A 57001-nucleotide genomic window follows, 5' to 3' on the forward strand; every position below is an offset into this window, starting at 1 on the left:
AAGGCCCTCAACCAGCTGAAATCCCTCGGCTACGACGTCCAACTCACACCACGAGCCGCGGCCTGAGGTCACCATGTTTTCCTAGGAGACCCACCGTCATCAGCAGAGCGGGCCTGCAGACTCGTCCTGCTGACGCTGGTCGATCTCGATACGCCCGCTGCGCGGCCCACTCGATCGGCATGGGCTTCCCACCGAACCGGACACGTCGGTCTCGATACGGCCGCTCCGCGCCCTACTCGACCAGCATGGGCGGGCGTCCTCGGACCACGGGGCCAGCTGCCGTCGTCGTGCGAAGCACTCGACCCGCCCCCACATGCTGGTCGAGTAGCCGCGGAACGCGGCGTATCGAGACCACCCCGCCTGACACGTCGGTCTCGATACGGCCGCTCCGCGCCCTACTCGACCAGCATGGATGCCGGAAAGTTCAGCCTTCCGGCGGGCACGGCGCAGGGTGCAGCCGAACGGGCGATTCGCGTGCCAGCGAATCGCACTAGGCGTCCGCGCCCCGCTCTGCGGTACGCACCACCTCGAGGAGCCGACCGCGCGGACGCCCGGCAGGGACGGGCGTCCGGCGAGAAGCGGGGCTGCGCCCCGCTTCGAGTCAGTGGCACAGCCTCTCGAACCAGCTCAGGGCGCTCTGGTCGGTGAGGTTGGCGACCTGGTCGACGACGACTCGGCGGCGGGCGTCGTCGGTGCCGGCGGCGTTCCAGTCCTCGGCGAAGCCGGCGTCGAGGGCGCCGGCGCCGCGTTCGAGGAGGGTGTCGGCGAGTCGGGTGAGGACCTCGCGCTGCTGGGCGTAGATCGGCTGGCGGGTGTTCCGCGACATCACGAAGGTGGCGACGATGCCCTTGAGCACGGCGATCTCGGCCTGCTGCTCGCGGGGGACGACGACGTGGCCGCCGAAGCGGACGAGGTCGGGGTGGGAGTAGGCGTCCCGGGTGGCCTCGGTGGCGGAGGCGGCGAAGCGGCCGATGAGCTGGCTGGTGAGGTTCTTCAGCCGGGCCTGGTCGCGGCGGGAGCCGTCCCAGGAGTCGACCCAGACGTCGAGCGAGTCGAGGCGGTCGAACGCGGCGACGAGCTCGTCGTGGCCGATCTCGCCGCCGACCCAGGAGTGCATCGACTCGACGAGGTCGTCGTGGTCCACGCGGGACCCGAGCGCGGCGACGTCGATGTAGCCGGAGAACACGGCGTCCTCGAAGTCGTGCACCGAGTAGGCGATGTCGTCGGAGAGGTCCATCACCTCGGCTTCGATGCAGCGGACTCCCTCGGGGGCGCCCTCGCGCATCCAGGTGAAGGCGGGCTCGTCGTCGGCGTAGAAGCCGTACTTGGCGCGACCGGACGGGTCGGCGACGGAGCGGGTGTCGGGCCACGGGTACTTGCAGCTGGCGTCGAGGCTCGAGCGGGTGAGGTTCAGGCCGTACGGGCGGTCGTCCTCGCCGAACACCTTCGCCTCGAGCCGGGTCAGCAGCCGGAAGGTCTGCGCGTTGCCCTCGAAGCCGCCGATCGACTCGGCCCAGGTGTTGAGGGCGCGCTCGCCGTTGTGGCCGAAGGGCGGGTGGCCGATGTCGTGGGCGAGGCAGGCGGTGTCGACGACGTCGGGGTCGAGGTCGAGGCTCGTGGCGAGCTCGCGGCCGATCTGGGCGACCTCGAGCGAGTGGGTCAGCCGGTTGCGGGCGAAGTCGACGCCGGCGGTCGGGCTGAGCACCTGGGTCTTCGCCGCGAGGCGGCGGAGCGAGCTGGAGTGGAAGAGCCGGGCGCGATCGCGGGCGAAGTCGGAGCGGCGGGTGCTGTGGTCCTCCGGCAGGAACCGCTCGACGTCGACGAGCGAGTACCCCCAGAGCGCGCGGTCATCCACCGCTGTGGTGGATCTCGGCGGCCGAGACGGCGTCGCGCTGGTCGGCGTTCAGCTCGCGGGACTCGAGCCAGCGGTCGGGCAGCGACGGCGTCTTCGGCGAGCCGGCGCGGCCGCGCTGGCCCTCGGCCGCCTCGCCCGGGTAGGGCACGTCGGGGTCGAGGGTGGCGAGCAGCTCGTCGAGCTCGGCGAGGGTGACCACGGAGGCCATCTTCGCGCGCAGGTCGCCGCCGACGGGGTAGCCCTTGAAGTACCAGGCGACGTGCTTACGGATGTCGCGGCAGCCGCGCTCCTCGCTCTCGAAGAACTCGCAGATCAGCTGGGCGTGCCGGCGGAAGGCCGTGGCGACCTGGCCGAGGGTCGGGGTGAAGCGCTCGTCCGAGCCCGCGAAGGCGGCGGCGAGGTCGCCGAAGAGCCACGGGCGGCCGAGGCAGCCGCGCCCGACGACGACGCCGTCGCAGCCGGTCTCGCTCATCATCCGCAGCGCGTCCTCGGCCGACCAGATGTCGCCGTTGCCGAGCACCGGGACGCTCGTGATCGCCTGCTTGAGGGTCGTGATCGCCGACCAGTCGGCCTGGCCGCTGTAGAACTCGGAGGCGGTGCGGGCGTGCAGCGCGATCGACGCGACTCCTGCGCCCTCCGCGGCCCGGCCGGCCTCGAGGTAGGTGAGGTGGTCGGAGTCGATGCCCTTGCGCATCTTGACCGTCAGCGGGATGTCACCCGCGGCCCGCACCGCGCCCTCGACGATCTGACGGAACAGCGGGAGCTTCCACGGCAGGGCCGCTCCCCCGCCCTTGCGGGTGACCTTCGCGACGGGGCAGCCGAAGTTGAGGTCGATGTGGTCGGCGCGGTCCTCCGCGACGAGCATGGTGACGGCCTCGGCGACCGTCTTCGGGTCGACCCCGTAGAGCTGGATCGAGCGGACCTTCTCGCTGGGGTGGTGGCGGATGAGGCGCATCGACTCCGGGGTGCGCTCGACGAGCGCGCGGGAGGTGATCATCTCGCTGACGTAGAGCCCGTTGCCGAACTCGCGGCAGAGCCGGCGGAACGCGGTGTTGGTGATCCCGGCCATGGGCGCGAGGACGACGGGGGCGTCGAGTTCGAGGGGGCCGATCCGGAGCGCCGGCGCGGTGCGCGCGGGCGGTGCGGCCATGAGAGTGGAGGACATCGGTATCGATTCTCCCAGATCCTGTGTTGGGGAAGGCGAACGAGCGCAGAGGTGGGGACGGATGGACGGGAACGGCACTGTGGAGGACGGCACCGTGGAGGACGGCACTGTGGAGGACGGCCCGGCGCGGTTCGAGGCGGATGCGCGTGAGCGCGGACTCGACGTCGAGCTCGTCGACCGTCCGGAGGCGGCGAGCCTGGCCGAGGCGGCCGAGCTGCTGGGCATCGAGCCGGGGTCCATCGTGAAGTCGCTGGTGGTCAAGCGCCACGACGGCGGCTTCCTCTTCGCGCTGGTGCCCGGCGGACGGCAGATCTCCTGGCCGCTGCTGCGCGCGGTGGTCGGCGTGAACAAGCTCCGCCTGCCCGACGAGTCGGTGGCGCTGGAGGCGACGGGCTACCGCCGCGGCACGATCACGCCGATCGGCTCGACCACCGCCTGGCCCGTCGTCGCGGACGAGCGGGTCGTCGGCCGCAGGATCGCCCTGGGCGCCGGCACGAGCGGCCGGAGCGCCTTCGTCGACGCGGACGCGCTGATCGCCGCCTACGGCGCGACCGTCGCCGACATCACGATCGAGGAGCCTGCTCGCTGACAGCGGGAGCGCCGGGAGCCGGCACCGAGCAGACACCGTCCTCGCAGACGGGCACGTCCGCGGCGCCGAGCATCTCGAACGGCCCGCTCGGCACTCGATCGCTCACGCGACGACCGCCCGCTGCAACAGCACGTGCTCGAGCACCTCGGTGAACGCGGTCGGCTCCTGCGCTCCGGAGACCCCGAAGCGGCCGTCGAGCACGAAGAACGGCACCCCGTTGATCCCGTACTCGCGGGCCTGCGCGATGTCGGACTGCACGTCGGCGAGATGCCGCTGCTCGTCCAGCGCGCGTAGAGCCTCGTCGGCGTCGAGCCCGACCTCGGCGGAGAGGGCGGCCAGGACGTCGGAGTCCGCGAGGTCGCGCCCCTCGACGAAGTAGGCGCGGAGCAGTCGCTCCTTCAGCTCGAGCTGCAGCCCGTTCGCCTTCGCGTGGTGCAGCGCCTGGTGCGCCCGGACGGTCTTCACGTGCACGACCGACTCGAAGTGGTAGTCGAGGTCGACTCCCGCCGCGATCGCGGTGACGGAGTCGAGCATCTGCTGCGCCTGCTCCAGCGGGACGCCCTTGTGCTGGGCGAGGAACTCGGCCGTGCCGCCGCGGTAGTCCTCCGGCGTCTCCGGCGACAGCTCGAAGCTGCGGTACTCGACCGCGACCTCCGGCGCGTCGGGGTGCGCGGCGCGGAACGCCGCCAGCCCGCGCTCGAACTTGCGCTTGCCGATGTAGCACCAGGGGCAGGCGATGTCGGACCAGATGTCGACGGTGATGGGGGTCTGCGCTTCGCTCACTCCGAGGACAACCGCTGCCACCGGGAGCTATTCCCGCAGCACCCGGACGAGCTCGTCGACGTCGGACTCGTCGTTCCAGAGGTGGAAGGCGACGCGGAGGCGCCCGCCGCGGCCCGAGACGCGCAGCCCCGCGGCCTGCAGGCGCGCCAGATCGGCGCCGTCCTCGTCCGGCCAGGAGACGATCGCGCGGTGCTGCGGCGCGCGGTCGAGGCGCTCGCAGAGCTGGTCGCCCAGCCCGGAGGCGCGCGCCCAGACCGCGGCGAGGTCGAGGGAGCGGAACAGCTCGAGCGACGCCTCCGCCCCGACGAACGCCTGCCAGGCGGGCGAGACGTCGAATCGCCGGGCGTTCTCGGCGAGGTGCATCGCGGGCCCGTAGCAGGAGGACCAGACGTCCTCCCCCGAGTACCAGCCGGCCTGCACCGGCAGCAGCTCGGCCGCATACTCGGGCGAGACGGTGAGGAAGGCGACGCCGCGCGGCGAGCAGAGCCACTTGTAGGCGTGGGTGAGGGTCGCGTCGAAGCGGGAGGCGTCCACCGGCAGCACGCCCGCCGCCTGGGTCAGATCGCAGGCCGTGCGCACGCCGTGGCGGGCGGCGGCCTCGACGACCGCGTCGAGATCCGCGAGCGCCCCGCTGCTCGACTGCACGGCCGAGAAGACGACCAGGTCGTCGGCGTCCTCGACCGAGTCGGCGAGCGCCGCCAGCGGCACCGAGCGCACCACGACGCCGCGGTGGGCCTGGGCGAGGAAGGGGAAGACGATGGAGGAGAAGTCGCCGTCGACGCAGAGGACGTGCGCTCCGTCCGGGAGCGATGCGGCGAGCACGGCGGCCATCGCCGAGGTCTGCGAGCCGATCGCGACCCGGTCGACCGGCACTCCGGCGATCTGCGCGAAGGAGGCTCGGGCGCGCTCGGCGACCGCTCCGTAGCCCGCGGCGGTACCGCAGCCGGCCGACCACTCGTCGAGGTCCGCGCGCAGGGCCTCGGCGGTCGCGCGAGGCGGCAGGCCCAGCGTGCAGGCGTTGTGGTACCCGCGGGCGCCGGGGAAGAGCGCTCGGAGGTCGGCGGGGGCCGGGGGTGCGGTGCTCACCCTCCGAGGATCCCCCTCGACGCCCGGATCGCCAACCTCGCGGCAGTACCGGGCGCGTCGTGCGTCACCGCGCGGCGAGGGCGTGGGCCTGCTCGATCAGCGCGACCACTGCTCGAGCGTCCTGCACGTCGACGGGTGACGGAGCGCCGTCGAGCAGGGCGCGGGCGACTCCCGCGAGGAAGGCGGCGTAGTTCCCGCGCTCGCTCGGCACGGCCGTCGTGCCGCGCTCGTCGGCCAGCATCCCCTCCGCGCCCTGCGGAACGACGCCGAAGTCCTCGTCCAGCGGAGTGGCGCCGCCGCCGCGCAGCGCGCCCTCCTGCGGGTCGAGGCCGTCGACCGAGAACGCGGCCCGCGTCCCGAGCACCCGGAAGCGCGGGGCGGAGGCGCGGGCGACCCGGCTCATCGTCAGGTGCGAGCGCACTCCGGATTCGTGGAGCAGCGAGACGAAGGCGTCGTCCTCGCTCGCACCGCCCGCGTGCACGACGCGGGTCTCCGCCGCGGTGACGACGGCCGGACCGAAGAGCACCAGGGCCTGGTCGACGAGGTGGCTGCCGAGGTCGAAGAGGATGCCGCCGCCCTGCGCCGGGCCGATCGCCGTCTGCCAGCGCCCGGTCTTCGGGGCGCTCCAGCGCTCGAAGGTCGACTCGAAGCGGATCACGTCGCCGAGCGCTCCCTCCGCGAGGAGCCGGCGCAACGTCAGGAAGTCGGCGTCCCAGCGGCGGTTCTGGAAGACGAACACCGGCGCCCCGCCCGCCTCGGAGGCGGCGAGGATCGCGTCGACGTCGGCCGTGCTCGGCGCGAACGGCTTGTCGATGACCACCGCGACGCCGGCGGCGAGCACCTGCTCGGCCTGCTCGCGGTGCACGGAGGGCGGCGTCGCGAGGACCACCAGGTCGGGTCGCTCGGCGAGCACCGCGTCGAGGCCGGCGACGATCCGTGCGCCGGGATGTGCGGCGGTGGCCGCCGCCGCCCGCTCCGGATCGCTGGTCGAGATCGCGACCAGCGCGATGTCCGGGTGCGCCTCGAGGAACGGTGCGTGGAAGATCCGGCCGGCGAGTCCGTAGCCGACGAGCCCGACGCGGAGTGTGCTGGTCCCGATCGTCATGCTCCGATGGTAGCCAGCGGCGCCACCGGGCCCGCCCGTCACGCCGACTCCCCCCACCAGCCGAGGTGTCTCGCGGGCAGGCGGACGGAGAAGAGTAGGCCAACCGCGCCGCGATCATCTCCGAACAGCGTCCACTGCACGCCGGCCCGGTCTCTGCGGCCCCCGCTCCCTACGCTGACCACTCGCACGCGACGCCGCCTCGTCGCGGCCGCGGCGACGTCCGGATCCGCCGCCGATCGCGAGACGAGTCGACGCCGTGCGGATCACGAGCCGACGACCGCGTCGCGGCGACATGAGCGGTGACGAGCGATTCACGAGGGATGGACACGATGAAGAAGAATCCGATGATCGGCGCGGGGTGCCTCCTGGCGCTGATGCTGTCCGGCTGCACCGCCGGCACCGCCGGCACGGTGGTCGACTCGACGAGCGGGCCCCGGGCGCAGGTGACCTCGTGGTTCACCCAGCACGGGGAGCCCTCCTGGTTCGACTGCCCGAGCGAGGCCGTGACGGGGCTCGACGGAGTGGACGTAACCTGCGGCAGCATCGCAGCGCCCGTCGACTGGAGCCGCCCCGACACCTCCGAGTCGGTGGACCTCGACCTGATCAGGGTCTCGATGGGCGGACCGCACGACGAGGTGCTGATGGTCAACCCGGGCGGACCGGGCGTCTCCGCGCGGAACATGGCCCTCGGCCTGGCGACCGTGCCGGAGACCGCTCCCGTCTTCGAGAAGTACGACGTGGTCGGCATCGAGCCGCGAGGCGTCAGCCCCGAGACGGCTCTCGCCTGCGACGTCGAGGCGATGACCGCCGACGACGCGGGTGCGGTGGAGGCGTGCTCGAGCACCAGCCGCTTCGCCGTCCACGCGTCCAGCACGGACGTGGCGATGGACCACGAGCTGCTGCGGCAGGCGCTGCAGCAGCCGGAGCTCGACTACTACGGCGCCTCCTACGGCACCTACATCGGCAGCGTCTACGCGACCCTCTTCCCGGACACCGTCGGCCGGATGATCCTCGACGGCGTCGCGGACACCGCCTCGCTGAACAGGGCGAGCGATCTCGAGGGCTTCGAGGCGAGCCTCACGCGCCTCCTCGCCGCCTGCACCTCGGGTGGCATCGGCGAATGCCCCTTCACCGGCGATGCGACGACGGCGGCCGAGCAGCTCACGGCCCTCCTGCAGACGCTGACGGCGGAGCCCCGGACGGCGACCGGCCCCGACGGCGCGCCCGCCGAGGTGGGCGGCCGCGAACTCGCGTCCTTCCTGCTGACCAGCCTGTACGAGCCGCGGTCCTCGTGGGGAGAGACGGTCGCCGTCCTCCGCGGGGTGGTGGCGGGCGACGCGGACGCGCTGGACGTCGTCGCGAGCACCGACGACTCGGCTGTCGACCGAGCACTCGAGTACGCCGTCTACTGCGCCGTCCCCGCGGTCCCCGGAGCGAGTGCCGCTCCGGTCGCGGGTGAGGGTCCGACGAGCACGGGGCCGCTCGGCGTCCTCGAGCAGGCGGACGACCCTGTCCGGGACTGCGACCGGTGGGGCGAGTACGAGCGCCTGGATCCGGCACTCTCCTACACGAGCGGGAACAGGATCCTCATCGCCTCCAACCTGCACGATCCGGCGACGCCGCACGCGGACGCCGTGCGGCTGCACGAGACCGAGGTGACGAACAGCACGCTCGTCGAGGTGGACGCGGACGGTCACGGCGCCCTGTACCGGGACTCGTCGTGCGCGACCGCCATCGCGAACGCCTTCCTCGTCGAGGGCACCCTTCCGGACGACCCGACCCGGTGCGGGACCGACGGCTGAGCCGCCGATCGTGCCGGGCGCGTCAGGCGGACGCGCCCGGCACGTCCACGGCGCCGCCGAAGCGCCGGGTGCGGCCGGCGTAGTGCTCGATCGCTCCCCAGAGGTCCTCGCGGGTGAAGTCGGGCCAGAGCCGGTCGAGGAAGACCATCTCGGCGTAGGCGCTCTGCCAGAGCAGGAAGTTGCTGGTGCGCTGCTCGCCGGAGGAGCGCACGAAGAGGTCGACGTCCGGCATGTCGGGCAGGTAGAGCGCCTTGCCGATCGTCTTCTCGGTGATGCCGGAGGGCTTCAGCCGGCCCGCCGCGACGTCGGCCGCGATCCGCTGCACCGCGTCGGCGATCTCGGTGCGCCCCCCGTAGTTGACGCACATGGTGAGCGTGAGGACGTCGTTGCCCTCGGTCAGCTTCTCGGCGTACTGCAGCTCGTTGATGACCGACGCCCAGAGCCGCGGCTTCCGGCCGGCCCAGCGCACACGGACGCCCCACTCGTTGAGCTGGTCGCGGCGGCGGTGCAGCACGTCGCGGTTGAAGCCCATCAGGAAGCGCACCTCGTCGGGCGAGCGCTTCCAGTTCTCGGTCGAGAAGGCGTAGACGCTGAGGTGCTTCACGCCGATCTGGATCGCTCCCGCGACCACGTCGAGCAGCGACGCCTCGCCGCGCTTGTGCCCCTCCACCCGGGTCAGCCCGCGGGAGTTGGCCCAGCGGCCGTTGCCGTCCATCACGATCGCGACGTGCTCCGGGACCGCCTTGCGCGGCAGCTCCGGCGGGTGCACGCCCGTCCAGTCGAGGGGGCGGAACGGGACGGCGTCCCTGTGGGTGAACGGCTTCATCGGGTGACGTGCTCCAGAGATCTCAGTCCGCGCTCGAGGTGCCACTGGGTGTAGGCGGCGACCACGCCGCTCGCTCGGGAGCGGGTCGAGGGCTCCGTCGTCTCGGCGTGCTCCCAGTCTCCCGTGAGCAGGGCGCCGAGGAGGACGACCACCTCCGGGGCGACGCGCGGGGCGCCGGGGGGCGTGCAGTCCTCGCAGACGACCCCGCCGAGCTGGACGACCACCGCGCCGTGCGGGCCGGGGGCGCCGCAGCGCGCGCAGTCCTCGAAGCTCGGCGCCCAGCCGGCGATCGAGAGCGCGCGCAGCAGGTAGGAGTCGAGCGTGAGCACCGGCTCGTGCTCGTGCTTCGAGAGCGAGCGCAGGGCGCCGACGAGCAGGAGGTACTGCTGCAGCGAGGCGTCGGCGTCGGTGAGGCGGTCGGCCGTCTCGACCATCGCGCTCGCCGCGGTGTAGCTGTCGTAGTCGGCCGCGATGATCGCGCCGTACGCGCCGAGCGACTCGGCCTGCGTGACGATGTCGAGGCTCCGGCCCTCGTAGAGCTGCAGGTCGGCGACCATGAACGGCTCGAGCCTCGAGCCGAACTTGGAGCCGGTCTTGCGCACGCCCTTCGCGACCGCACGGATCTTGCCGTGGCTGCGCGAGAGCAGCGTCACGATGCGGTCGGCCTCGCCCAGCTTGTGGGTGCGCAGCACGACGGCTTCGTCACGGTAGGTGGGCATGCGCTCGATTATCCTCCCCACCCCTGACAACCCCGCGGTGGACCGGCACCCGCCCGCTCCCGCCCGTGGAACGATGGCTCGGTGGCCGCCTCCCTCTTCGAGATCCCCGCCTGGGCCGACCTCCTCGCCATCGCGATCGGCTGCCTGCAGGGCGCGATGTTCGCCGGCGAGTTCCGCGACCGCCGGATCGACCTGCTGGGCGTCACGATCATCGGCACGGCGACGGGGCTCGGCGGCGGTGTGCTGCGCGATCTGCTGCTGCAGACCCCGCTCGTGGCGCTGCACACCAACGCCTACCTGCTCGTCGCGGTGACGGCGTCGCTCTTCGGCATGCTGCTGCAGCACGTGCTCAACCGGGTCGACGGCACGATCACGGCGCTCGACGCCCTGACGATCGGGCTGTTCGGCGCCATCGGCACGACGAAGGCGCTCTCGCTCGGCGTGCCGGAGGTGCCCGCCGTGTTCGTCGGCACCGTCTCGGCCGTCGGCGGCTCGGTGATCCGCGACATCCTGCTCAACCGCCCGATCGCGCTGATGCACGTCGGCTCGCTCTACGCGATCGCGGCGACCGCTGGCACGGTCGTGCTGGTCGTCGCGCTGCGATTCGGGATGGTGATCGACTACGCGGCGCCGATCGCGGTGGTGGTCACGGCGGTCATCCGGCTGCTGGCGGTGCGCTACGGCTGGAGCCTGCCGGAGCAGCGCGCGCTGAGCCGGGTGCCGCGGCTGGGCTGGCGGAAGCGCGGCTGACGGCGGGGATGCACGTCGGGACGGCTCGCGGAAGCCCGCGCCCGTGTCGGAGGTCCGACCTAGGGTGGCGGCATGACCGCTGCGGGCACCACGACCGACCGACACGACGTGCTGATCATCGGCGGGGGGAACGCGGGGCTCTCGGTCGCCGGGCGCCTCCGCCGCTACGGGGTGGAGGACGTCGCGGTGATCGAGCCGCGCGAGACGCACCTCTACCAGCCGATGTTCTCCCACGTCGCCGGCGGCACTGCTCCCGCCTCGAAGGCGACCCGGCCGCAGGGCTCGGTGACGCCGAAGGGAGTCACCTGGATCCGCGATCGGGTGGAGGCGATCGATCCCGCTGCGAAGACGGTCGTGCTCGCCTCCGGCCGGCGGGTCGGCTACGGCGACCTCGTCGTCTGCCCCGGCATCCAGAAGGACTGGGACGCGGTGCCCGGGCTGACGGCGGCGATGGCGTCGCCGGTCGGCGTCTCGAACTACGAGTTCGACTACGCGCGGAAGGCGTCGAGCGTGCTCCGCGGGGTCCGCTCCGGCACGGTCGTCTTCACGCAGCCCAGCGGCCCGGGCACCTGCTCGGGCGCCTCGCAGAAGCCGATGTACCTCGCCTGCGACTACTGGCGCGAGACCGGCGTGCTCGCGGACGTCCACGTCGTGCTGGCCGTGCCGACACCCACGATGTTCGGCATGCCGCTGATCGACGCGGAGCTCGAGCGCAAGGTGGCGGAGTACGGGATCGACGTGCGCTACAGCCGCGAGCTGGTCGAGGTGGACGCCGAGAAGCGGACGGTCGTCATCGCGGGCGAGGACGGCCGCCGCGCGCAGCTGGGTGTCGACCACGACGCCGGGCACGTCGGCACCGAGCAGCGGGAGACGCTCTCCTACGACGTCCTGCACGCGGTCCCGCCGCAGTCCGCACCGGACTGGCTCGCGGGCACCGGACTCGCGGCGGAGGGGAGCACGGGCGGCTTCGTCGAGGTCGACCCGCTGACGCTGCGCCACCCCCGCCACCCCGAGGTCTGGGCGCTCGGCGACGCCGCGGCCACCACCAACTCGAAGTCGGGCGGCGCGCTCCGGCAGCAGACGAAGACGCTGGCGAAGAACCTCGTCGCCGCCCGCCAGGGGAAGCCGCTCCCCCAGGTCTACAACGGCTACTCCGTCTGCCCGTTCGTCGTCTCGCGCTCGACCGTCGTCTTCGCCGAGTTCGACGACCGCTACCGCCCGAAGCCGACCATCCCCTTCTGGAAGGGCCTCGCGAAGGAGCGCCGCCTCACCTTCCTCGCCGACCGCTACCTGCTCCCCTGGGTCTACTGGAACCTCATCCTCCAGGGCCGCGCCTGACGGAGGTCCGCCTCGGCGGCGACCACAGCGGCGCGCAGCATGCTGATCGGGAAGCCGCGGAACGCGGCATCCTCATGCTGGTCGAGTAGCCGCGGCACGCGGCGTATCGAGACCCACCACCGCATGGACGGGGGGGTCTCGATACGCCCGCTCCGCGGGCTACTCGACCAGCATGGCGTGCCCGCTCCGCGGGCGACTCGCAGGCAGGGAACGGGCCGCGCCGCCTCGGCGACGACCGCAGCGGTCGCCCAGCGCGAGCGTCAGGCCGAGGCCGTCGCCAGCTCGCGGTCCGGGGCCTCCTCGCGGAGGGCGCGGTTGACGGCCGAGACGATCGCCTTCAGCGAGGCGGTCGAGATGTCGGCGTCGACGCCCACGCCCCAGAGGGTGCGGCCGTTCACCGAGCACTCGACGTAGGAGGCGGCCAGCGCGTCGCCGCCGGCGCTGAGAGCGTGCTCGACGTAGTCGAAGACGCGGACCTCGACGCCGTGCTGCGCCAGCACCGCCTCGAAGGCGTTGATCGGGCCGTTGCCGGTCGCGCTCGCGGTGACCGTCTCGTCGCCGACGCGCAGCACGGCGTCGAGGGCGATCGAGCCGCCCAGGTCGCTCGAGGTGCTCGTGCGGGCCAGCTCGAAGCGGCCCCACTTGTCCTCGGCGCGGTGCGCGGGCGCGGGCAGGTACTCGTCCTGGAAGATCGTCCAGATCTGCTCGCTGGTGACCTCGCCGCCCTCGGCGTCGGTCTTGGCCTGCACGACCGCGGAGAACTCGATCTGCAGGCGTCGCGGCAGGTCCAGCGCGTGGTCGGTCTTCAGCAGGTACGCGACGCCGCCCTTGCCGGACTGCGAGTTGACGCGGATGACCGCCTCGTAGGAGCGGCCGAGGTCCTTCGGGTCCACCGGCAGGTAGGGCACCGCCCAGGTCAGCTCGTCGCGGCTGACGCCGGTGCGCTCCGCCTCGGCCTCCATCGCCTCGAAGCCCTTCTTGATGGCGTCCTGGTGCGAGCCGCTGAACGCGGTGAAGACCAGGTCGCCGGCCCAGGGGCTGCGCTCGGGCACGGCCAGCTGGTTGCAGTACTCGGCCGTGCGCTTGATGCCGTCCATGTCGCTGAAGTCGATCTGCGGGTCGATGCCCTGGGTGAACAGGTTGACGCCCAGCGCGACCAGGTCGACGTTGCCGGTCCGCTCGCCGTTGCCGAAGAGGCAGCCCTCGATGCGGTCCGCTCCGGCCAGGTAGCCCAGCTCGGCCGCGGCGACCGCGGTGCCGCGGTCGTTGTGCGGGTGCAGGGAGACGATGATGTTCTCGCGCTGGGCGAGGTTGCGGCACATCCACTCGATCGAGTCGGCGTAGACGTTGGGCGTTGCCATCTCGACCGTGGCGGGCAGGTTGAGGATGACCTTGCGCTCCGGGGTCGGCTCGAAGACCTCGACCACGCGGTCGCAGATCTCGCGGGCGAAGTCGAGCTCCGTGCCGGTGTAGCTCTCGGGCGAGTACTCGTAGTAGACGGCGGTGCCGGGCACCGTCGCCTCCATCTCGCGGCACTTGCGCGCGCCGGCGAGGGCGATGTCGATGATGCCCTGGCGGTCCTTGCGGAAGACGACCTCGCGCTGCAGCACGCTGGTCGAGTTGTACAGGTGGACGATCGCCTGGCGGGCGCCGCGGATCGACTCGTAGGTGCGCTCGATCAGGTGGTCGCGCGCCTGGGTCAGCACCTGGATGGTGACGTCCTCCGGGATCGCGTCCTCCTCGATGAGGCTGCGGACGAAGTCGAAGTCGGTCTGGCTGGCGCTCGGGAAGCCGACCTCGATCTCCTTGTAGCCCATCCGGACCAGGAGGTCGAACATGATCCGCTTGCGCTCGGGGCTCATCGGGTCGATGAGCGCCTGGTTGCCGTCGCGGAGGTCGACGGCGCACCAGCGCGGCGCCGTGGTGATGCGCTTGGCCGGCCAGGTGCGGTCGGGCAGCTCGACGACGATCTGCTCGTGGAACGGCTTGTACTTGCCGATCGGCAGCGACGACGGCTTCTGGGTGTTCTTCATGAGTGCTCTCCTGGCGCGGGAACGCGCCTGTCTCTCGTCTCGCGGGGATCCGGATGCGGATCGAACCACGCGGGTGGTCTGTGGTGACGATGGGTCTGATTCAGCCGACGACGGACTCCGCGACGAGGAGGGCCTGAGGATCAGATCTCGTCGCGGCGGCTAAGAAGGAGCAGACCGATGCGCACGCGACCACGGTAGCACTGCGCCCGCGGGTCGGCACCCACGAGGCCCCACTGCGGCGCGGACGTCGTCCTCAGGCGACGAGACCGTTCTCGTAGGCGTAGACGACGAGCTGCACCCGGTCGCGCAGCCCGAGCTTGCCGAGCGTGCGGCTGATGTGCGTCTTGACCGTCGCCTCGCTGAGGAACTCCGCCCGGGCGATCTCGGTGTTGCTGAGGCCGCGCGCGGCGAGGTGGAAGATCTCGCGCTCCCGGTCGGTCAGCGTGCCGAACGCGGCGGGAGTCTCGCGGCCGCTCCCCGGCGCGCCGAAGTGCTCGAAGAGCTCGCGCGTCGCGGAGGCGGCGACGACCGCGGTGCCGGCGTGCACGGTGCGGACGGAGGCGAGCAGGAAGCCCGGCTCGGTGTCCTTCAGCAGGAAGCCGCTCGCCCCGGCCCGGATCGCGCGGGCGGCCGCCTCGTCCAGGTCGAACGTGGTGAGCACCAGGATGCGCGGCGGCTCCACGCCCTTCTCCGCGGCGTCGGCGAGGATCCGGCGCGTCGACTCGATGCCGTCGACCCCCGGCATCCGGATGTCCATCAGCACCACGTCCGGGGCCAACCGGCCGACGAGCTCCGCGCCCTCCGCGCCGTCGGACGCCTCGCCGACCACCTCGAGGTCCGGCTGGGAGCTGAGCAGCATGCGGATGCCGGCGCGGAAGAGCGCCTGGTCGTCGACGAGGACGAGGCGGATGGTGTCGGTCATGCGGGGTGGCCTCCAGAGGCGACGGGCAGGGCGGTGGAAGAGGGGGCGGGCAGGCGCGCGTCGACCACGAAGTCGTCGCCGTCGGGCCCGGCGCGGAGGACGCCGCCGACGAGAGCGGCGCGCTCGCGCATCCCGACGAGCCCGTGCCCCTCCCCGGGCACGCGAGCGGCGGCCTCCGCGTCGGCGCAGCGCGCGTTGCGGACGGTGAGGACGATCTCGCCGGACTCGCGGCGCAGCGCGACGTCGAGCGGGGAGCCGGGCCGGCCGTGCCGGAGCGCGTTCGTCGTCGCCTCCTGCACGATGCGGTAGAGCGCGAGGCCGATGCCGCGCGGCACGGTCTCGAGGTCGACCTCGAGCTCGGACCGCAGCTGCGTCCCGGCTCCGGAGACGCTCTCGAGCAGCGCCGGCAGGTCGCGCGCCTCCGGCTGCGGTCCGTCGCTCTGGCTGTGCCGCAGCTGAGCCAGGAGGACGCGGACGTCGCCGAGCGCGTCGCGGGCGACCGAGGAGATGGTGAGCAGGGCGGCGTCGGTCTGCTCCGGGCTCGACGCGCCGAGGTAGCGGGCGCCGTCCGCCTGCGCGATCACGACGGCGAGCGAGTGCGCGACGACGTCGTGCATGTCGCGGGCGATGCGGTTGCGCTCCTCGACCGTGTCCAGCTCGCGCTGCGCCGCCGCGCGCTCGCGCTCGGCCTCGGCGCGGAGGGCCTGCCCCTCGCGCGCTCGCCGCACCGAGCGGGAGAGCAGGCCGACCGTCCAGGAGAGGCCGAGCGTGGCGAGGATCCCGCCGAACACCGCTCCCCCGGTCAGGATCGGCGAGGGGATGGACTGGACGAGCCGGAAGACGATGATCAGGTAGACGACCGCCACGACCGCGCCGAGCACCGCGGAGACGGCTCCGGCAGCGCGCACCCGGCGCCGCTCGGACGCGCCGGTGCCGAAGAGCACCGCGAGGATCGCGAGGTCGGCCGGACCCGGTGCCAGCTGCAGACCCATCTGCAGGAGCGCCCCGCCCCAGGCGATCGTGAGGGAGAGCGCCGGCGCCCGGCGGTGCAGGACCAGCGCGACCGCCAGCACTCCGCCGACGACCGGCTGGAGCGAGCCGTCGGGCGCCGCGAACGGCACGGTCGAGATCAGCAGCAGGAGGAGCGCCTGCCAGCCGGCCGCTCCGACGGCGAAGCCGTCCTGCGGACCGGCGACCCGCACCAGGAGCGCATCGATCCTGTCGTCGGGACCGACCGGCCGCCGCACCCCGGCGCGCCAGACGAGGACCTCCAGGCCGGCGAGGAGGGCGGCGACGACCAGCGCGGCGACGGCGCGGAAGAGCAGGACCTGGTCGGCGCTCGCCTCCTGCGGCAGCAGCTGCTCGGTCCCGCTCAGCGCGGCGACCAGCCCGGCGACGCCCGCGAGCAGGAGGGCGCCGACGAGGGTCAGCGTCCGCGTCCAGGGCCCGAGCCGGCGCGCCGTGGACCAGAGGACGAGCAGGCCCACGAGGACACCGTCCACCGGCACGCCGAGGAGCGGGATCCCGCCGCCGGTGACCGCCCCGACGGCGACCAGGGACGGTGCGAGGGCCGGCAGGAAGGCCGCGAGGCCGAGGCCGAGCGCGATCAGCAGCCCGCCGCTGAGGTGCTCCGGCGCGATCAGGCCGTCCGCGCTCAGTCCGAGGTGGAGGACCCCGAGCAGGGCTCCCGCGATCGGGAGCGTCGCCGGACGATCCAGGAGCGCACGCATGAGCCCCACGCTACGCGGCGACGTCGCCGCGGGGCGTCGTCCGGGAGAGTGACTGCCGTCCCCCTCCCGATCCGGCGCCGCGCTCACCGGCTCAGAAGCCGAGGCGGCCGAGCAGCTTCGGGTCGCGCTGCCACTCCTTGGCGACCTTCACCCGGATGGAGAGGAACACGCGCCGGCCGAGCAGCCGCTCGATCTGCTCGCGCGACACCGCGCCCACCTCGCGCAGGCGCTGGCCGCCCTTGCCGATGATGATGCCCTTCTGGCTGTCGCGCTCCACGAAGACGTTCGCGTAGATGTCGATGAAGGAGCCGTCCTCGCGCTCGACCATGTCGTCGAGCGTCACGGCGAGCGAGTGCGGCAGCTCGTCCGAGACGCCCTCGAGCGCGGCCTCGCGGATGAACTCCGCGATGCGCGAGCCGGTGTCCTCGTCGGTCACGGCCTCCTCGGGGTAGAGCGCGGGCGAGACCGGCATGAGGCGCAGCAGCTCGACCGCGAGCACGTCGAGCTGCTCCTCGGTGACCGCCGAGATCGGCACGATGGTGTCCCACTCGCGCAGCTCGGAGACGGCGAGCAGCTGCTTGGCGACGGACTTCTTCGAGGAGAGGTCGACCTTGGACACGATCGCGACCTTGCGGGCACGCGGGAAGGCCTCGAGCTGCTCGTTGATGAAGCGGTCGCCGGGGCCGATCGGCTCGTCGGCCGGGAAGAGCATCCCGATCACGTCGACGTCGCCGAGGGTCGAGGTGACGAGGGAGTTCAGCCGCTCGCCGAGCAGGGTGCGCGGGCGGTGGATGCCCGGGGTGTCCACCACGATGAGCTGGCCGTCGGGGCGGTGCACGATGCCGCGGATGGCGCGGCGGGTGGTCTGCGGCTTCGAGCTGGTGATGGCGATCTTCTCGCCGACCAGCGCGTTGGTGAGCGTGGACTTGCCGACGTTCGGGCGGCCCACGAACGACACGAAGCCCGCCCGGTAGGGGGTCGTGGGAGTGCTGGGGTCGGTCATCGTGCGTCCTCGTCCTGGTGGTCTGTCTCGGCGACGATCGCGACCGGTCCGGTGCCGGTCTCGCCTGAGGGATCGTAGTCGGGATCGCGCCGCACGATGACGGTCGAGATGGTGCCGCGACGGGGATCCGCCTGCTCGGCCTCGAGGATCACCCCGTCGATCCGGGCGGTCGCGCCCCGCTCGGGCAGGCGGCCGTAGGCCTTGGTGAGCAGTCCGCCGACCGAGTCGACGTCGTCGTCCTCGAGTTCGAGGTCGAACAGCTCGCCCAGCTCGTCGACGGGCAGCCGCGCCGAGACGCGGTAGACGCCCGGCTCGGTCTCCTCGAAGAGGTCGACCTCCCGGTCGTACTCGTCCGAGATGTCGCCGACGAGCTCCTCGATGAGGTCCTCGAGCGTGACCAGCCCGGCGATGCCGCCGTACTCGTCCACCACCATGGCGAGGTGGTTGGACTCGAGCTGCATCTGGCGCAGCAGCTCGTCGGCCTTCTTCGACTCCGGCACGAACAGCGCGGGGCGGGCGAGGTCGGCCGCCGAGTCGTCGTCGTCCGGGCGCTCGTAGGTGTGCCGGGCGACGTCGCGGAGGTAGAGCACGCCGAGCACGTCGTCGACGCCGTCGCCGATGACGGGCAGCCGGGAGATGCCGCGACTGAGCAGCAGGCCCATGCCGGCGCCGACCGAGGCGCCGGCCTCGATCGTCACCATGTCGGTCCGCGGCACCATCACCTCGCGCACCAGCGTGTCGTTGAACTCGAAGATGGAGTGGATGAGCTCGCGGTCGTCCTGCTCGAGGACCGACTGCTCGGTCGCCTCGTCGACCATGCTCAGCAGCTGCTCCTCGGAGGAGAAGCCGGCCGAGCGGCCGGTGCCCGGGGTGACCCGGTTGCCCAGCGCGACGAGACCGTGCGCGACCGGGCCGAGCGCGACCCGCAGCACGTGCACGAGCGAGGCGCTGGAGCCGAGTACGGCGCGGGCGTGGGCGCGCCCGACGCTGCGCGGGCTGGAGCCGACGAGCACGAACGAGACGGCCGCCATGATCAGGATCGCGAGCAGGAGCGCCAGCCAGAGCGCGTCTACCACGACGACGAGCACGGTGGTGACGAAGACCGCGGCGGTCGTCTCGGCCGCGATCCGGGTGAAGTTGACGACGTTGACGTGCGCGCTCATGTCGCCGGCGATGGCCCGCAGGGCGCGCGAGCTGCGCGAGTGGTTCGCCATCTCGAGGACGTCGCTGCGGGAGAGCACGCCGAGCGCGGCGTCGGTGGCGGCGAGCCAGCCGCCGAGGGCGACGAGGCCGAGGGCCGCGATGAGGAGCTGGACGGTGAGCACGCCGGGCCTAGCGGCGTCGCTCGCTGATGTGGAACCCGACGAGGATGTCGCGCTGGATGCCGAACATCTCGCGCTCCTCCTCGGGCTCCGCGTGGTCGAAGCCGAGCAGGTGCAGCAGCCCGTGGGCCGTGAGCAGCAGCAGCTCGTCGAGCATGGAGTGGCCGGCGGCCTCGGCCTGGCTCTGCGCCACCTGCGGGCAGAGCACGATGTCGCCGAGCAGGCCGGCCGGGGTCGGCTCGTCCTCGGTGCCGGGGCGCAGCTCGTCCATCGGGAAGCTCAGCACGTCGGTCGGGCCGGGCTCGTCCATCCACTGCACGTGCAGCTGCTCCATCGCGCCCTCGTCGACCAGCACGATCGCGAGCTCGGCGTCGGGGTGCACGTGCATCGAGTCGAGCGCGTAGCCCGCGAGGCGCAGCAGGGTCGCCTCGTCCACGGGGATGCTCGACTCGTTGTTGATCTCGATGCTCACGGGGTGCGGTGTTCCTTCGATCGGGAGGGGCTCGGCGGGGCGGGAGGCGGTGGTACGGCGCTCAGGCGCGCGGGCGCTTGGGCTGCGCGTCGCCGGTCGAGCGGGTGGCCGCCCGGCGCTCGGCGCGGGCCGCGAACTCGCGGGCCTGCTCGCGCTCGAAGCTCTGCGCCTGCTTCTGCTGGTCGTACTCGGTGTACGCGTCGACGATCCGGCCGACGAGGCTGTGGCGGACCACGTCCTCGCTGGTCAGCCGGGCGAAGTGGATGTCGTCGATGTCGTCGAGCACCCGGGTCACCAGGCGGAGACCGCTCGATCCGGCGGGGAGGTCGACCTGGGTGATGTCGCCCGTGATCACCATCTTCGAGCCGAAGCCGAGGCGGGTGAGGAACATCTTCATCTGCTCCGGCGTCGTGTTCTGCGCCTCGTCGAGCACGACGAACGAGGAGTTCAGCGTGCGGCCGCGCATGTAGGCCAGCGGAGCGACCTCGATCGTGCCCGCTGCGAGCAGCTTCGGCACGATCTCCGGGTCCATCATCTCGTTCAGCGCGTCGTAGAGCGGGCGCAGGTACGGGTCGATCTTGTCGGTGAGCGAGCCGGGCAGGTAGCCCAGCCGCTCCCCCGCCTCGACCGCGGGGCGCGTGAGGATGATCCGCTCGACCTCCTTGCGCTGCAGGGACTGCACCGCCTTGGCCATCGCGAGGTAGGTCTTGCCGGTGCCGGCCGGGCCGATGCCGAAGACGATCGTGTTCTGATCGACGGCGTCGACGTACTCGCGCTGCCCCAGGGTCTTCGGGCGGATGCTCTTCCCGCGCGCCGTGAGGATGGCCTGGCCGAACGCGTCCGCGGGACGCACCGGCCCGCCGTTCTCGAGGATGCGCGCGGACTCGCGCACGCCCTCCGGGTCGAGGTCGTGGCCGCCTGCCGTCATGAGCACCAGTTCTTCCACCAGGCGCGCCGCCGCGGCGACGGGGGCGCCCTCGCCGTCGAGGGTCACCTCGTTGCCGCGCACGTGCACCCGGACGTCGGGGAATCGCGATTCGACCGCCCGGATGAGGCGGTCCTGAGGTCCGAGGAGGCGCACCATGGCGATTCCGTCGACGGCGATGACGCGATGCGTCCCGCCGGTGGTCCGGCCCGCGTCGCTCTGCGGGACCGTCGGCTCCGTCGAGCCGGTTCGAGTGGGGTTCTGGTCCGCGGAGCGATCGCCCGCGTGATCAACCGGTGGCAAGGGAGCCTTCCGTCAGGTGGCCGCCCAGGACGTGGGCGTGGACGTGGAACACGGTCTGACCGGCCTCTTCGCCGGAGTTGAAGACGAGGCGGAACTGGCCGTTGCTGTGCGCGTCGGCCAGGGTCTGCGCGACGACGGCCATCTCGGCGAGGAGCTCCGGATCGCCCGCGGCGAGCTCGGCGACGTTCGCGTACTCGGGGGTCTTCGGGAAGATCAGCAGGTGGACGGGCGCCTTCGGCGCGATGTCCCGGATCGCGAGGATCCGCTCGTTCTCGAACACCACGTCGGCGGGGATCTCGCCGCGGACGATGCGCGTGAAGACAGTGGGCTCGGTCATGCATCCATCTTAAACGGGGCGAGGGCGACGACGGGGGCGCGTTCGCCCAGGGCGCGCGGATCGGCGGGGATCACCAGCGGCCGAGACGGGCCGAGAGCACGGCGATCGCGGCCGGGCCGGCGGTGGAGGTGCGCAGGACGGAGTCGCCGAGCGCGACGGCCTCGGCACCCGCGTCGGCGAGGGCGCGCAGCTCCTCCGCCGCGATGCCGCCCTCGGGTCCGACGACGAGCACGAGGTCGCGCCCGTCCGGCTCGATCGCGGTGAGCCGGTCCTCGGCCGAGGGCTCGAGCACGAGCACACGCGCCGTCGCGGCCCGCTCCACGAGCGCGCGGAGGCCGACGACCGCCGACACCTCCGGCACCCGGGCGCGGAGCGACTGCTTGCTCGCCTCGCGGACGATGCTGCGCCAGCGCTCGCGGCCCTTCTCCTCCTTGACGCCCGACCAGCGCGAGACGCTGCGGGCGGCCTGCCACGGCACGACCTCGTCCACGCCGAGCTCGGTCGCGGCCTGGATCGCCAGCTCGTCGCGGTCGCCCTTCGCGAGCGCCTGCACGAGCACGAGGCGCGGGCTGGGCGCGGGCACCTCCTCGACCGACTCGACCGCGAGGACGACCCGCGACGCCTCCGCGCTCTCGACGACGGCCACGGCGACCCGGCCGCGGCCGTCGCCGACGCGGACGCTCTCGCCCGCGCGGATCCGGCTGACGGTCGCGAGGTGGCGCGCCTCCGCGCCCGAGAGCTCCAGCCGGCCGCCGGCGACGAAGTCCCCGGAGTCGAGCGACTCGTCGATGTAGTGGTGCGCCACGCCGGATCCGGTCAGCCCAGGAATCGGTCGCGGAGCTTGGAGAAGAGCCCCTGCTGGAAGTGCGTGAGGGCCGGCTTCTGCGGCTTGTAGTGCTTGGCGAACTCCTGCACCAGCTCGCGCTCGCGGTGCCCCAGCTTGGTGGGGGTGACGACCTGGATGCCGACGCGGAGGTCGCCGCGGCCGTTGCCGCGCAGCTTGGTGACGCCGCGGCCCTTGATCGTGACGATCTCGGTGCTCTGCGTGCCCGGCTTGACCTCGATCTCGATGTCGCCGTCGAGCGCCGCGAGGGTCGTCGTCGAGCCGAGGATCGCGTCCGTCATCTGCACCTCGAGGGTGCAGAGCAGGTCGTCGCCGTTGCGGCTGAAGATGTCGTGGTGCTTGACCTTGATCTCGAGGTAGAGGTCGCCGCTCGGGCCGCCGGCCGGGCCGACCTCGCCGCTGCCGGGCATCTGCAGGCGGAGGCCCGTGTCGACTCCCGCGGGGACGTCGACGGGGATGGTCCGGCGCGCGCGCACGCGGCCCTGGCCCTGGCAGGTGGAGCACGGAGTGGCGATGACGGTGCCGTAGCCGCGGCAGGTGCCGCAGGGGCTGGCCGTCATCACGTTGCCGAGCAGCGAGCGGACGGTGCGCTGGATCTGGCCGGAGCCGTGGCAGATGTCGCAGGTGACCGGCGAGGTGCCCGGCTGGCAGCACGAGCCCTGGCAGGTCTCGCAGAGCACGGCCGTGTCGACCTCGAGGTCGCGGTGGGTGCCGAAGATGACCTCGTCGAGCGAGACCTCGACGCGCAGCAGCGCGTCCTGGCCGCGCTCCCGGCGCGACCGCGGGCCGCGCGAGGAGCCCTGCGCGCCCTGGCCGAAGAACGTCTCGAAGATGTCGCCGAAGCCGCCGAAGCCCTGCCCGCCACCGCCGGGGAAGCCGTCCTGCGGGCCGCGGTCGTACTGCTGGCGCTGCTGGGCGTCGCTCAGGACGTCGTAGGCGTGCGTGACGAGCTTGAACCGCTCGGACGCGTCCGCGCTCGGGTTGACGTCGGGGTGCAGCTCGCGCGCGAGCCGGCGGTACGCCTTCTTGATCTCGTCGGCGGAGGCGTCTCGGTCGACGCCGAGGACTTCGTAGTGATCGGCCACAGGGGGCTTCGTCCTTCGTTCGTGGTCGGTGCGCCGGGCGCGGCGGACCTGTCGGGAGCCGGGGTTCCGGCGAGGGTCTGGAAGCGGGTCATTCCTCGCCGAGGAGGCGGGAGAGGTAGCGGGCGACGGCGCGGACCGCCGCGATGTTGCCGGAGTAGTCCATCCTGATCGGTCCGAGGACCCCCAGGCGCGAGACCTGGCCGCCGGCCGTGTTGTAGCCGCTGGTGAGGACGGAGGTCTCCTGGAGGCCGAACGGCGCGTTCTCGCGGCCGATGCGGACCGAGATGCCGCGCGGGTCGGGCGTCATCTCGGCGAAGAGGCGCAGCAGCTCGACCTGCTCCTCGATCGCCTCGAGAACGGGGTAGATGCTGCCGGAGAAGTCCTCCTCGGTACGCACCAGGTTCGCGGCGCCCGCCATCACCAAACGGTCCTGCCGGTTCGCGCCGACCTGCTCGAGCAGCGTCTGCACCACCGGATCGACGACGGCGCGGCGCTCCGGGCTGAACTGCTCGGTCGCGCTCTGCAGCGTCTCCGCCGCGGCGGCGAGCCCCAGGCCGAGGACGGCGGTGTTGAGCTTCGCCCGGATCTCGCCGAGCAGCAGCTCGTCGACGTCCTCGGGCGTCTCGAGCACGCGCTGGTCGACGCGGCCGGTGTCGGTGATCAGCACCGAGAGCAGCCGCCGCGGGGCGAGGGCGACCAGCTCGACGTGACGGATGCGCGCGGCCCCGAAGGACGGGTACTGCACGAGCGCGACGCTGTTGGTGAGCTGCGAGAGCAGGCGGACCGTGCGGACGAGCACCTCGTCGAGGTCGGGGCTCTGGCCGAGGAAGGTCTCGATCGCCTGCCGCTGCGCCGCGGTCAGCGGGCGCAGGTCGGTCAGCTGGTCGACGAAGAGGCGGTAGCCCTTGTCGGTGGGGACGCGGCCGGAGGAGGTGTGCGGGGCCGCGATCAGCTCCTCCTCCTCGAGCTGCGCCATCTCGTTGCGGATGGTCGCGGCGGAGACGCCGAACGCGTGGCGCTCGACGATCGACTTGGAGCCGACCGGCTCGCGGTTCGCGACGTAGTCCTGCACGATCACGCGCAGGACCTGGAGACCGCGCTCCGTCACCATACGACCGACCTCCCGCCGGACTCCGGGTGCCTCGCGGCACGACCACCTCGGCGCCGTGGCGCCGCGCGGAGCTTGGCACTCCGCGAGATTGAGTGCCAATCATAACCGCGCAGGAGGAAGGAGGGCGGGGCTTGCCCCGGATCGCCTCCCGGTGCGGCTGCGTCTCTGCCACGATGGACGCCGAGCGCCCGGGGTCGCCCGACGCGCCGATTCCTGAGACGGAGATCACCATGTCGGCCACCCCGCCCCCGCCGCCCGCCTACTCGACGCCCGCCCCGCCGCTGAACCCGGCCGACGAGAAGACCTGGGCGATCGTCACCCACATCACGGGCATCTTCTTCAGCTTCATCCCGTCGCTGATCGTCTACCTCGTCTTCAAGGGCCGCGGGCCCTTCCTCGAGGCGCACGCGAAGACGGCGCTGAACTTCCACCTCACGACCCTGATCGCGTACGTCGCGGGGACGATCCTGAGCTTCGTGCTCGTCGGCTTCATCGTCTTCATCGTGGTGCCGATCCTCGTGATCGTCTTCGCCATCATCGCCTCGGTGCGCGCGAGCGCCGGCGAGTACTACACGTACCCGCTGAGCATCCCCTTCTTCAAGTAGGCACCGAGCGGGATCTCGACACGCCCGCTCCGCGGGCTACTCGATCAGCATGAAGGGAAGCAGCCGCCGCAGGCGGGGCCACCTGCTGGTCGAGCAGCCACCGCAGGCGGAACCACATGCTGGTCGAGTAGCCGCCGCAGGCGGCGTATCGAGACCCACGCACATCGGACAGGGGATCTCGATACGCCCGCTCCGCGGGCTGCTCGATCAGCTGGGAGCGGGGCGACTCAGCCGTCCGTGAGGCGGCGGACGACCGCGTCGGCCAGCAGCCGGCCGTGCAGGGTCAGCACGAGGCGCCCGCGGAGGGCGGCCCGGCCGTCGACGAGGCCGTCGGCGATCAGCCCCGCGACCTCGCGGCGGCGCTCCGGGTCGATCGCGTCGATCGGCAGCCCGTCCGCCAGGCGCGAGCGCAGCAGCACGTCCTCCACCCGGCGGGTCGCCGCGTCGAGGGTCTCCCGCCCGGCTGCGGGCGACGAGCCGGAGTGCAGCCGCTCGGCGTAGGCCGCCGGGTGCTTCACGTTCCACCAGCGCACCCCGCCCACGTGGCTGTGAGCACCGGGCCCCACGCCCCACCAGTCGTGACCGAGCCAGTACGACAGGTTGTGCCGCGACCGGTGCGCGTCGTCGCGCGCCCAGTTGCTGACCTCGTACCAGGAGTAGCCGGCCGCGGCGAGCCGCGCGTCGGCCAGCTCGTACATGTCCGCGGTCAGGTCGTCGTCCGGAGTCGCCACCTCGCCCCGGCGGATCTGCCGTGCGAGCTTCGTCCCGTCCTCGACGATCAGCGCGTACGCCGAGAGGTGATCGGGCCGGTTGGCCAGCGCCGAGTCGAGCGAGCGCTCCCAGTCGGCCAGCGACTCCCCCGGCGTCCCGTAGATCAGGTCGAGGCTGACCTGCAGCCCCGCCTCGCGCGCCCACTCGACGACGAGCGGCACGCGCTCCGGATCGTGGGTGCGCTCGAGGGTCGCGAGCACGTGCGGCACGGCCGACTGCATCCCGAAGCTGACCCGCGTGAACCCGGCGTCGGCCAGCTCGCGGAGGTAGGCGGCGTCCACCGAGTCGGGGTTCGCCTCCGTCGTGATCTCGGCGCCGTCGGCCACGCCGAAGTGCCGTCGGAGCCCGTCGAGCATGCGCACCAGATCGCGGGCCGGCAGGAGCGTCGGAGTTCCGCCGCCGAAGAACACGGTCGCCGCGGGACGCCGCGGCAGACCCGCGGCTGCCAGCACGCCCTCGCCGAGCGCCATCTCGACGATCGCCTCGTCGGCGTAGTCCTGCTGCTTCGCACCGCGCAGCTCGGTCGCGGTGTAGGTGTTGAAGTCGCAGTAGCCGCAGCGCACCCGGCAGAACGGGACGTGCACGTAGAGCCCGAGGTCGCGGGTCTCCACGCCGTCGACGACGGACGCCGGCAGGAGTCCGTCGAGCGGTGCCGGGTCGGCGAGCGGGAGGGCGCTGCCCACGTCAGCTGACGCGCGCCGGCAGCAGCGCGCGCAGGTACTTCTTGACCTGCCGCTTCTGCACGACCCGGAGGACGGGGGTGCCGAGGCGGTAGAGGGCGGTGGAGGGCCGCGAGAAGACGCGGATGACGAGCCAGACCGAGTCGTCCGCGCGCTTCTCGACCACGAAGGACTCCTCGCCGCTCTCCGGGTGGCCCTCGAGGGTGCCGTAGGCGAAGCCGACCTGATCGGGCTCGTCCACGACGTAGACGACCCGCACGGGAGCGTTCACCGTCCGGCCGAGCAGCGTGATCTTGAGCACGGCCGTCACGCCGGCGGTGATGTACGGCGTCCCGTCCGCGGAGAACTGCTCCTCGGTCGGGCGGCTGGCGAGGTCGATCGGGGTGCCGGCGGAGTCGAAGTTGACGCCGGTGTACTGCACGCCGCTGCCGGCGGTGATGTCGGTGACGGCGATGCCGCTGCCGCGCTGCACGCCCCACGTCATCAGCGACGCGGTCGTGATCGCGAAGCGCTCGGCCCCCGAGCCCAGGCGCGCCTCGAACCGCTCGGCGGTGAAGCCGTCCGGCGGGTACTCGAGCAGGTCCGGCGCGAGCGTCCCGCCGACCGCCGCGTAGGTGACCTGCGGCTGCCCCTCGAAGCTCGAGCGCCGGACGCTCACTTCTTGTCCTTGGTCTCGACGTCACCACTCAGGGCGGCGATGAACGCCTCCTGCGGGACCTCGACGCGGCCGACCATCTTCATGCGCTTCTTGCCCTCCTTCTGCTTCTCGAGCAGTTTGCGCTTGCGGGTGATGTCACCGCCGTAGCACTTGGCGAGGACGTCCTTCCGCATCGCGCTGATCGACTCGCGCGCGATGATGCGGGCGCCGATCGCGGCCTGGATGGGCACCTCGAACTGCTGGCGCGGGATCAGCTTGCGCAGCCGCCCCGTCATCAGCACGCCGTAGGCGTAGGCCTTGTCGCGGTGGACGATCGCGCTGAACGCGTCGACCTGCTCGCCCTGCAGCAGGATGTCGACCTTCACCAGGTCGGCCTCCTGGTCGCCGGCGGGCTCGTAGTCGAGCGAGGCGTAGCCGGCCGTCTTCGACTTGAGGTTGTCGAAGAAGTCGAAGACGATCTCGCCGAGGGGCATGTGGTAGCGGATCTCGACGCGGTCCTCGCCGAGGTACTCCATGCCGATCAGCGTGCCGCGACGGCTCTGGCAGAGCTCCATGATCGTGCCGACGTAGTCCTTCGGCGCGAGGATCGCGGCCCGGACGATCGGCTCGGTGACGCTGGCGATCTTGCCGACCGGGAACTCGCTCGGGTTGGTGACCGTGACGGTGCTCTTGTCGTCGGTGGTCACCTCGTAGATGACGGACGGCGCCGTGGTGATCAGGTCGAGGCCGAACTCGCGGTCGAGCCGCTCGGTGACGATCTCGAGATGCAGCAGGCCGAGGAAGCCGCAGCGGAAGCCGAAGCCGAGCGCGACCGAGGTCTCGGGCTCGTAGACGAGCGCCGCGTCGGAGAGCTTGAGCTTGTCCAGTGCCTCGCGGAGGTCCGGGTAGTCGCTGCCGTCGATCGGGTAGAGACCCGAGAACACCATCGGCAGCGGCTCGGTGTAGCCGGGCAGCGCCTCCGTGGCGGGCTTGGAGGCGGTGGTGACGGTGTCGCCGACCTTCGACTGGCGCACGTCCTTCACGCCGGTGATCAGGTAGCCGACCTCCCCGACCCCGAGGCCCTTGGTGGAGACCGGCTCGGGGCTGGAGACGCCGATCTCGAGGATCTCGTGTGTCGCTCGCGTCGACATCATCTGGATCTTCTCGCGCGGCGAGAGCTGGCCGTCGATCATCCGGACGTAGGTGACGACGCCGCGGTAGGAGTCGTAGACGGAGTCGAAGATCATCGCGCGGGCGGGAGCGTTCTTGTCGCCGACCGGCGCGGGCACCAGCTCGGTGACGCGGTCGAGCAGCGCCTCGACGCCGACGCCGGTCTTGCCGGAGACGCGGAGGACGTCGGCCGGGTCGCCGCCGATGAGGCTCGCGAGCTCGGCCGCGTACTTCTCCGGGTCGGCCGCGGGGAGATCGATCTTGTTGAGGACCGGGATGATCGCCAGGTCGTTCTCGAGCGCGAGGTAGAGGTTCGCGAGGGTCTGCGCCTCGATGCCCTGCGCGGCGTCGACGAGGAGGATCGCGCCCTCGCAGGCGGCGAGCGAGCGGCTGACCTCGTAGGAGAAGTCGACGTGACCGGGGGTGTCGATCATGTTGAGCGCGAAGGTCTGCCCGTCGCGCTCCCAGGGCATGCGGACGGCCTGCGACTTGATCGTGATGCCGCGCTCGCGCTCGATGTCCATCCGATCGAGGTACTGCGCGCGCATCGCGCGGTCCTCGACCACGCCGGTGATGCCGAGCATGCGATCGGCGAGCGTGGACTTGCCGTGATCGATGTGGGCGATGATGCAGAAGTTGCGGATGGACGCCGGATCGGTCGCGGCGGGCTCGAGCCCGAGGTGTGCACGTGGAGACATCGTGGGTCCAGTGTCCCACGGCCGGGGTGCGGCGGCGGGCGAGGGGCCGGGACCGGCCGGATGCGGGGCAGAACGTCAGCTGTGGAGGGGACTCGTCGCCGATGGGCGATGAGCGCGGTTCTCCGCTGATGTCCTGCGGGCGGTCCTCGCTAGAGGTCGAGTCCGTAGGTGCGCGTGGGCTCGATCCCGGGCGGGTTCTCGCGCTCGGGGAGCCGGACGAAGCCCATGCTCTCGTAGAGTGCGTGCGCGGCGAGCATGTCGGTGCCGCTGTTCATGACCACGCGCTGGAGGCCCCGCTCGACGGCGAGCATCACCACGAACTCGGTGAGCAGGCGGCCCAGACCGCGGCCGCGCGCCTCCGGAGCGACCGCGAGCAGCCGCCAGTCGAGCTCGCCGGGGCGGCCCAGGGAGTAGAGGGTGGCGCCGCGAGCCGCGGTGGTGACGGTCGCGAGGATCGCGCCGTCCTCCTCCGCGACCCAGACCTCGCCCTCGCGGTCGTGCCGGGCGACGTCGGCGACGTCCGCCGCGTACTCCTCCCCCAGCTCGTAGTCGTGGGCATAGGCGGCGAGGCGCAGTCGGGAGATCTCGGCGTACTCCTCCGGGCGCACCCGGCGGACCAGGACGTCGTCGGCGCTCATGCGCTCGCCGCCGCGATCGGGGCCGGCAGGGCGCGCAGACCGTGCTCGAGGTCGGCGGGGTCGGCCGCGAGGCAGACGCGGATCCAGCCCTCACCGGTGCGCCCGAAGGCACTGCCCGGCGCGACGGCGACGAGGGTCTCGAGCAGGAACGCCTCGGCCCAGGAGGCGACGTCGCCGTCGCTCGCGTGCGACACGTCGATCCAGAGGTAGAAGGCGCCCTCCGGCTCGCGGAAGCGGAGGCCGCGCTCGTCGAGCAGCGCCGTCGCGAGCCGCAGGTTGGCGAGGTAGTGCGCGGAGGCGTCGGCGACCGCGTCCTGCGGCCCGGTCAGCGCCGCGAGGGCCGCGCGCTGGTCGGGCGTCGCGACGCAGCTGATCGACGCCTCCTGCACGGTGACCATCGTCGAGGTCAGGCCGGGCGGGGTGACCAGGTAGCCGACGCGGACGCCGGTCATCGCGTAGGTCTTCGAGAGCGAGAAGACGCTGAAGACGCGGTCGTCGTCGTGGCCGGCCTCCTGCGCGAGCGCGGCGAGGCTCACGTGCGGGCGACCGTAGGTGAAGCACTCGTAGACCTCGTCGCTGATGATCCAGAGGTCGTGGCGGCCCGCGAAGTCCAGCAGCCGCTCGAGCATCGGCCGCGGCAGGACGATGCCGAGCGGGTTCGACGGGCTGTTCACGATGATCGCGCGGGTGCGGTCGGTGACGATGCGCTCGAGCTCGTCGAGGTCGGGGAGGAAGCCGTTCTCGGCGCGCAGCGTGTAGGGCACCGGGACCGCGCCGATCATCCGCGCGTTCATCGTGAAGGTGGTGTAGCCGGGGTCGGGCAGGAGCACCTCGTCGCCCGGGCCGAGCGTCAGCGTCATCGCCTGGTACAGCGCCTGTGTGGCGCCGACCGTGACCCAGACCTGCTCGACGTCGGCGCTGAACCCGTTGTCGCGGGCGAGCTTGGCGACGATCGCGCGCCGCAGCTCCATCAGGCCGCCGTTCGGGCCGTAGCCGGTGTCGTCCGCGGCCCAGGCGGCGCGGGCCGCCTCGATGATGTGCGGTGCGACGGCGACGTCGGGCTCCCCCACGGCGAGCAGCGTCACGCCGTCCAGGCGGAGGGCGATCTCGAACAGCCGGCGGATGCCCGAGGGCGGAACGGCGGGGATGTGATCGGCGAGTCGGGGCATCGCTGGTCAGGCTACTGGCGGGCTCCTCCCGCGAGATGCCACTTGCGTACGCCTCGCGCGGCGTGTCGCGTACGCAAGTGGCATCTCGCGGGAGGGGGCGTGGGCGGCGGGCGCGGCGCGGTTGAAGGGTGGCGGCGGGTGCGCTAAAGTTCCTTGTTGGCTTGCGCTCCACCATTGGCGTGTGTGGAGTGATTCAGAAGCCGGCGACCTCCAGTCGCACCGGGATGGCGTTTCCACGCCACCGGAAGGGGCACTCCGTCGAGTAGCCGGCTGCACACACATCCGAGAAGAAGGTAATAGACGTGGCAAACATCAAGTCGCAGATCAAGCGCAACCTCACCAACAAGAAGGCGAACGAGCGCAACAAGGCCGTCAAGAGCGAGCTGAAGACCGCCGTCCGCGCGGTGCACTCCGCCATCGCCGCCGGCGACACCGAGAAGGCCGCCACCGCGCTCGCCTTCGCCGCCAAGAAGCTCGACAAGGCCTCGAGCAAGGGCGTCATCCACAAGAACCAGGCCGCGAACCGCAAGTCGGCCATCGCGAAGCAGGTCGCCGCGCTGTAAGGCTGCGTCTCGCTGCAACGACGAAGGGTCCGGCCGATGGCCGGGCCCTTCGTCGTTTCCGCTCGCCGTCGACGGACTCCTCGTTCCTCGTCGTCCGTCGCGCGGTCGGCTTCCCGAGGGGGTCGCGCTGACTGGAGCGGGTCGCGTTCCGGCTACGACGATTCGCTGGCACGCGAATCGCCTGTTCGCCTGCGGGACGGCGGCTGGACTGCCGCCGGCTCGCCAGGACATCGCGCAGCACGAGCCCGCACGACAACATGCTGGTCGATGAGCCTGGAGGCGACGACATGCTGGTCGAGTAGCCCCGCAGGGGCGTATCGAGACCCACCACCGCAAGGGCGTCCGGTAGCGTCGCCGTGACGGAGGACTCCCGCAGGGAGCTGCCCGGCGCGCGATCGGGGGATCATGACCAGCACGGACACGGCGAAGCCGCTGAGCCAGGACAGGGCGATCCTCCTCGGACTGCTCGGGATGATCGTCGTGCCGACCGCGATCGTGGTCGGGACGAACTCCTGGACGGAGCCGGAAGCCGCGGACTGGGTCAGGATGGCCCTCGGCTCGGTGATCGCCGCGCTCGTCTCGGTCGTCGCGGCCTGGTGGCTCGCCTTCGACCGCCGTCGCGCGCACGCTCCCGGCCGCACCTGGTTCTGGGGCGTCGCCTGCGTGGTCACGCTCGTCGCCGTCTCGACGATCTCCTCCGCCGCGGATCGACTCACCCGGCTGATCGAGGCGGGCTGACAGTGGCTGCGCCGCTCGACGCCACGGCCTCTCCCGCCCGACCTGGGACCTCCGGACACCGGGCGCGGATCGGCTTCTGGACCGTGGCCTGCCTCGGCGTCCCCGCAGCGCTCTTCTCCTGGTGCTGGTTCGGCTTCGCGATGGCCGAGGCGCAGTCGGAGCAGGGCAAGGCCCTCGCCGCGGGGACGACGATGGCGGGCTTCGGGGAGGCCGTCGGAGGAGTACCGGTCGCCGTCGCGCACGTCGTCGGGCTGATCGTGCTCCTCGTCCTCGCGCACAGGGCCTATCGGGGATCGGCGCTCGTCTTCGCGGGCACGGCGGTGATCGTCGCGTCGGTGATCGGGCTCGGCGTCGCGCAGCTGCTCTTCGGCGGAGCCGTCTTCCACTTCGACCCGGAGAACCGGCAGACCTCCGTCCCCTGAGACCGGGGGTCCTGACGGGTCGGATCTCGATACGCCCGCTCCGCGGGCTACTCGATCAGCATGGTTCTGCGCGGCGGGCCCGGTAGACGCGTGCTGGTCGGAGGAGCCCCCGGGTGGCGGGTCGGGCACGTGCATGCTGGTCGAGGAGCACTGCCCGGGATGCCACTCCACACCCGCACGCTCCCCGAGGAACTCGGCCTGGCGGGCCCGGCACGTGCATGCTGGTCGAGTAGCCCCGCAGGGGCGTATCGAGACCCGCCGCCACCGGCAGTAGAAGCGCCGGTCGTCAGACCCCGCGCGCCGAGATGACCGACACCATGCGCTCGAGCGCAAAGACCGGGTCGCGGGTCGCGCCCTTGACGTTCGCGTCCGCCTCCGCGACGGTCAGGATCGCCGTTCCCAGGCCGTCGCCGGTCCAGCCCGCCAGATCACGCCGGGCGCGGTCCACCTGCCACGGCGCGAGTCCCAGCCGCGAGGCGATCTGACCGGACCCCTCGCGGGACCCGGCGACCTTCGCCATCGTGCGCAGCTTGCTCGCGAACGCCGCGACGATCGGCACCGGATCCGCACCCGATGCCAGCGCGTGCCGGAGCCCCAGGAGCGCCTCACCGTGCCGCCCGGCGATCGCCGCATCGGCGACCGTGAACGCGGTGGTCTCGACCCGACCGCCGTAGTACTTCGCGACCGTCGCCTCGGTGATGTCTCCGGTCACGTCGGAGACGAGCTGCTGGCAGGCCGAGGCGAGCTCGTCCAGGTCGTCGGAGAACGCCGACACCAGCGCCCGCACCGCACCGGTGGTCGCCGTGCGCCCGGCGGTGCGGAACTCCGCGATCGCGAAGTCGACCTTGTCGCTCTCCCGCTTGAGCTCCGCGCAGACGATCTCGATGCCGCCGCCGGTGCCCGAGCGGATCGCGTCGAGCAGCTTCTTGCCGCGGTTGCCGCCGCCGTGCCGGAGCACGACGGTCGCGCCGTCCGCGGGCTGGGCGAGGTACTCGATCATCTCGACGAGGAACGCGTCGGAGCACTTCTCGACGTTGGAGACGCGCAGCAGTCGAGGCTCGTCGAACAGTGACGGGCTCGCCAGCGTCAGCAGCTCCCCCGGCGCGTAGCCGCCGGCGTCGATGTCGTTGACCTCGAGACTCGGGTCCTCGGCGCGCAGGAACTCGCGGAGGAACCGCAGTGCCCGGTCGGCGAGGAACTGCTCCGGACCGGTGATCAGCACGATCGGAGCGGGTCGCGTCTGGTTCCACGCGAGCTGCGGGATCGCCGCCTTCGAGGGGGCCGCCTTGCCGCGCGCCGGGGCTCTGCCTGCCATGCCGTCGTCCTTCCGTGACCCTCGATTCTACGAGTCCGGGGACACCCGCTGGAGAAGCGAGGAGAGGTCGCGCCGTCAGGACGGACCGCGCCGTCGCTGCCTCTCCAGGTACTTCCGTCGATACCTGCGGGAATCGGAGAAGGCGCCGATCCCCGTTCCGACCAGCGCGACCGCGGAGACGACGATCCACCACGGCGGCTGGTGGGGCACCGCGGCCAGGAACAGGAGGAGTGCCACGTGGGCGAACATGACCAGGGAGATCGAGACGCCGGGTTGATCCTTCCGGAGTTCGGGTCGTTCCTTCCGAGTCACGCCGACTCCTTCTCCTCGTCACGCCACGTCGATCCCGTATCCAAGCAGTCGGCGACGTCCGCGACCGATCCGTGGCGCCAGGCTGTCCACTCCGTCGCAAGACACCCGCGGATCGGGTTCTGGCAGCACCGTCCTCCCCGGCGACCGGCGACCCTCGGCCGAGCACACGCGTGATCCCACCTCCCTGCTCGTCCGGAGCGGCCAGCGGAGCGGCCAGCGGAGCGGCGGCTCCACTCGTCCAGACGACGACCCCCTCCGGTCGGGAGGAGAGCAGCACCGTCCCCTCCAGGTCCGTCCGCAGGGCGCGGGTCCCGCGCTCGGCCAGCAGCGCGAGCAGCGACGGCGTCGGATGGCCGTAGGTGTTGTCCGCGCCGACCGAGACGAGCCCGATGCGGGCGCCGAGGGCGTCGTAGAGGGCGGGCGACTGGTCGGCGGAGCCGTGGTGCGCCACCTTCACGACGTCGACGCGGCCCGGATTCAGACGCGCGAGCCGCCCCTGCTCCTCGGCGCCGAGGTCGCCGAGCATCGCCAGCGAGAGCGGGCCGCCGGTCTCGTCCGCGGCGATGTCGATTCGCAGGGTCACGCTCGCCTCGTTACCGCGGAGGGTGGTCCCCCGCCCCGGCCAGACGACCCGCCAGCGCAGCGAGCCGACCGAGCCGCTGTCGCCGCGCGCCGCCTCCTGCACCGCTGCCCCGCCGGACACGAGGTCGGCGCGATCGCGGGTGTCGCCCTCGTCCGCCACCGGGCCGACGAGCGCCTCGTCGACGCGACCGACGACGGCCGCCAGGCCGCCGACGTGGTCGAGGTCGTAGTGGGTGAGCAGCAGCAGCGCGAGGCGGTCGACGCCGAGCAGGTCGAGGCACGCGTCGAGCCGCTCCGGCAGCGGCCCGGTGTCGACGAGGACGACCCCGGCATCGCCGCGGACCAGCACCGCGTCGCCCTGCCCGATGTCGCACATCGCCACCCGCCAGTCGGACGGGACCGCTCCGGAGCGCAGCAGCGGCGTCGCCACGCTCGACACTCCCCCGACGACCAGCGCCCCCGCGAGCACGGTCGCCGCGACCTGTCGCACCCGCGCGAGCCGACGCGAGCGGGTGACCAGCACCAGGGCGAGCACCGTCAGGACCGTGAGCGCCAGCATCCCGCCGAGCCCGGGCAGCCAGGCGATCCGCGGCGACGGCCAGGTGGCGACGGCGCGCGCGATCGAGGCGATCCACCAGGCCGGCACGGCGGCGAGGCGGATCGCGACGTCGGCGCCGCCCGGCCACCACGGCGCCAGGAGGCAGCCGATCAGCCCGAGTCCGGTGGCCACCGGCGCCGCCGGTTCGGCGAGTAGATTCGCCAGCACCCCGTAGACCGGGATCGACGGGTCGATCAGCAGTACCGCGGGCTGACAGGCCAGCTGGGCCGCCAGCGGGACCGCGACCACCAGCGCGAGCGGCCGCGGCAGCACGTCGCCCAGGCGGTCCGCGATCGGCTCCGCCGCGAGCAGCAGCCCGCCCGTCGCCAGCACGGACAGCACGAAGCCGAGCCGCCCCGCGATCGCGGGATCGACGAGCATCAGCAGGACGACACTCGCCAGCAGCGCCGGGACCGCCGCACCCGACCGGCGTCCCAGACGCGCGAGCAGCACGACGCTCGCCATCACGGCCGCGCGGACGACGCTCGGCTCCGGAGTGACCAGCACGACGAACGCCGCGAGGACCGCCAGAGCCGACACGGTGCGGAGCCGACGGCCGGCGCCGAGCAGCGCGGCGACGAGCCAGCCGGCCGCGACCACGACCGCGCAGTTCGCTCCGGACACCGCGGTGAGGTGGGTGAGCGAGGCGGTCCGCATGTCGTCCTCCAGATCGGACGACAGGGCGGAGGTGTCCCCGGTCGCGAGGCCCGGCAGCAGGCCCGCCACGTCGCCCCCGAGCACCGCGGTCCGGGCGAGGAAGCCCGAGCGCAGCACCTCCGCGACCGCCGCCACCCCCACGGGCGGGCGCCGCTCGAGCACGGCGCTCGCGGTCAGGAGCGTGCTCTCGCCGACGACGCCCGGCTCCTCGGCCCGGGCCCGCAGCACCACCTCGGAGCCGACCGGCAGCCGCCCTCCGGGCTCGGCCAGGAACACCCGCACCGGCGCGGACATCGGCTGATCCTCCAGCTGCAGTGCGGTGCCGTCGAACCACACCCCACCGGTGACGAGCGGCCGCGCGGACGTCTCGACGCGGACGAGCACGGCCTGAGCCGCTCGGGACTCCGCGGCCGCCCGCAGCTCCGGCGGATGCCGCTCCGGAGTCGTGACGACGACGGAGGTGACGGCCAGCGCCGCTCCCCCGAGCGCCACCGCGATCCCGGCCAGGACGACGGCCGCGCGACGCCGACGGAGCACGCCGAGAGCCAGAACGGCGACGAGGCACACGGACCACGCGACCGTGCACAGCAGCACCCCGCCACCGAGGACGGCGGTGACCGGCAGCAGCCCGGTCGCCGCGGCCGCCGCCCAGGCCGAGAGCGCGAGCGGCAGCAGCCGCAGGTCCTGGGCGCGGATCACGGCGCCACCTGCTCGCGGAAGGCCTCAAGCGTCTTCTCGCCGACGCCGGGCACCTCCAGCAGCTGGTCGACCGAGGTGAACGGCCCGTGCTCCTCGCGGTAGGCGACGATCTTCGCCGCCGTCGCGGGCCCGATCTCGGGCAGCTCCTCGAGCTGCGCGGCCGTGGCCGTGCTGAGGCTGATGATCCCGCCCGCGGCGGCAGCACCTCCGGCGGCCGGAGCCGTGCCGCCCAGTGCGACCGCCGCACCCCGCTCCGGGACGAGGATCTGCTCGCCGTCCACGAGCCGGCGCGCGAGGTTCACGGCGGCCCGCTCGGCCGGCTCCGTGAAACCACCCGCCGCCGCGAGCGCATCGGCCACCCGCGCACCGGGATCGAGCAGATACAGGCCGGGCGCGGCGACCGCTCCGGCGACGTGCACGTAGAGCACCTCACCGGGGCTGCTGCTCGCCGCGGGCGTCGCGTTCCCTTCCGTGGAGGAGGGCGCTCCGGACGGACCCGCCGCAGCAGTGACAGCACCGGCCGGCGCGAGCACCTCCGTCCGGCCGCTCGCCCGCGTCCCGGCGAGGAGCACTGCGACGACCGCCGCCGCGATCACCAGCACCATCGCCGCACCGACTCCGATCCGCCAGCGCGAGCGCGCTCGCCGCGGACGGCGCAGCAGCCCCGCGGGGTCGTCGGCCTGGCTCGTCTGCTGCATCCGACGACGCTAGGGCGGCCCGGTTCGGGCGATCAACGACTCCTGCGGCTCCGTGGACGAAGCTCGACATCCCGTCCTGTGGAGGACGCCCGACCCGACCGCTCAGAGCAGTCGCAGCCGCCCGACGATCTTGTCCACGCGGTTCCTCGGCCCGATCAGACCGACCGCCAGGTACTCGACGAGCTCGGGCCCGGTCGCCCCGAGCACCTCCCGATACTCGTCGTACACGCGGGTGTCCTGCGCGGCAGCGGGCATGTCCGCGACGAACGTCCCCTCGTGCGCCTCCGCCTTCGCCCGGATCGTCCGCAGCGTCGCCGCGTCGGCCGCGAGCACGGTGCAGCCCGCCCACGGCAGCCCCGGGTGCTCGGAGCCCGAGGCGTCCTGCGCCGCAGGACCGAGCAGTCCGGGCACCTGCGCACCGGTCGCCGCGGCGACGCAGACGGCGGCGTTCACCGCGCGCCCGATGGGCAGTGTCTCGTCGACCACGACCACCCACTTCAGACGGGCGGAGCGGGTCGGCGCCGCGGTGTCGATCTCGTCCTCGCTGTAGCCCGCGAATGCAGTGCTCATCGTCGTCCCTCCTCTGGTCGGTCCTCCCGACCGGCCGCGCTCACGATAGGCGGATGCGCGAGCATCCCGCAGGATGGCCGTATGAACGACCAGCAGAACCGCGATGGAGTGGTCCTCGACGCGCTCGACATCGCCATCCTCCGCCTCCTCCAGTCGGATGCGCGGATGTCCAACCGTGACGTCGCCACCGCGGTCGGCGTCTCCCCCACCACCTCGCTCGACAGCATGCGGCGCCTGAGAACCCGCGGCGTCGTCCGCGGCACGACCCTCGACGTCGACCTCGCCGCGATCGGCCGCGGCGTCCAGGCGCTGATCGCCGTGCGCATCCGGCCGCCGTCCCGCGAGGTCATCGAATCGTTCCGCGACTGGGTCAGCGGCCTCGAGCAGACCCTCGGCGTCTTCGTCACCGCCGGCAACGAGGACTTCATCATCCACGTCGCCGTCCGCGACAACGACGACCTCTACGCCTTCGTCATCGACCGCCTCACCGAGCGCCGCGAGGTCGCGGACGTCCGCACCTCGGTCGTCTACCAGCACATCCGCAACGGCGCGGTGCCGCCCGCCTGACAGCGCGGCGGAGGCGGGAACGCCGAAGGGGCCCCTCCGCAGTGGAGGAGCCCCTTCGAGGTGAACCGGTGCTCGGGACGGCCTAGGCCGGCTTCGTCACCAGGTTCACCAGGCGCGGCGCCCGGACGACGGCCGTGACGACCTCGCGGCCCTGCAGCGCCCGCGCGACACCGGTGGCCGCGCGCGCCTTCTGCTCGAGCTCGTCGGAGGAGATCTTCGGCGAGACCTCGATGCGGTCGCGGACCTTGCCGTCGACCTGGAGGATCGCGGTGACCTTCTCCTCGACCAGGAGCGTCGGGTCGGCCTTGCGCCAGAGCGCGTGCGCGACCGAGCCCTCGTAGCCGAGACGGTTCCACATGTCCTCGGCCGTGTACGGCGCGAACAGGTTGAGCGCCATCGCGACGACCTCGGTCGCCTCGCGGACGGCGGGGTCGCCCGCGCCGGCGCCGGAGTCGATGACCTTGCGGGTGGCGTTGACGAGCTCCATCAGCCGCGCGACGACGACGTTGAACTTGAACGCCTCGATCAGCGACGGCGACTCGGCGAGGAAGCGGTGCGTCTGCCGGCGCAGCGCCGCGTCGCCGTTCTTCCACTCCACATCGGGCTTCGTCGTGACGTCCTTCGCCAGGCGCCAGGCGCGGGCGAGGAACTTCGCGCTGCCCGACGGCGAGACGTCGGCCCAGTCGATGTCGTCCTCGGGCGGGCCGGCGAACGCCATCGTCAGGCGCACGGCGTCGACGCCGAACTCGTCGAGCTGGTCCGACAGGCGGACGATGTTGCCCTTCGACTTCGACATCGCGGCGCCGTCCATCTGCACCATGCCCTGGTTGAGCAGCGCCGTGAACGGCTCGGTGAAGGAGACGTAGCCCAGGTCGAAGAGCACCTTGGTGATGAAGCGCGCGTAGAGCAGGTGCAGGATCGCGTGCGTCACGCCGCCGACGTACTGGTCGACGGGCGCCCACTTCTCGGCGAGCTTCGGGTCGAACGCCTGGGTGTCGTCCTTCGGCGAGAGGAAGCGGAGGAAGTACCACGAGGAGTCGACGAAGGTGTCCATCGTGTCCGGGTCGCGGCGCGCGGGGCTGCCGTCGTTCGGGTTGGCGACGTTCACCCAGTCCTCCGCGGCGCCGAGCGGCGAGGAGCCCTTCGGCTGCAGGTCCAGGCCGTCGGTCGAGGGCAGGCGCACGGGCAGCTGGTCCTCGGGGACCGGGATCAGCTCGCCGTTCTCGCCGTGGATGATCGGGATCGGCGTGCCCCAGTAGCGCTGGCGCGAGATCAGCCAGTCCCGCAGGCGGTAGTTCTTCGCCGAGCGGCCGCGGCCGCGCTCCTCCAGCAGCTTGATCACGCGCTCGATGGCGGTGCGCTTCGACAGTCCGTCGAGCGGGCCGGAGTTGATCAGGCGGCCGTCGCCGGTCAGCGCCTCGCCGGTGGTGGCCGGGTCGAGCGAGTACTCCTTCTCGAGCGCGGCCAGCTCCTCCGGGTCCTTGGGGATCACCGGGATCGCGCCGGTGACCGAGGCGGTCGTGTCGACGACGACCCGCACCGGCAGATCGAAGGCACGGGCGAAGTCCAGGTCTCGCTGGTCGTGCGCGGGGACGGCCATGACCGCGCCGTGACCGTAGTCGGACAGCACGTAGTCGGCCGACCAGATCGGCAGGCGCTCGCCGTTGACGGGGTTGATCGCGTAGCGGCCGAGGAACACGCCGGTCTTCGGGCGGTCGACGGTGAGGCGCTCGATCTCGCTCGACTTCTGCACCTTCTCCAGGTAGCTCTTGAACGCGGTCTGCAGCTCGGGCTCGGCGCCCTCGACCAGCTCGGCGGCCAGGTCGGAGTCGGGCGCGACGACCATGAAGGTCGCGCCGAAGAGGGTATCGGGGCGCGTCGTGAAGACGGTGATCCGCTCCTCGCGGCCCTCGATCTCGAACTCGACGTCGGCGCCGATCGAGCGGCCGATCCAGTTGCGCTGCATGGCGATGACCTTCGACGGCCAGGAGCCCTCGAGCTGGTTGAGGTCGTCGAGCAGGCGGTCGGCGTAGTCGGTGATCTTGAAGTACCACTGCGTGAGCTTCTTCTTCACGACGACGGCGCCGGAGCGCTCCGAGGTGCCGTCGGCGAGGACCTGCTCGTTCGCGAGGACGGTCTGGTCCACCGGGTCCCAGTTCACCCAGCTGTCCTTGCGGTACGCGAGGCCCTTCTCGTACATCTTGAGGAACAGCCACTGGTTCCACTTGTAGTACTCGGGGTCGGAGGTGTGCAGCACGCGGTCCCAGTCGAAGGACGCGGCGTAGCGCTTCATCGAGCGCTTCTGCTGCTCGATGTTGTCGTACGTCCAGGTGACCGGGTTGAGGCCGCGCTTGATCGCCGCGTTCTCGGCGGGCAGGCCGAAGCTGTCCCAGCCGATCGGGTGCAGCACGTTGAAGCCCTGCTGGCGCCAGTAGCGCGCGATGACGTCGCCCAGCGCGTACGCCTCCGCGTGGCCCATGTGCAGGTCGCCGGAGGGGTACGGGAACATGTCCAGCACGTACTTGCGCGGGCGCTTGTCGGTGGAGTCGCCGGTCGCGAACGGCCGGGTCTCCTCCCAGATCGGGAGCCACTTCTCCTGGAGCGCGCGGAAGTCGTAGCGCTCCTCGTCGGTCGGGCCGGTCTGCTGGGAGGTCTCTTCTGCCACAGGTGTGTCCTACTTCTGTGAGGGTGGGGGTGGGCGCGCGCTCGGAGGGCGCCTGCGTCCGACCAACAACCCTACTGGCCTCTAGCGGCCGGGCGACGACTCCGCCGTGACGTGCAGGTCGACTCCGAGCGCGGCCAGCAGTGCGCGGGCCTTGAGGCGGGTCTCCTCCACCTCCTCGTCCGGGACGGAGAGAGCGGTGATGCCTCCGCCGGTGCCGATCCTCGCGCGGACGCCGTCGAGCACGAGGGTGCGGATGGTCATCGCGAGATCGAGCGAGCCGTCGCCGCCGAGGCGGCCGAACGCGCCGGCGTAGAGACCGCGCGGCCCGGCCTCCCACTCGCGCAGGAGCTCGATCGCGCGTCGCTTCGGCGCTCCCGTCATCGATCCGGCGGGGAAGGTCGCCGCGAGCAGCTCCGCCGGTCCGACCCCGGGCGCGAGCTGCGCCGACACCTCGCTCACCAGCTGGTGCACGTGCGGGTAGGTCTCGATCTCGAGGAGGCGGTCCACCTGCACCGAGGCGGGGGCGGCGATGCGGGCCAGATCGTTCCGCACGAGATCGACGATCATCACGTTCTCGGCGCGCTCCTTGACGCTCGCGAGCAGCTCGGCCCGCAGCTCCGCGTCGACGACTGGGTCGGCACTGCGGGTCCGGGTGCCCTTGATCGGATGCGTGGCGACGCGGCCGTCGGCCGTGACGTCGAGGAAGCGCTCGGGCGAGGCGCTGACGAGGGCGAGCCCGCCGATGCGGATCAGTCCGCCGTGGTGGCTGGGGCTCGAGCGGCGCAGGCGCCGATACGCCGCCACGGGGTCGAACGCGCCCTCGACCACCACCTCGTTGGTGAGGCAGAGCTGGTAGGCGTCACCCGCGCGGATCGCGGTTTGGCAGTGGGCGATCAGGGCTCGGTACCGCTCGGAGTCGTGCCGCCACTCCACGTGGCCGGCGGGCTCGGCGCTGCGCGGCTCGTCCGAAGCGTCCGGAGCCGCGGCGAGCGCCGCCAGCGCCCGCTCGAGTCGCCGCGCCTCGGGCTCCTGCCGAGAAGAGGAGACGAGGTGCAGGCTCCTCCTGGCCTGATCGAACTCGAGCACCGGATCGCCGCGGATCAGCGCGAGCGCCGGCGGCGCGTCCGCACCGGTGGGCGCCACCGGGAGGGAGACGAAGGGCGCGCCCGCCTCGTAGGAGATCCAGCCGTACCGGCCGAGCGCGCGGTCGCCGGACCGCTCCTCGCCGACCGCGGCGAGCGCCGCCGAGACGTCCGATCCGGCCTCGACCGTCAGCACGTCGTCGGAGGATCCGAGGAAGGAGAGGCCCTCGACGGCGTCGCGACCGGAGTCGAGCCAGAAGGAGGCGTCCGCGCCGGCGAAGAGGGCGAGGTAGGCGCGCTCGGGATCGACCCACGGCAGCTCCCGGCGGAGTGCGGGGTCCTCGAGGAGAGCGGCCACTGGGCTAGCGTAGGCCGTCATGGACGGCGAGCTGGTGCGGGTCTGGGACGGGCACGAGCTCGGTCCCGCGGTCGACGCTCCGGCCGGCGTCCTCCTCGCGGCCGACTCCTGGCTGGTGTCGGAGGGCCGCGTGCGCGGTCTCGAGCTGCACAGGGAGCGGTTCCTGGGCGCGGTCGGCGACGCCGGGCGACCCGTCGGCGGAGACCCCGACGACGCCGAGGCGTTCCTCGATGCCGCGATCGCGGCGCTCCCCCGCACCGGCGACTCCTTCCCCCGCGTCGAGCTCACCGCCGAGGGTCTGCGCCTCCGGCTGCGCGATGCCCCGCCGCGGGGCCGCACCGTCGTCCTCTGGACCAGCCCCGTGGATCCGCGCCGCACCCCGGAGCGCAAGGGACCGGACATCGCACGGCTGGCGCTCCTGCGCTCCCGTGCTCTCGCCGCCGGCGCGGACGAGGCCGTGATCCTCGGTGCCGACAGCGCCGTGATCGACGGCGCCTCGAGCGCTGTGCTCTGGTGGCTCGGCGACGCGCTGGTCGTCCCGCCCGCGAGCAGCCGCCGGGTCCGGAGCGTGACGGCCCGCACGGTCTCCGTGCTCGCGGGAGCGCTGGGCGTCGACGTCATCGAGGCGCCGGCTGAGCCGGTGGACCTCGACGGCCGCGAGGTGTGGACGGCGAACGCCCTGCACGGCCTCCGCCTGGCCACGGGCTGGGTCGACGGACCGGCGCTCGCCGCAGTGCCGGGCCGGCTCGACGCCTGGCGCCGGCGCCTGGACGCCCTCCGCCGTCCCCTGCCCTGATTCCCCGGGCGTCCTGCTCGGAGGGCGTCACCACGACCCGACGTGTGCGGCATGCCAGACGCCGTTCACCACGCGCCTGACGCGGTCGAGGTCTTCGGGGACGTGCCAGCCTCGAATCAGTCCGCTCGGCGACGCCGCCTTCGCACCGACGGTTCACCCTCTCGAGAAGGACCAGTCATGACACCTCACACCTCACCACGCCCACTCGCCTCGGGGCTCGTCGCCCTCGTCGCGACCGGTGCCCTCCTGTTCGGCGGCGCACCGGCACTCGCCCAGAGTGCGCACAGCACGCTCTCCGCGGAGAGCTCCCCGACGGGCACGCAGCCGACCATCAGGCCCCTCCCCGGGCACCAGGCCTACGACGGCCTCGTCAGCGGTGAGCAGCTCCTCCCCGGCGAGAGCATCAGGTCCAACCCGGACCCCGCCGGTCCCGCCTACGTCTTCGTGATGCAGACCGACGGCAACGCCGTCACCTACGACCCCCAGAACCACTCGGTCTACAGCACCGGCACCACCGGTGCGGGCAACCGCCTCGTCATGCAGGAGGACGGCAACGCGGTGGTCTACTCCGCCGCGGGCCGTCCCCTCTGGAGCACGGGGACGGACAACGAGCCGGACTCGTTCCTCCACATCCAGGAGGACGGGAATCTGCTCGTCTCGCGCGCGGACAGGACCCCCGCCTGGGCGAGCAGCATCAACGGCCCGATCGCCGAGCCGCCCTTCAGCACCCTCCACGCCGATGAGTCGATGCTCCGCGGACACCAGCTGACCTCGGAGAACGGACGCTTCCGGGCGGTGCTCCAGAGGGACGGGAACCTCGTCGGCTACAGCACCGCGGGTGTCGTGTGGAACACGGGCACCCGCGGCGCGGACAGCAGACTCGTCATGCAGGCCGACGGCAACGCGGTCCTGTACGCGGACGGATCCGTCAAGTGGGCCTCCGGGACGAAGGGCAGAGGCCTCCGCCTCGCCCTCGACAACAGTGGAGTGCTCTCGATCCGGAACAGGGACGACGCCGTCCTGTGGACCAGCCAGTCCGCCCTCCCCGGGTCGAGCCTCTTCGCCCCCAATCATCTCGGCGCAGGTGATCTGCTGCGATCGGACAACGGGAGGTTCCGTGCCGTGAAGCAGACCGACGGCAACTTCGTCGTCTACGACCGGGCCGCAGCGACGTGGTCGACCGGCGGTTCGGACCCGGACAGCACGTTCGTCGTGCACGGCGACGGAGTCGCGCAGATCGTGACGAAGGAAGGCGTCGCGACATGGATGGCGGCCCCCGCCTCGGGCTCGGTCGCGCCGTACCGACTCGCGATGCAGGACGACGGCAATCTCGTCGAGTACGACGGCCGCGACCAGGCCGTGTGGTCGATCCGCTGACGACACGTGCGGAGGAGCGCTCGACGACGAGGAGCAGCTCGCCCGAACGGCCCGGCTCGTGCACGACCTGCACGGACCGGGCCGTCGTCGTGCTTCAGCGGACCTGCCCGAGGGCGCGCGGGGCAGCGATCCGGTCCCCGGAGGCGGGACAGCGTGACAGGGACCCCGCGGCACGCGCCGGGCCGCGACTCCGGGTGCTCCGGCGCGCCAGGATCGAAGCAGTCCGCTCGGCGATGCCGCCCTCACCCCGACGGCACCCATCTCTCGAGAAGGAACTGCCATGACACCACACACCTCCCCACGCCCGCTCGCCTCAGGACTCGTCGCGCTGGTCGCGACCGGGGCCCTGCTCTTCAGCGCGACACCGGCCCTCGCTCAGGGCGGTCTCAGCACCGCGTCCTCGAGCGTCTCCGCCGCCCGCGCGTCGGCCCCCGACGCACTGAATCCCGGCCAGCAGCTCCTCGCCGGCCAGTCCATCGCCTCGAGCCAGTCGGGAGGCGGCTACACCTTCCGGATGCAGGACGACGGCAACGCCGTCGTCTACGACGAGGTCGGTCACGCCGTCTTCGACGCGGGCACCTCGGGGCGCGGCAACCGCCTCGTGATGCAGGAGGACGGCAACGTCGTCATCTACTCCGCCGACGGCCGAGCGCTCTGGAGCACCGGGACGGACAACGAGACGGACGCGTCTCTGATCATCCAGGCGGACGGCAATCTCGTCGTCTACCGGGAAGACGGCTCGCCGGCCTGGGCGAGCAGCGTGAACCGCAGGATCCCCCAGCCGCCGTTCAGCACCCTCTACGTGGACGACGCGCTCTCCCGCGGGCACCAGCTCACCTCGCCGAACGGACTCTTCCGCGCGGTCATGCAGCGCGACGGCAACCTCGTCGGCTACGGCCCGGACGGCGTCGTCTGGAACACCGGCACCGTCGGCACGGACAACCAGCTCCTCGTCTCCGACGACGGCTACGCCGTGATCATCGGCGCGGACGGGGGGATCAGGTGGGCGGCCGACACCGGGGGTGTGGCCAACTCCCTCACGCTCGACGACAGGGGTGTCCTGACCGCACTCGATGAGGACGGCGCCGTCCTGTTGACGAGCCAGTCCGGACTGCCCGGCGCGCAGATGTACGCCCCCAACACCCTCGCGAGCGACGGCCTCCTCCGCTCCGACGACGGCCGCTACCGCGCCGTGATGCAGGGTGACGGCAACTTCGTCGTGTACGGCCCGACCGGGGCGGTCTGGCAGACCGGCACCTCCGGCGTCGAGAGCTCGTTCGAGTTCTCGAAGGACGGGACGGCGCAGGTCGTGGCCGGCAGCGGCGCCGTCACCTGGACGGCGACGCCCGCGGGCGGCACCGCCCCGTTCCGCCTCGCCATGCAGAGCGACGGCAACCTCGTCGAGTACGACGCCCACCACCACGCGGTCTGGTCCAGCCGCTGACGGCTTCTGCAGTCCGGCTCCCGCAGTCGCGATGAGGCCCTCACTCGACGGCCCGGCCCGTGCTCGTCAGCACGAGCCGGGCCGTCGTCGTGCCCTCGGAGCAGCATCCGAGGAGATCGCGTGCCGACCGCCGACGCCGTCCGGAGAGCCGGGAAGCGGACCGCGCGACAGAGAGCACGTGTCGAACGCCAACGCGTGACGAGCTCGAACACGAGTGCTTCGGTGAGAGGGAAGACCGCTCGGCGACGCCGCCTCGTCAGCGGCGGTGCCGATCTCTCGAGAAAGAACTGCCATGACATCCACCACGCACCCACGACGCCGAGCCTCCAGGATCGTCGCACTCGTCGCAGCCGGAGCCGTACTCCTGGGTGCGACACCTGCTGTGGCCCAGGAGGCCGCCCCTGACGCGTCTGCATCGACTCACTGGAGTCCGACCACGCCGGCCTTCAAACGGTGGCCCGCCCCGTCCGGTGGCCCCGACCGCGATTACTACAACGCTCTTCTCGCCGGGGAAGTGGTCTACTGGACCGGCACGAACCCGGACGGAAGCCTGAACCTGGACCGAACCGTGCTCTCCGACCCGTCCGGAAGCTACGTCTTCGCCATGCAGGAGGACGGTGACGTCGTCCTCCGCTCCAACGACGGCAGGATCCTGTTCCGCACAGGGACCCTCAACGCCTCCCCGACCCAGGTGAACTATCTGGGACTGCAGAGGGACGGGAACATCGTGGTCCTCTCGGGCGATGAACGTCCGATCTGGAGCTCCGGAACGGACGGCGAACCGGGCGCGAATCTCGTGCTCGGGGAGGACGGCGACCTCGTCCTCTACCGCCGGAACGGCACTCCGGCCTGGTCCGCCAGCGCCGGGAAGATCGCCGAGCCGCCGACCGACACCCTCGCCACCGGCGGCACCCTCACCTACGGCCACCAGCTCACCTCCGAGAACGGGCTCTTCCACGCGGTCATGCAGCGCGACGGCAACCTCGTCGGCTACGGCCCCTCCGGAGCGATCTGGAGCACCGGCACTCGCGGCATCGGCAATCGCTTCGTCATCCAGGACGACGGCAACGCCGTGGTCTACGGGGCCGACGGCGCGGTGAGGTGGGCGTCCGGTACCAGCGGGGACGGTCTCACCGTCCAGCTCGAGGACAGCGGCGTGCTGGATGTCCGCGATGCCGACGACGACCTGGTATGGGACAGCCAGTCCGCGCTGCCCGGGTCGGTCCTGTACGCCCCGAACGACCTCCAGACCGGCAACCGGCTGCGCTCGGACGACGGCGCCTATCGTGCCGTGATGCAGGGTGACGGCAACTTCGTCGTCTACGGCCCGACGGGAGCGATCTGGCAGACCGCCACCTCCGGTGTCGAGAGCTCGTTCCAGTTCTTCCGGAACGGGAGAGCACAGGTCGTGGCCGACAACGGCGCCGTCACCTGGACGGCGAAGCCCGCCGCCGGCGGTGACGGCCCGTTCCGCCTGGTCATGCAGAGCGACGGCAACCTCGTCGAGTACGACGGACAGGGCCACGCGATCTGGTCCATCCGCTGACCCCGCCGGGATCGACGCGTCGGCGGACGCGCTGACGTCCCCCTGCGACGGCCCGGCTCGTGCACACCCTGCATGCGCCGGGCCATCGGCGTTCTCACGCGCAAGGTCCAGCCCTGCGCGACTCCCCCTCAGAGCGCAGAAGCGGGACGACGCGACAACGACCCTGCGCCCCGCGCCGGAACGCATCGAAGTCCAGCAGCAGTGCTTCGGTGAGAGGGAAGACCGTTCGGCGATGCCGCCTCGTCGACGGCGGTGCCGATCTCTCGAGTAAGGAACTGCCATGACGTCCACCTCACATCCACGCTCCCTCGCCTCCGGACTCGTCGCGCTCGTCGCGGCGGGAACCCAGCTCCTCGGCGCGACACCCGCCCTCGCCGAGAGCGCCGTCGGAGCAGCATCCTCGACGAGCGGCGCTCCCGCCTGGTCCGCCGGCGCCGGGACGACCGCCGAACCGCCGCACGACACCCTCGGCACCGGCGGCACCCTCGCGCCGGGCGACCAGCTCACCTCGAAGAACGGGCTGTTCCGCGCGGTCATGCAGACCGACGGGGACCTCGTCGGCTCCGGGCCCTCCGGCGTGATCTGGCACACCGGCACCCACGGCGCGGGCAACCGCTTCGTCCTGCAGAACGACGGTGACGCCGTCGTCCTCGGCGCCGACGGCTCGGTGGAGTGGACGTCCGGCACCAGCGACGACACTCTCACCGTCCAGCTCGACGACAGCGGAGTGCTGATGCTCGTCGACGACGAGGGCGACCTGGCCTGGGACAGCCAGTCCCAGCTGCCGGGGTCGGTCCTGTACGCACCGAACTACCTCTCGGCCGGTGACGTGCTGCGCTCGGACGACGGTCGGTACCTCGCGGTGATGCAGTCGAACGGGGACCTCGTCGTCCACGGTCCGACGGGCACTGTCTGGCAGAGCGGGACCTCCGGCATCGACAACGCGCTGCACGTCGCCGAGAACGGAGTCGCGTCGATCTACGACTGGAAGGACACCGTGCTCTGGACGAACGGTCCCGCCTCCGGTGCGGTCGGACCGTTCCGGTTCGTGATGCAGAACGACGGCGCCCTCGTCGAGTACGACGGTCAGGGCCACGTCGTCTGGTCCAGCCGCTGACGGCAGCGGACAGCGGGCTCCGCCGAGGCGGTCGGCCCTGCTCCGACGGCCCGGTCGTGCGCATCCCGCACGAACCGGGCCGCCGTCGTGAAGGCCCGAGTCCGAGCGACGAGCGAGCGAGCGCCTCCGTGATGCCGACGCCCGCTCCACCGGGACACGGCGTCCCGAGCGCACGCCCGATCCCGCCCCCGCGTGCGAGCATTCGAGGATCCGCTCGGCGATGCCGACCTCTCGAGAAAGATCTGCGATGACGCCTCCCTCTTCCTCCCGCTCCGCCGGGCCCTCCCGATTCGTCGGCTCCGGGCTCGTCGCGCTCGTCGCGACCGGAGCCCTCCTCTTCACCGCGACGCCCGCGCTCGCCGAGGAGGCGGTGCAGCAGACGCTCTCCTCCTCCTCCTCCTCCGACTCGGCTCCTGCGCTTCAGACGAACGCCGACCCGCAGTCCCGCGCCGCCGGCGCGTACTACAACGCGCTCGAGGGCGGCGAGGAGCTCGCCCGCGGCGAGAGCATCGTCTCCGACGATCCCGGACCCGCCTACGAGTTCGTGATGCAGACCGACGGCAACGCCGTCACCTACGCGCCCGACGGCCGCGTCGTCTTCGCGACCGGCACCGCCGGCCGCGGCGACCACCTCGCGATGCAGACCGACGGCAACGTCGTGATCTACTCCGCCGACGACCGGCCCGTCTGGAGCACCGGCACGAACGACGAGCCCGGTGCGTACCTGATCATCCAGGAGGACGGCAACCTCGTCGTCTCGCGTGAGAACGGCTCCCCCGCCTGGGCGAGCAGCGTGAACGGGAGGATCGCCGAGCCGGCGACCGACACCCTCTTCACCGGCGAGACCCTCCGCGGCGGACGCCAGCTCACCTCGGCCGACGGCCGCTTCCGCGCCGTGATGCAGACCGACGGCAACTTCGTCGGCTACGGCCCGCAGGGCGTCGTCTGGAACACCGGCACCCGCGGCGCCGGCAACCGCCTCGTGCTGCAGACCGACGGCAACGCCGTGATCTACGGTCCCGACAACTCGGTCCAGTGGTCCTCCGGCACCCGCGGCAGCGACCTGCGGCTCGGCATCAACAACGCCGGATCGCTGATCATCGTCGACCAGGTCGACACCGTGCTCTGGACCAGCCAGGCGCAGCTGCCCGGCTCGAGCCTCTACGCCGAGAACGGACTCGCCGCCGGCAGCCTCCTCCGCTCGGCCAACGGCGTCTACCGCGCCGTGATGCAGGGCGACGGCAACTTCGTGGTCTACGTCCGCTCCGGTCCGATCTGGTCGACGGGCACGTCCGGCGCGGGCAGCTCGTTCAACCTCTACGAGGACGGCTTCATGGCCGTCGTCCGCGGCGACGGCATCGGCACCTGGACGGTCACGCCCCGCGCCGGCGCGGTCGCCCCGTTCCGCCTCGTCATGCAGGACGACGGCAACCTCGTCGAGTACGACGGACGCAACCAGGCGGTGTGGTCGAGCCGCTGAGCGCGGTGACCTCGCTGCCCCTCTGATCGGGTCCCGCCCTGCGGCGGGCCCCTCCCGACGGCCCGGCTCGTGCACCCCCTGCACGGGCCGGGCCGTCGGCGTTCCCGGACGGCGCGGCCCGCTGCCGTGGGCGGACCGCCACCTCCGGCGTGCGGCCCGCAGCGGCGCACGGTTCGTCGCTGCTCCCCCGCCCGTCGCATGATGGAGGGGTGAGCGACGCCGGCGACTTCATCCGCACGGCGCTCGAGTACGAGGGCGACGTCTGGCGAGCGCAGGACGTGCGCGAGCGGCTCGGCGCGAGGCTCGACTCCACCGGGGCCTCCGTCGGCGCCGTGCGCGGGACCGTGCGGGACGCGCTGAAGAAGTTCCGCGGGCTCGAGCACGACGACGTGACCGCGCTGTCGTCGGAGCTGTGGGCTCCGCCCGTCTTCGAGACGCGGCTGGCGGCGGTCGTCCTGCTGCAGTCGCGGGTGGCGCTGCTGCGGGCTTCCGATCTCACCCGGTTGGAGGGCTTCGCTCGGGACTCGCGGGTCGACGAGCTCGGCGATCCCCTGGCCGTCGATGTGATCGCTCCCCTGCTGTCCACGCTGGCGGGCCCTGCTCGCACGCGGGCCGACGCGGTTCTCGACCGCTGGGCCGTCGAGGGTGACCGCCTGGCGCGCGTGTCGGCGCTGGCACGAGCGACGCGCTGACGGCCGCGCTGCGGCGGCTCGGTCCTTCGATCAGGCGCTGGCCGCGGTGCCGTCCGCGATCGTGATCCGCCGGTCGACGGCGAGGGACGCGGGGACGCGGTGCGCGATCAGCACGACCGTGCGGCCCGAGGCGGCATGCAGCAGGTCGGCGAGCAGCGCGTCCGCGACCGGCGCGTCGACCGAGGCGGTGGGCTCGTCGAGCACCAGCACGTCGAAGTCGGCGAGCAGGGCGCGGGCGAGCGCCAGGCGCTGCGCCTGACCGCCCGAGACGAGCGAGCCGCGCTCGCCGACCCGGGCGTCGAGACCGCCGCGGGCCGCGGTCCAGGAGGCGAGGCCCACCCGCTCGAGGACGGCGGTCAGCACCGCGTCGTCGGCCTCGGGCCGGGCGAAGAGCAGGTTCTGCCGGATCGTCTCGTCGAAGAGGTAGGGCTGCTGCTCGACGAGGCCGACCAGCCGGCGCAGCTCGTTCTGGGGCAGCGTGCGCGCCTCCACTCCGCCGATCCGGTAGGAGCCCGTGTGGTCGAGGAAGCGGACGAGCGCGTGCGCGAGCGTCGTCTTGCCCGAGCCGCTGCCACCGGTGACGAGGATCCGCTCGCCCGCGCGCAGCTCGAGCGAGACGTCGCGGAGCGCCGGCGTCGCGGCTCCGGGCCGGGAGACCGAGAGGTCGCGGAGGACGATGTCGCGGCCGAGCGGGACGGCGGCCGACGGATCGACGTCGGCGTCGGTCGCCAGGGCCGGCGACGCGGCCTGCGCGTCGAGGTCCGCGAGCCGCTGCGCACTCGAGAGCGCCGAGCGCGCGCTCTGCACCGCCAGCGGAGCGGCGGCCGCGACCTCGAACACGGCTAGCGGCACCAGGGCGAGCACCCCGAGCGCGGGGCCGCCGAGCTCGCCGACCGCGGGGATCCCGAGCGCGAGACCCGCCCAGACCGCGCCGCCGGAGCACAGCGCGAGGACGGCGGCGGCGAGCCCGGTCGACGCCGCGCGCCGGCGAGCGGCCCGGGTGAGCGCCGCCTCCGCCTGCGCGACGTCGGCGATCGCGTCGTCGGCCGCGTCGAAGGCGATCAGCACGTCGAGCCGGGTGACCAGCAGGTTCAGGCGCTCGGCCAGCTCGCCGCGCAGCGGCGCCAGCTCGCGGTCGGCGCGCGCCGAGACCAGCCCCGAGCCGAGGGCTCCGCCGACGAACGCGAGCACGAGCAGACCGAGCAGCACGGCGCCCATCGCGGGCAGCAGGAGCCAGACGCCCACCACCGCGGCGGCGGAGACCACGGCGGCGACGACCAGCGGCTGCACGATCCGCAGCGGCACGTCCTGCTGCGCGTCGACGTCGGCGACCACCCGCGAGACGAGATCGCCGCGGCGCACCCGACCGAGGCCGTCCGGCGCCACGGGGACCAGCCGGTCGTAGACGCCGGCGCGCAGCTCGGCCAGCGCGCGGAACGCCGCGTCGTGCCCGGAGAGGCGCTCGAGGTAGCGGAAGAACGCCCGCGAGAGCGCGAAGGCGCGCACGCCGACGACGGCCATCGAGAGGAAGAGGATCGGCGGCTGCTCGGCCGCCCGCACGATCAGCCAGGCCGAGCAGGCGAGCAGGGCGACGACCGACGCGGACGACAGCAGCCCGAAGGAGAGTCCGGGGAGGAAGCGCCGCGGCGCCGGCATCGCCGCCCGCAGCACCTCGGTGCGGTTCACCGGAGCACCGCCTCGGCGGGGGCGAGCGCCAGCACGGCGTCGGCGGCGGCGATGGTCGCCGGGCGGTGCGTGGCGACGAGCACGATCACGCCCTCGTCGGCGAGAGAGCGGAGCCCGGCGAGCAGCGCGCGCTCCGACTCCTCGTCGAGCGCGGCGGTCGGCTCGTCGAGAGCCAGTACGGCGCAGCCGCGCTCGAGGACGCGGTGCACGGCCCGGGCCACGGCGACCCGCGCCGCCTGCCCGCCGGACAGTCCGGTGCCGTCCGCATCGATCCGCCGGCCGGGGTCGAGGTCGGCCCCCGCGATCGCGAGCGCCCGGTCGATGCGCGCCGGGTCGGGCGAGCGCGAGCCGAGCGCCACGTTCGAGCCGACGGTCCCGGGGAGCAGATCGGGCCGCTGCCCCGACCAGGCGAGCCAGTCGCGGCCGGTGGCGTCGTCGACCGCGGCCCCGCCCAGGACGATCGCGCCGGTCGCCGGGGCGAAGCCGGCGAGAGCGGCGAGCAGCGTCGACTTGCCCGAGCCGCTCGGACCGGTCAGCGCGGTGATCGACCCGGGAGGCAGAACGGCGTCGACCGGCGCGAGGACCCGGCCCGCGCCGTCGTCGACCCCCAGAGCGCGGAGCTCGAGCGCTCCGGAGCGTCCCGGGGCCGCGGAGCGGGCGGGCACGGCGGAGGCCGCCTCGATGATCGCGAAGGCCTCGTCCGCCGCCTGCACGCCGTCCGCCGCCGCATGGAACTCGGCACCGACCTGCCGCACCGGCAGGAACACGTCGGGCGCCAGCACGAGCACGAAGAGCCCGATCGCGAGTCCGAGCGAGCCGTCGACCAGCCGCAGCCCGATCGACACCGCGACGAGCGCGACCGAGAGCGAGCCGGCCAGCTCGAGGACGAAGCTGCTGACGAAGGTCACCCGCAGCACCTTCATCGTGTGCACGCGGTAGTCCTCGGTCAGCGCGCGGATGCGGGTGCTCTGCCGCTCCGCCCGTCCGAAGATCTTCAGCGTGGCCAGTCCGCCGACCGTGTCGACGAAGCCCGAGGCCAGCGCCTGCAGGCGGCTCCACTGCCGCTTCTGCACCGCCTGCGTCGCCCAGCCGATCAGGATCATGAAGACCGGGATCAGCGGCAGCGTCACCACGAGGAAGAGCGCGCTGAGCGGATCCGCGAGGAAGACCACGAGTGTCAGGATCGGCGTGGTGATCGCGGTCGCGATCAGCTGCGGCAGGTAGCGGGCGAAGTAGCCGTCGAGCGCGTCGAGCCCGCCGCCGAGCAGGGCGACGACGCCGCCCGAACCACCGGTGCGGCCGGACGGGCCGAGCGCGACGAGCGAGGCGAGGACGGCCGACCGCAGCTGCGCCTTCGCGTCGGTGCCGCCCCGCGCGGCGTTCACCTCGACGGCCCAGGCCAGCAGCGCGCGCACCGCCACGATCCCCAGCAGCGCCGCGAGTGACGGCGCCAGGTCGGCGGCCGAGCGCCCGTCGACCGCCCCGGCGACGAGCTGCGCCACCAGCCACGCGAACGCGACCGCGGTCGCCGTGCGGGCCAGCGCGAGCGCCCCGCCGAGCACGAGGAACATTCGTGCGGAGCGGGCGTAGCGGAGCAGTCGGGGGTCGAGGGGCTTCACGGTCGCGATCGGTCAGTGCGCGTCGACCGGGATGTGGCTCCGGGTGATGCGCTTGCGGAAGATCCAGTAGGTCCAGGCCTGGTAGCCCACGATGAGCGGGACGAAGACCAGCGCCGTCCAGCTCATCACCGTCAGGGTATAGGGCGTGCTCGAGGCGTTCTCGATGGTCAGGCTGTTCGCGACGTCGTTCGAGGCGGGCATCACCGCCGGGAAGAGCGTGGTGAACAGCGCGAGCACCGCGAGGCCGATCGTGCCGGCCAGCAGGGCGAAGGCGCGGCCCTCCCTCCCGCGCACGTTGGCGACCCAGGCGAGCACCAGGGCGGTCGCCGCGGCGATCGACAGCAGCCAGGACGGGCCGCTCCCCTGCGCCAGGTTCGTCCAGCCGAGGAACACCGCGGCGACCGCGATGGTCACCAGTCCCGCCCGCGTCGCCAGTCGGCGCGCCCGCTCGCGGATCTCGCCGTCGGTCTTCAGCGAGACGAAGACGACGCCGTGGGTGAAGAAGAGCAGGAGCGTCGTCGCGCCGCCGAGCAGCGCGTACGGGTTCAGCAGATCGAAGACCGTCCCGATGTAGTTGTGGTCCGCATCCAGCGGCACGCCCTGCACGATGTTCGCGAACGCGACGCCCCAGAGGAACGCGGGCACGGCCGAGCCGACCACGATCATCGTGTCGAACCGCTTCTTCCAGGCGGCCTCCGGACGCTGGTGCCGGTACTCGAAGGAGACGCCGCGGGCGATCAGCGCCAGCAGGATCAGCAGCAGCGGCAGGTAGAAGCCGCTGAAGAGCGTCGCGTACCACTCGGGGAAGGCGGCGAACATCGCAGCGCCCGCGACGATGACCCAGGTCTCGTTGAGGTCCCAGACCGGCCCGATCGTGTTGATCAGGACGCGGCGGTCGGTGTCGTCGCGGCCGAGGAACGGCAGCGACATCCCGACGCCGAAGTCGAAGCCGTCGAGGACGAAGTAGCCGATGAAGAAGACGGCGACGATCCAGAACCAGAGCGTGGCGAGATCGAGCGATCCGAGGTCCATGTGCGCAGTGCCCTTCTCAGTAGACGGTGCCGACGAGCTGCGGGCGACCGCTCTCCTCGTCGATCTCGGGGGCGTCGTCGGGGCCGGCCTGGGCCGCCCGCTTGATCAACCGGAACTCGACGACCGCGAGGGTGCCGTAGATCGCGGTGAAGGCGATCAGCGAGATCAGCACCTCGAGGCCGCTGACCCCGGGCGAGACGCCGTCCGCGGTCTTCAGCAGGCCGAAGACGAGCCAGGGCTGGCGGCCCATCTCGGTGAAGACCCAGCCGACGATCATCGCCATCAGCGGCAGCGGTGCCGCCCAGATCGCGATCTTCCACATCCACTGCTTCGGCTCGCGGCCCTTGCGGGTGAACCAGAGGCCGGCGGCGGCGACGCCGATGGCGAGGACGCCGAGCGCCATCATCCAGCGGAACGACCAGTAGGTGACCCAGATGATCGGCGTGTAGTCGCCCGGGCCGTAGACCGCGCTGTACTGCGCCTGCAGGTCGTTGATGCCCTCGACGGTGCCGGTGAAGGTGTGCGTCGAGAGGAAGGAGAGCAGATACGGGATGCGGATCGAGAAGAGCTCGCTCGAGCCGTCGGGAGTGCCCCAGGTGAAGATCGAGAACGAGGCGTCGACACCGGTGGACGTCTTGTACAGCGCCTCCGCGGCCGCCATCTTCATCGGCTGCGTGTCGACCATCGCGAGGCCGAGCGAGTCGCCGGTGAAGAGGGTGAGACCGCCGCTGATCAGCATCATCCAGGCGCCGAACTTCAGTGCGGGGCGCATCGTCTCGAGGTGCTGGTTGCGCGAGAGGTGGTAGGCGGCGACGCTGACGATCACCGCGGCCGAGACCATGAAGCAGGCGAAGATCGTGTGCGGGAACGCGGCGAGCGCGACCTTGTTGGTCAGCAGGGCCCAGATGTCGGTGAGCTCGGCGCGGCCCTTGGCCTCGTTGATCCGGAAGCCGACCGGGTTCTGCATGAAGGCGTTCGCGGCGATGATGAAGTAGGCCGAGAGCGTCGTGCCGAGCGTGGTGAGCCAGATCGTCGCGAGGTGCAGCTTCGCCGGGAGCTTGTCCCAGCCGAAGATCCAGAGGCCGATGAACGTCGCCTCGAGGAAGAACGCGAGCAGGCCCTCGAAGGCGAGCGGGGCGCCGAAGACGTCTCCGACGAAGCGGGAGTAGTCGCTCCAGTTCATCCCGAACTGGAACTCCTGGACGATGCCGGTGACCACGCCCATCGCGAAATTGATCAGGAAGATCTTCCCGAAGAACTTCGTCAGCTGCAGGTAGTGCACGCGACCGGTGCGCCCCCAGCAGGTCTGGAAGATCGCCACCGTGAGCGCCATGCCGATGGTGAGCGGCACGAAGAGGAAGTGGTAGATCGTCGTCAGGCCGAACTGCCAGCGCGACAGGAGGAGCGGGTCCAGGAGTTCGTTCACGGCTCCGAGCCTAGGTCGGCCGGAGGGGCGCGATGCCCCCGGATCCCAGTAATGGGGCGGATGTGCGCCTCCCGCGGGGCCCCTGGCGACACCCTTCCGGGGCGGTTCGAGCCGCCCGCCGACGGCCCGCGCGTCAGCGACGTCTCGACGTCGAGACAGAGCGTCTCCACGTCGAGAGATCTTCGCCCGTGGGTCCGGTCGAGCAGCACCCCCGGTCGTCGGAGGGTCGGCGACGGACCTCTCGACGGCGAGCGACCACGTGCGCCGATGCTTCCCGCTGTCGAGCTCGCATCTTCACAGGTCTTTCCCAGTCGCCCCGGCGTCCCGCGTCCGCTGTGAGAGATCGTGCGCCGTCACCGCGCGACGCTCGCGGCTCCCGCCCGGCCGCGCCCCCTACGATCGAGGGATGCCGAGCAAGGGGAGCTACGCCAAGGGCGTCGCGAAGCGCGAGGAGATTCTGCAGACCGCTCTCGAGGTGTTCTCGCGG

General features: G+C 72.3%; 52 protein-coding genes (1 of these 52 cut by a window edge). 19 read left to right on the top strand and 33 right to left on the bottom strand.

Features of this window, described 5'->3' with window-relative positions:
* Positions 1-601: 601 nt before the first annotated feature.
* Together EDF43_RS20385 and dusB are read right to left on the bottom strand one after the other, a co-directional pair.
* Positions 602-1855: a deoxyguanosinetriphosphate triphosphohydrolase gene (locus EDF43_RS20385; RefSeq protein ID WP_123735464.1), complete on the bottom strand. Its 1254-nt coding sequence runs from the start codon at positions 1853-1855 to the stop codon at positions 602-604.
* The gene (dusB, locus tag EDF43_RS20390) at positions 1848-3020 is read right to left on the bottom strand and encodes a tRNA dihydrouridine synthase DusB (RefSeq protein ID WP_207901902.1); all 1173 of its coding nucleotides are present in this window, start codon (positions 3018-3020) and stop codon (positions 1848-1850) included. Before dusB ends, EDF43_RS20385 begins: the two co-directional genes overlap by 8 nt.
* 61 nt (positions 3021-3081) lie before the next feature.
* Here dusB and EDF43_RS20395 point away from each other — a divergent pair, with 61 nt between their 5' ends.
* Positions 3082-3609: a YbaK/EbsC family protein gene (locus EDF43_RS20395; RefSeq protein WP_132438315.1), complete on the top strand. Its 528-nt coding sequence runs from the start codon at positions 3082-3084 to the stop codon at positions 3607-3609.
* Between the two features lie 102 nt (positions 3610-3711).
* Here the strand turns inward: EDF43_RS20395 and EDF43_RS20400 are convergent, their stop codons facing one another.
* From EDF43_RS20400 to EDF43_RS20410, 3 genes are all read right to left on the bottom strand, one after another.
* Positions 3712-4413, bottom strand: coding sequence for a DsbA family oxidoreductase (locus EDF43_RS20400; RefSeq protein WP_243646386.1), 702 nt, complete (start codon positions 4411-4413; stop codon positions 3712-3714).
* Between the two features lie 6 nt (positions 4414-4419).
* Positions 4420-5478 carry an aminotransferase class V-fold PLP-dependent enzyme gene (locus EDF43_RS20405; RefSeq protein ID WP_132438317.1) on the bottom strand — a complete coding sequence of 353 codons (1059 nt, stop codon included), beginning with the start codon at positions 5476-5478 and terminating at the stop codon, positions 4420-4422.
* 64 nt (positions 5479-5542) lie between these two features.
* Positions 5543-6583 carry a Gfo/Idh/MocA family oxidoreductase gene (locus EDF43_RS20410; protein ID WP_132438318.1) on the bottom strand — a complete coding sequence of 347 codons (1041 nt, stop codon included), beginning with the start codon at positions 6581-6583 and terminating at the stop codon, positions 5543-5545.
* A gap of 329 nt (positions 6584-6912) precedes the next feature.
* On the opposite strand from EDF43_RS20410, the gene EDF43_RS20415 reads away from it, so the two are divergent.
* The gene (locus tag EDF43_RS20415) at positions 6913-8385 is read left to right on the top strand and encodes an alpha/beta fold hydrolase (RefSeq protein WP_165909219.1); all 1473 of its coding nucleotides are present in this window, start codon (positions 6913-6915) and stop codon (positions 8383-8385) included.
* A gap of 22 nt (positions 8386-8407) precedes the next feature.
* On the opposite strand, the gene EDF43_RS20420 is transcribed toward EDF43_RS20415, so the two are convergent.
* A complete protein-coding gene (locus EDF43_RS20420; RefSeq protein ID WP_132438319.1) occupies positions 8408-9211 on the bottom strand; it encodes an isoprenyl transferase in 804 nt (267 codons plus the stop codon).
* Positions 9208-9930, bottom strand: a complete 723-nt coding sequence (gene recO, locus EDF43_RS20425) for a DNA repair protein RecO (protein ID WP_123445629.1) — start codon at positions 9928-9930, stop codon at positions 9208-9210. Before recO ends, EDF43_RS20420 begins: the two co-directional genes overlap by 4 nt.
* An 81-nt stretch (positions 9931-10011) precedes the next feature.
* Here recO and EDF43_RS20430 point away from each other — a divergent pair, with 81 nt between their 5' ends.
* Complete coding sequence (locus EDF43_RS20430) at positions 10012-10680, top strand: TRIC cation channel family protein (protein WP_243646387.1); 669 nt, start codon at positions 10012-10014, stop codon at positions 10678-10680.
* 72 nt (positions 10681-10752) lie between these two features.
* Entirely contained in the window at positions 10753-12018 is a 1266-nt protein-coding gene (locus tag EDF43_RS20435; protein WP_132438320.1) for an FAD/NAD(P)-binding oxidoreductase, read from the top strand.
* A gap of 260 nt (positions 12019-12278) precedes the next feature.
* Here the strand turns inward: EDF43_RS20435 and leuA are convergent, their stop codons facing one another.
* From leuA to hrcA, 11 genes are all read right to left on the bottom strand, one after another.
* On the bottom strand, positions 12279-14051 hold the full coding sequence (gene leuA, locus EDF43_RS20440; protein ID WP_132438321.1) for a 2-isopropylmalate synthase: 1773 nt from the start codon (positions 14049-14051) through the stop codon (positions 12279-12281).
* A 253-nt stretch (positions 14052-14304) separates the two neighbouring features.
* A complete protein-coding gene (locus EDF43_RS20445; protein WP_123445626.1) occupies positions 14305-14973 on the bottom strand; it encodes a response regulator transcription factor in 669 nt (222 codons plus the stop codon).
* Complete coding sequence (locus EDF43_RS20450) at positions 14970-16703, bottom strand: histidine kinase (RefSeq protein ID WP_132438322.1); 1734 nt, start codon at positions 16701-16703, stop codon at positions 14970-14972. The genes EDF43_RS20445 and EDF43_RS20450 overlap by 4 nt, the downstream gene beginning before the upstream one ends.
* Positions 16704-16794: 91 nt before the next feature.
* Positions 16795-17706 (bottom strand): GTPase Era, encoded by a 912-nt coding sequence (gene era / locus EDF43_RS20455; RefSeq protein ID WP_123732108.1) that lies wholly within the window; start codon positions 17704-17706, stop codon positions 16795-16797.
* A complete protein-coding gene (locus tag EDF43_RS20460; RefSeq protein ID WP_123445623.1) occupies positions 17703-19031 on the bottom strand; it encodes a hemolysin family protein in 1329 nt (442 codons plus the stop codon). The genes era and EDF43_RS20460 overlap by 4 nt, the downstream gene beginning before the upstream one ends.
* A 7-nt stretch (positions 19032-19038) precedes the next feature.
* Complete coding sequence (ybeY, locus tag EDF43_RS20465; RefSeq protein WP_132438323.1) at positions 19039-19500, bottom strand: rRNA maturation RNase YbeY; 462 nt, start codon at positions 19498-19500, stop codon at positions 19039-19041.
* A 61-nt stretch (positions 19501-19561) separates the two neighbouring features.
* Positions 19562-20584 carry a PhoH family protein gene (locus tag EDF43_RS20470; RefSeq protein ID WP_123445998.1) on the bottom strand — a complete coding sequence of 341 codons (1023 nt, stop codon included), beginning with the start codon at positions 20582-20584 and terminating at the stop codon, positions 19562-19564.
* 130 nt (positions 20585-20714) lie between these two features.
* Complete coding sequence (locus tag EDF43_RS20475; protein ID WP_123735452.1) at positions 20715-21065, bottom strand: histidine triad nucleotide-binding protein; 351 nt, start codon at positions 21063-21065, stop codon at positions 20715-20717.
* Positions 21066-21135: 70 nt separating this feature from the next.
* Positions 21136-21870, bottom strand: coding sequence for a 16S rRNA (uracil(1498)-N(3))-methyltransferase (locus EDF43_RS20480; protein ID WP_132438324.1), 735 nt, complete (start codon positions 21868-21870; stop codon positions 21136-21138).
* 11 nt (positions 21871-21881) lie between these two features.
* Positions 21882-22994: a molecular chaperone DnaJ gene (gene dnaJ, locus EDF43_RS20485; RefSeq protein WP_123445619.1), complete on the bottom strand. Its 1113-nt coding sequence runs from the start codon at positions 22992-22994 to the stop codon at positions 21882-21884.
* 88 nt (positions 22995-23082) lie between these two features.
* Positions 23083-24105: a heat-inducible transcriptional repressor HrcA gene (gene hrcA / locus EDF43_RS20490; protein WP_123445618.1), complete on the bottom strand. Its 1023-nt coding sequence runs from the start codon at positions 24103-24105 to the stop codon at positions 23083-23085.
* Between the two features lie 230 nt (positions 24106-24335).
* On the opposite strand from hrcA, the gene EDF43_RS20495 reads away from it, so the two are divergent.
* A complete protein-coding gene (locus tag EDF43_RS20495) occupies positions 24336-24710 on the top strand; it encodes a DUF4870 domain-containing protein (RefSeq protein ID WP_123704749.1) in 375 nt (124 codons plus the stop codon).
* A 227-nt stretch (positions 24711-24937) separates the two neighbouring features.
* Here the strand turns inward: EDF43_RS20495 and hemW are convergent, their stop codons facing one another.
* From hemW to EDF43_RS20520, 5 genes are all read right to left on the bottom strand, one after another.
* Positions 24938-26164, bottom strand: coding sequence for a radical SAM family heme chaperone HemW (gene hemW / locus EDF43_RS20500; protein ID WP_132438325.1), 1227 nt, complete (start codon positions 26162-26164; stop codon positions 24938-24940).
* Between the two features lies 1 nt (position 26165).
* Positions 26166-26819, bottom strand: a complete 654-nt coding sequence (locus EDF43_RS20505) for a DUF1990 domain-containing protein (protein ID WP_123445616.1) — start codon at positions 26817-26819, stop codon at positions 26166-26168.
* On the bottom strand, positions 26816-28666 hold the full coding sequence (lepA, locus tag EDF43_RS20510) for a translation elongation factor 4 (RefSeq protein WP_123445615.1): 1851 nt from the start codon (positions 28664-28666) through the stop codon (positions 26816-26818). The genes EDF43_RS20505 and lepA overlap by 4 nt, the downstream gene beginning before the upstream one ends.
* Positions 28667-28815: 149 nt before the next feature.
* The gene (locus EDF43_RS20515; RefSeq protein ID WP_132438326.1) at positions 28816-29304 is read right to left on the bottom strand and encodes a GNAT family N-acetyltransferase; all 489 of its coding nucleotides are present in this window, start codon (positions 29302-29304) and stop codon (positions 28816-28818) included.
* Complete coding sequence (locus EDF43_RS20520; RefSeq protein ID WP_132438327.1) at positions 29301-30473, bottom strand: aminotransferase class I/II-fold pyridoxal phosphate-dependent enzyme; 1173 nt, start codon at positions 30471-30473, stop codon at positions 29301-29303. The genes EDF43_RS20515 and EDF43_RS20520 overlap by 4 nt, the downstream gene beginning before the upstream one ends.
* 302 nt (positions 30474-30775) lie before the next feature.
* On the opposite strand from EDF43_RS20520, the gene rpsT reads away from it, so the two are divergent.
* From rpsT to EDF43_RS20535, 3 genes are all read left to right on the top strand, one after another.
* Positions 30776-31036, top strand: coding sequence for a 30S ribosomal protein S20 (rpsT, locus tag EDF43_RS20525; RefSeq protein ID WP_123445612.1), 261 nt, complete (start codon positions 30776-30778; stop codon positions 31034-31036).
* Positions 31037-31441: 405 nt separating this feature from the next.
* Entirely contained in the window at positions 31442-31774 is a 333-nt protein-coding gene (locus EDF43_RS20530) for a hypothetical protein (RefSeq protein WP_132438328.1), read from the top strand.
* A gap of 2 nt (positions 31775-31776) precedes the next feature.
* The gene (locus EDF43_RS20535) at positions 31777-32196 is read left to right on the top strand and encodes a hypothetical protein (protein ID WP_132438329.1); all 420 of its coding nucleotides are present in this window, start codon (positions 31777-31779) and stop codon (positions 32194-32196) included.
* 286 nt (positions 32197-32482) lie between these two features.
* Here EDF43_RS20535 and holA read toward each other — a convergent pair whose 3' ends face one another.
* Together holA and EDF43_RS20545 are read right to left on the bottom strand one after the other, a co-directional pair.
* On the bottom strand, positions 32483-33511 hold the full coding sequence (gene holA, locus EDF43_RS20540; RefSeq protein WP_123735445.1) for a DNA polymerase III subunit delta: 1029 nt from the start codon (positions 33509-33511) through the stop codon (positions 32483-32485).
* A 75-nt stretch (positions 33512-33586) separates the two neighbouring features.
* The gene (locus tag EDF43_RS20545) at positions 33587-33748 is read right to left on the bottom strand and encodes a hypothetical protein (RefSeq protein ID WP_165909220.1); all 162 of its coding nucleotides are present in this window, start codon (positions 33746-33748) and stop codon (positions 33587-33589) included.
* A gap of 1022 nt (positions 33749-34770) precedes the next feature.
* Here EDF43_RS20545 and EDF43_RS22460 point away from each other — a divergent pair.
* Together EDF43_RS22460 and EDF43_RS20555 are read left to right on the top strand one after the other, a co-directional pair.
* On the top strand, positions 34771-35178 hold the full coding sequence (locus EDF43_RS22460) for a hypothetical protein (RefSeq protein WP_243646388.1): 408 nt from the start codon (positions 34771-34773) through the stop codon (positions 35176-35178).
* A gap of 480 nt (positions 35179-35658) precedes the next feature.
* Positions 35659-35961 carry a hypothetical protein gene (locus EDF43_RS20555; RefSeq protein ID WP_132962540.1) on the top strand — a complete coding sequence of 101 codons (303 nt, stop codon included), beginning with the start codon at positions 35659-35661 and terminating at the stop codon, positions 35959-35961.
* A 394-nt stretch (positions 35962-36355) separates the two neighbouring features.
* Here EDF43_RS20555 and EDF43_RS20560 read toward each other — a convergent pair whose 3' ends face one another.
* Both EDF43_RS20560 and EDF43_RS20565 read right to left on the bottom strand, forming a co-directional pair.
* Positions 36356-37057, bottom strand: coding sequence for a ComEA family DNA-binding protein (locus EDF43_RS20560; protein WP_132438331.1), 702 nt, complete (start codon positions 37055-37057; stop codon positions 36356-36358).
* 102 nt (positions 37058-37159) lie between these two features.
* A complete protein-coding gene (locus EDF43_RS20565) occupies positions 37160-37627 on the bottom strand; it encodes a DUF2000 domain-containing protein (protein ID WP_132438332.1) in 468 nt (155 codons plus the stop codon).
* A gap of 81 nt (positions 37628-37708) precedes the next feature.
* Between EDF43_RS20565 and EDF43_RS20570 the strand changes: the two genes are divergently transcribed.
* Positions 37709-38194, top strand: a complete 486-nt coding sequence (locus tag EDF43_RS20570) for an Lrp/AsnC family transcriptional regulator (RefSeq protein WP_132438333.1) — start codon at positions 37709-37711, stop codon at positions 38192-38194.
* A gap of 82 nt (positions 38195-38276) precedes the next feature.
* Here EDF43_RS20570 and leuS read toward each other — a convergent pair whose 3' ends face one another.
* Both leuS and EDF43_RS20580 read right to left on the bottom strand, forming a co-directional pair.
* Positions 38277-40859, bottom strand: a complete 2583-nt coding sequence (gene leuS / locus EDF43_RS20575) for a leucine--tRNA ligase (protein WP_132438334.1) — start codon at positions 40857-40859, stop codon at positions 38277-38279.
* 81 nt (positions 40860-40940) lie between these two features.
* Positions 40941-42299 carry an anthranilate synthase component I family protein gene (locus tag EDF43_RS20580; RefSeq protein ID WP_243646389.1) on the bottom strand — a complete coding sequence of 453 codons (1359 nt, stop codon included), beginning with the start codon at positions 42297-42299 and terminating at the stop codon, positions 40941-40943.
* Positions 42300-42318: 19 nt separating this feature from the next.
* On the opposite strand from EDF43_RS20580, the gene EDF43_RS20585 reads away from it, so the two are divergent.
* The 7 genes from EDF43_RS20585 to EDF43_RS20615 all read left to right on the top strand — a co-directional run bounded on the left by EDF43_RS20585 (position 42319) and on the right by EDF43_RS20615 (position 50751).
* On the top strand, positions 42319-43095 hold the full coding sequence (locus EDF43_RS20585; protein WP_132438336.1) for an aminotransferase class IV: 777 nt from the start codon (positions 42319-42321) through the stop codon (positions 43093-43095).
* A gap of 177 nt (positions 43096-43272) precedes the next feature.
* On the top strand, positions 43273-44472 hold the full coding sequence (locus EDF43_RS20590; protein ID WP_165909221.1) for a hypothetical protein: 1200 nt from the start codon (positions 43273-43275) through the stop codon (positions 44470-44472).
* Positions 44473-44752: 280 nt separating this feature from the next.
* Positions 44753-45916 carry a hypothetical protein gene (locus EDF43_RS20595; RefSeq protein ID WP_132438337.1) on the top strand — a complete coding sequence of 388 codons (1164 nt, stop codon included), beginning with the start codon at positions 44753-44755 and terminating at the stop codon, positions 45914-45916.
* A gap of 514 nt (positions 45917-46430) precedes the next feature.
* Positions 46431-47462 carry a hypothetical protein gene (locus EDF43_RS20600; RefSeq protein ID WP_165909222.1) on the top strand — a complete coding sequence of 344 codons (1032 nt, stop codon included), beginning with the start codon at positions 46431-46433 and terminating at the stop codon, positions 47460-47462.
* Positions 47463-47742: 280 nt separating this feature from the next.
* Complete coding sequence (locus EDF43_RS20605; RefSeq protein WP_132438339.1) at positions 47743-48579, top strand: hypothetical protein; 837 nt, start codon at positions 47743-47745, stop codon at positions 48577-48579.
* Positions 48580-48826: 247 nt separating this feature from the next.
* Entirely contained in the window at positions 48827-50059 is a 1233-nt protein-coding gene (locus EDF43_RS20610; RefSeq protein WP_165909223.1) for a hypothetical protein, read from the top strand.
* Between the two features lie 209 nt (positions 50060-50268).
* Positions 50269-50751, top strand: a complete 483-nt coding sequence (locus EDF43_RS20615) for a DNA alkylation repair protein (protein WP_132438341.1) — start codon at positions 50269-50271, stop codon at positions 50749-50751.
* Positions 50752-50781: 30 nt separating this feature from the next.
* Here EDF43_RS20615 and cydC read toward each other — a convergent pair whose 3' ends face one another.
* The 4 genes from cydC to EDF43_RS20635 are packed head-to-tail and all read right to left on the bottom strand — an operon-like array spanning position 50782 to position 56514.
* A complete protein-coding gene (gene cydC, locus EDF43_RS20620) occupies positions 50782-52437 on the bottom strand; it encodes a thiol reductant ABC exporter subunit CydC (protein WP_279389015.1) in 1656 nt (551 codons plus the stop codon).
* Complete coding sequence (gene cydD, locus EDF43_RS20625) at positions 52434-54056, bottom strand: thiol reductant ABC exporter subunit CydD (RefSeq protein ID WP_132438342.1); 1623 nt, start codon at positions 54054-54056, stop codon at positions 52434-52436. Before cydD ends, cydC begins: the two co-directional genes overlap by 4 nt.
* Positions 54057-54068: 12 nt before the next feature.
* A complete protein-coding gene (cydB, locus tag EDF43_RS20630) occupies positions 54069-55088 on the bottom strand; it encodes a cytochrome d ubiquinol oxidase subunit II (protein WP_123703059.1) in 1020 nt (339 codons plus the stop codon).
* Between the two features lie 16 nt (positions 55089-55104).
* Entirely contained in the window at positions 55105-56514 is a 1410-nt protein-coding gene (locus tag EDF43_RS20635; protein ID WP_132438343.1) for a cytochrome ubiquinol oxidase subunit I, read from the bottom strand.
* A gap of 406 nt (positions 56515-56920) precedes the next feature.
* On the opposite strand from EDF43_RS20635, the gene EDF43_RS20640 reads away from it, so the two are divergent.
* Positions 56921-57001 carry the start of a TetR/AcrR family transcriptional regulator gene (locus tag EDF43_RS20640; RefSeq protein WP_123732086.1) on the top strand. Its footprint extends 504 nt past the window's final position, so 81 of the gene's 585 nt are visible here — the first part of the coding sequence; the start codon lies at positions 56921-56923; the stop codon falls past the right edge of the window.

The sequence above is a fragment of the Rathayibacter sp. PhB179 genome (assembly GCF_004345345.1).
GTDB lineage: Bacteria > Actinomycetota > Actinomycetes > Actinomycetales > Microbacteriaceae > Rathayibacter > Rathayibacter festucae.

Excerpts from the sequence above, each read along its gene's own strand:
- dusB (WP_207901902.1), bottom strand. The coding sequence starts at position 3,020 with ATGTCCTCCACTCTCATGGCCGCACCGCCCGCGCGCACCGCGCCGGCG.
- EDF43_RS20395 (WP_132438315.1), top strand. The coding sequence starts at position 3,082 with ATGGACGGGAACGGCACTGTGGAGGACGGCACCGTGGAGGACGGCACT.
- EDF43_RS20410 (WP_132438318.1), bottom strand. The coding sequence starts at position 6,583 with ATGACGATCGGGACCAGCACACTCCGCGTCGGGCTCGTCGGCTACGGA.
- EDF43_RS20415 (WP_165909219.1), top strand. The coding sequence starts at position 6,913 with ATGAAGAAGAATCCGATGATCGGCGCGGGGTGCCTCCTGGCGCTGATG.
- EDF43_RS20420 (WP_132438319.1), bottom strand. The coding sequence starts at position 9,211 with ATGAAGCCGTTCACCCACAGGGACGCCGTCCCGTTCCGCCCCCTCGAC.
- recO (WP_123445629.1), bottom strand. The coding sequence starts at position 9,930 with ATGCCCACCTACCGTGACGAAGCCGTCGTGCTGCGCACCCACAAGCTG.
- EDF43_RS20435 (WP_132438320.1), top strand. The coding sequence starts at position 10,753 with ATGACCGCTGCGGGCACCACGACCGACCGACACGACGTGCTGATCATC.
- leuA (WP_132438321.1), bottom strand. The coding sequence starts at position 14,051 with ATGAAGAACACCCAGAAGCCGTCGTCGCTGCCGATCGGCAAGTACAAG.
- EDF43_RS20445 (WP_123445626.1), bottom strand. The coding sequence starts at position 14,973 with ATGACCGACACCATCCGCCTCGTCCTCGTCGACGACCAGGCGCTCTTC.
- EDF43_RS20450 (WP_132438322.1), bottom strand. The coding sequence starts at position 16,703 with ATGCGTGCGCTCCTGGATCGTCCGGCGACGCTCCCGATCGCGGGAGCC.
- era (WP_123732108.1), bottom strand. The coding sequence starts at position 17,706 with ATGACCGACCCCAGCACTCCCACGACCCCCTACCGGGCGGGCTTCGTG.
- EDF43_RS20470 (WP_123445998.1), bottom strand. The coding sequence starts at position 20,584 with ATGGTGCGCCTCCTCGGACCTCAGGACCGCCTCATCCGGGCGGTCGAA.
- EDF43_RS20475 (WP_123735452.1), bottom strand. The coding sequence starts at position 21,065 with ATGACCGAGCCCACTGTCTTCACGCGCATCGTCCGCGGCGAGATCCCC.
- hrcA (WP_123445618.1), bottom strand. The coding sequence starts at position 24,105 with ATGGTGACGGAGCGCGGTCTCCAGGTCCTGCGCGTGATCGTGCAGGAC.
- EDF43_RS20495 (WP_123704749.1), top strand. The coding sequence starts at position 24,336 with ATGTCGGCCACCCCGCCCCCGCCGCCCGCCTACTCGACGCCCGCCCCG.
- lepA (WP_123445615.1), bottom strand. The coding sequence starts at position 28,666 with ATGTCTCCACGTGCACACCTCGGGCTCGAGCCCGCCGCGACCGATCCG.
- EDF43_RS20515 (WP_132438326.1), bottom strand. The coding sequence starts at position 29,304 with ATGAGCGCCGACGACGTCCTGGTCCGCCGGGTGCGCCCGGAGGAGTAC.
- EDF43_RS20520 (WP_132438327.1), bottom strand. The coding sequence starts at position 30,473 with ATGCCCCGACTCGCCGATCACATCCCCGCCGTTCCGCCCTCGGGCATC.
- EDF43_RS20530 (WP_132438328.1), top strand. The coding sequence starts at position 31,442 with ATGACCAGCACGGACACGGCGAAGCCGCTGAGCCAGGACAGGGCGATC.
- holA (WP_123735445.1), bottom strand. The coding sequence starts at position 33,511 with ATGGCAGGCAGAGCCCCGGCGCGCGGCAAGGCGGCCCCCTCGAAGGCG.
- EDF43_RS22460 (WP_243646388.1), top strand. The coding sequence starts at position 34,771 with ATGTCGCACATCGCCACCCGCCAGTCGGACGGGACCGCTCCGGAGCGC.
- EDF43_RS20555 (WP_132962540.1), top strand. The coding sequence starts at position 35,659 with ATGTCGTCCTCCAGATCGGACGACAGGGCGGAGGTGTCCCCGGTCGCG.
- EDF43_RS20560 (WP_132438331.1), bottom strand. The coding sequence starts at position 37,057 with ATGCAGCAGACGAGCCAGGCCGACGACCCCGCGGGGCTGCTGCGCCGT.
- EDF43_RS20565 (WP_132438332.1), bottom strand. The coding sequence starts at position 37,627 with ATGAGCACTGCATTCGCGGGCTACAGCGAGGACGAGATCGACACCGCG.
- EDF43_RS20570 (WP_132438333.1), top strand. The coding sequence starts at position 37,709 with ATGAACGACCAGCAGAACCGCGATGGAGTGGTCCTCGACGCGCTCGAC.
- EDF43_RS20585 (WP_132438336.1), top strand. The coding sequence starts at position 42,319 with ATGGACGGCGAGCTGGTGCGGGTCTGGGACGGGCACGAGCTCGGTCCC.
- EDF43_RS20590 (WP_165909221.1), top strand. The coding sequence starts at position 43,273 with ATGACACCTCACACCTCACCACGCCCACTCGCCTCGGGGCTCGTCGCC.
- EDF43_RS20595 (WP_132438337.1), top strand. The coding sequence starts at position 44,753 with ATGACACCACACACCTCCCCACGCCCGCTCGCCTCAGGACTCGTCGCG.
- EDF43_RS20605 (WP_132438339.1), top strand. The coding sequence starts at position 47,743 with ATGACGTCCACCTCACATCCACGCTCCCTCGCCTCCGGACTCGTCGCG.
- EDF43_RS20610 (WP_165909223.1), top strand. The coding sequence starts at position 48,827 with ATGACGCCTCCCTCTTCCTCCCGCTCCGCCGGGCCCTCCCGATTCGTC.
- cydB (WP_123703059.1), bottom strand. The coding sequence starts at position 55,088 with ATGGACCTCGGATCGCTCGATCTCGCCACGCTCTGGTTCTGGATCGTC.